The sequence below is a fragment of the Burkholderia sp. WSM2230 genome, assembly GCF_000472445.1.
GTDB lineage: Bacteria > Pseudomonadota > Gammaproteobacteria > Burkholderiales > Burkholderiaceae > Paraburkholderia.
In genome coordinates, this window is the sequence record NZ_AXAJ01000001.1 from 1,029,215 (window position 1) to 1,086,885 (window position 57,671).

51 protein-coding genes (2 of these 51 running past the window's edge) are annotated in these 57,671 nt (G+C 64.6%); 19 read left to right on the forward strand and 32 right to left on the reverse strand.

Features of this window, described 5'->3' with window-relative positions; translation table 11 throughout:
- Nucleotides 1–407, reverse strand: partial view of a GNAT family N-acetyltransferase gene (locus A3AC_RS0104675; protein ID WP_025597654.1) — the 5' portion only. 280 nt of this gene lie to the left of the window's left edge; the window shows 407 of its 687 coding nt (coding positions 1–407); it begins with the start codon at nt 405–407; its stop codon lies off the left edge, out of view.
- Nucleotides 408–782: 375 nt separating this feature from the next.
- Between A3AC_RS0104675 and A3AC_RS0104680 the strand changes: the two genes are divergently transcribed.
- Nucleotides 783–1,238 carry a hypothetical protein gene (locus A3AC_RS0104680; protein WP_232231885.1) on the forward strand — a complete coding sequence of 152 codons (456 nt, stop codon included), beginning with the start codon at nt 783–785 and terminating at the stop codon, nt 1,236–1,238.
- 102 nt (nt 1,239–1,340) lie between these two features.
- On the opposite strand, the gene A3AC_RS0104685 is transcribed toward A3AC_RS0104680, so the two are convergent.
- The 12 genes from A3AC_RS0104685 to A3AC_RS30325 form a co-directional block, all read right to left on the reverse strand.
- On the reverse strand, nt 1,341–1,808 hold the full coding sequence (locus A3AC_RS0104685; RefSeq protein WP_025597656.1) for a CesT family type III secretion system chaperone: 468 nt from the start codon (nt 1,806–1,808) through the stop codon (nt 1,341–1,343).
- A 216-nt stretch (nt 1,809–2,024) separates the two neighbouring features.
- The gene (locus tag A3AC_RS30615) at nt 2,025–2,189 is read right to left on the reverse strand and encodes a hypothetical protein (RefSeq protein WP_006047110.1); all 165 of its coding nucleotides are present in this window, start codon (nt 2,187–2,189) and stop codon (nt 2,025–2,027) included.
- Nucleotides 2,190–2,309: 120 nt separating this feature from the next.
- Nucleotides 2,310–2,570 (reverse strand): hypothetical protein, encoded by a 261-nt coding sequence (locus A3AC_RS0104695; RefSeq protein ID WP_051361562.1) that lies wholly within the window; start codon nt 2,568–2,570, stop codon nt 2,310–2,312.
- 8 nt (nt 2,571–2,578) lie between these two features.
- A complete protein-coding gene (locus A3AC_RS0104700; RefSeq protein ID WP_025597658.1) occupies nt 2,579–3,928 on the reverse strand; it encodes a secretion protein in 1,350 nt (449 codons plus the stop codon).
- Between the two features lie 146 nt (nt 3,929–4,074).
- Nucleotides 4,075–4,983, reverse strand: a complete 909-nt coding sequence (locus A3AC_RS0104705; RefSeq protein ID WP_025597659.1) for a hypothetical protein — start codon at nt 4,981–4,983, stop codon at nt 4,075–4,077.
- Nucleotides 4,980–5,243, reverse strand: coding sequence for a type III secretion system export apparatus subunit SctS (gene sctS / locus A3AC_RS0104710; protein WP_013341121.1), 264 nt, complete (start codon nt 5,241–5,243; stop codon nt 4,980–4,982). Before sctS ends, A3AC_RS0104705 begins: the two co-directional genes overlap by 4 nt.
- A gap of 39 nt (nt 5,244–5,282) precedes the next feature.
- A complete protein-coding gene (gene sctR / locus A3AC_RS0104715; RefSeq protein ID WP_025597660.1) occupies nt 5,283–5,933 on the reverse strand; it encodes a type III secretion system export apparatus subunit SctR in 651 nt (216 codons plus the stop codon).
- Nucleotides 5,917–7,482, reverse strand: a complete 1,566-nt coding sequence (gene sctQ, locus A3AC_RS0104720; RefSeq protein ID WP_025597661.1) for a type III secretion system cytoplasmic ring protein SctQ — start codon at nt 7,480–7,482, stop codon at nt 5,917–5,919. The genes sctR and sctQ overlap by 17 nt, the downstream gene beginning before the upstream one ends.
- 58 nt (nt 7,483–7,540) lie before the next feature.
- On the reverse strand, nt 7,541–8,224 hold the full coding sequence (gene sctP / locus A3AC_RS0104725) for a type III secretion system protein SctP (RefSeq protein WP_025597662.1): 684 nt from the start codon (nt 8,222–8,224) through the stop codon (nt 7,541–7,543).
- Nucleotides 8,225–8,252: 28 nt separating this feature from the next.
- A complete protein-coding gene (gene sctV, locus A3AC_RS0104730; RefSeq protein WP_025597663.1) occupies nt 8,253–10,349 on the reverse strand; it encodes a type III secretion system export apparatus subunit SctV in 2,097 nt (698 codons plus the stop codon).
- Nucleotides 10,333–11,454: a type III secretion system export apparatus subunit SctU gene (sctU, locus tag A3AC_RS0104735; protein WP_025597664.1), complete on the reverse strand. Its 1,122-nt coding sequence runs from the start codon at nt 11,452–11,454 to the stop codon at nt 10,333–10,335. Before sctU ends, sctV begins: the two co-directional genes overlap by 17 nt.
- A gap of 240 nt (nt 11,455–11,694) precedes the next feature.
- A complete protein-coding gene (locus A3AC_RS30325) occupies nt 11,695–11,895 on the reverse strand; it encodes a hypothetical protein (protein ID WP_156924568.1) in 201 nt (66 codons plus the stop codon).
- Between A3AC_RS30325 and A3AC_RS0104745 the strand changes: the two genes are divergently transcribed.
- The 9 genes from A3AC_RS0104745 to sctC all read left to right on the forward strand — a co-directional run bounded on the left by A3AC_RS0104745 (nt 11,894) and on the right by sctC (nt 20,519).
- Nucleotides 11,894–12,466, forward strand: a complete 573-nt coding sequence (locus A3AC_RS0104745; RefSeq protein WP_025597665.1) for an HrpB1 family type III secretion system apparatus protein — start codon at nt 11,894–11,896, stop codon at nt 12,464–12,466. The genes A3AC_RS30325 and A3AC_RS0104745 overlap by 2 nt on opposite strands.
- An 86-nt stretch (nt 12,467–12,552) precedes the next feature.
- Entirely contained in the window at nt 12,553–12,951 is a 399-nt protein-coding gene (locus tag A3AC_RS0104750; RefSeq protein WP_025597666.1) for a type III secretion protein HrpB2, read from the forward strand.
- A 3-nt stretch (nt 12,952–12,954) separates the two neighbouring features.
- The gene (gene sctJ / locus A3AC_RS0104755; RefSeq protein ID WP_025597667.1) at nt 12,955–13,803 is read left to right on the forward strand and encodes a type III secretion system inner membrane ring lipoprotein SctJ; all 849 of its coding nucleotides are present in this window, start codon (nt 12,955–12,957) and stop codon (nt 13,801–13,803) included.
- Between the two features lie 11 nt (nt 13,804–13,814).
- Nucleotides 13,815–14,771, forward strand: a complete 957-nt coding sequence (locus tag A3AC_RS0104760) for a type III secretion protein HrpB4 (protein WP_232231886.1) — start codon at nt 13,815–13,817, stop codon at nt 14,769–14,771.
- Entirely contained in the window at nt 14,756–15,649 is an 894-nt protein-coding gene (gene sctL / locus A3AC_RS0104765; protein ID WP_025597669.1) for a type III secretion system stator protein SctL, read from the forward strand. The genes A3AC_RS0104760 and sctL overlap by 16 nt, the downstream gene beginning before the upstream one ends.
- Nucleotides 15,646–17,049 (forward strand): type III secretion system ATPase SctN, encoded by a 1,404-nt coding sequence (gene sctN, locus A3AC_RS0104770; protein ID WP_025597670.1) that lies wholly within the window; start codon nt 15,646–15,648, stop codon nt 17,047–17,049. The genes sctL and sctN overlap by 4 nt, the downstream gene beginning before the upstream one ends.
- Nucleotides 17,050–17,053: 4 nt before the next feature.
- Nucleotides 17,054–17,593 carry a type III secretion protein gene (locus A3AC_RS0104775; RefSeq protein ID WP_051361563.1) on the forward strand — a complete coding sequence of 180 codons (540 nt, stop codon included), beginning with the start codon at nt 17,054–17,056 and terminating at the stop codon, nt 17,591–17,593.
- Between the two features lie 39 nt (nt 17,594–17,632).
- Entirely contained in the window at nt 17,633–18,448 is an 816-nt protein-coding gene (sctT, locus tag A3AC_RS0104780) for a type III secretion system export apparatus subunit SctT (protein ID WP_025597672.1), read from the forward strand.
- 238 nt (nt 18,449–18,686) lie between these two features.
- Nucleotides 18,687–20,519: a type III secretion system outer membrane ring subunit SctC gene (gene sctC / locus A3AC_RS0104785; protein WP_025597673.1), complete on the forward strand. Its 1,833-nt coding sequence runs from the start codon at nt 18,687–18,689 to the stop codon at nt 20,517–20,519.
- A gap of 89 nt (nt 20,520–20,608) precedes the next feature.
- Here sctC and A3AC_RS0104790 read toward each other — a convergent pair whose 3' ends face one another.
- Complete coding sequence (locus A3AC_RS0104790; RefSeq protein WP_025597674.1) at nt 20,609–21,640, reverse strand: response regulator transcription factor; 1,032 nt, start codon at nt 21,638–21,640, stop codon at nt 20,609–20,611.
- Nucleotides 21,641–22,266: 626 nt separating this feature from the next.
- Between A3AC_RS0104790 and A3AC_RS0104795 the strand changes: the two genes are divergently transcribed.
- Entirely contained in the window at nt 22,267–23,337 is a 1,071-nt protein-coding gene (locus tag A3AC_RS0104795) for an aromatic ring-hydroxylating dioxygenase subunit alpha (protein WP_025597675.1), read from the forward strand.
- 62 nt (nt 23,338–23,399) lie between these two features.
- On the opposite strand, the gene A3AC_RS0104800 is transcribed toward A3AC_RS0104795, so the two are convergent.
- Together A3AC_RS0104800 and A3AC_RS0104805 are read right to left on the reverse strand one after the other, a co-directional pair.
- The gene (locus A3AC_RS0104800; protein ID WP_025597676.1) at nt 23,400–27,101 is read right to left on the reverse strand and encodes a hypothetical protein; all 3,702 of its coding nucleotides are present in this window, start codon (nt 27,099–27,101) and stop codon (nt 23,400–23,402) included.
- 113 nt (nt 27,102–27,214) lie between these two features.
- Nucleotides 27,215–27,898: a DUF3455 domain-containing protein gene (locus tag A3AC_RS0104805; protein WP_232231887.1), complete on the reverse strand. Its 684-nt coding sequence runs from the start codon at nt 27,896–27,898 to the stop codon at nt 27,215–27,217.
- A gap of 444 nt (nt 27,899–28,342) precedes the next feature.
- On the opposite strand from A3AC_RS0104805, the gene A3AC_RS0104815 reads away from it, so the two are divergent.
- Nucleotides 28,343–29,152 (forward strand): hypothetical protein, encoded by an 810-nt coding sequence (locus tag A3AC_RS0104815; RefSeq protein ID WP_025597678.1) that lies wholly within the window; start codon nt 28,343–28,345, stop codon nt 29,150–29,152.
- Nucleotides 29,153–29,216: 64 nt separating this feature from the next.
- Here the strand turns inward: A3AC_RS0104815 and A3AC_RS0104820 are convergent, their stop codons facing one another.
- Nucleotides 29,217–30,443, reverse strand: coding sequence for a cytochrome P450 (locus A3AC_RS0104820; protein ID WP_232231888.1), 1,227 nt, complete (start codon nt 30,441–30,443; stop codon nt 29,217–29,219).
- Between the two features lie 22 nt (nt 30,444–30,465).
- Complete coding sequence (locus A3AC_RS0104825) at nt 30,466–31,077, reverse strand: hypothetical protein (protein WP_025597680.1); 612 nt, start codon at nt 31,075–31,077, stop codon at nt 30,466–30,468.
- Nucleotides 31,078–31,400: 323 nt separating this feature from the next.
- On the opposite strand from A3AC_RS0104825, the gene A3AC_RS0104830 reads away from it, so the two are divergent.
- Nucleotides 31,401–31,859, forward strand: a complete 459-nt coding sequence (locus tag A3AC_RS0104830) for an HrpB1 family type III secretion system apparatus protein (RefSeq protein WP_025597681.1) — start codon at nt 31,401–31,403, stop codon at nt 31,857–31,859.
- A 62-nt stretch (nt 31,860–31,921) separates the two neighbouring features.
- Here the strand turns inward: A3AC_RS0104830 and A3AC_RS0104835 are convergent, their stop codons facing one another.
- A complete protein-coding gene (locus A3AC_RS0104835; protein WP_232231889.1) occupies nt 31,922–34,129 on the reverse strand; it encodes a winged helix-turn-helix domain-containing protein in 2,208 nt (735 codons plus the stop codon).
- 497 nt (nt 34,130–34,626) lie between these two features.
- Here A3AC_RS0104835 and A3AC_RS0104845 point away from each other — a divergent pair, with 497 nt between their 5' ends.
- Nucleotides 34,627–36,099 carry a helix-turn-helix transcriptional regulator gene (locus A3AC_RS0104845; protein WP_025597683.1) on the forward strand — a complete coding sequence of 491 codons (1,473 nt, stop codon included), beginning with the start codon at nt 34,627–34,629 and terminating at the stop codon, nt 36,097–36,099.
- Nucleotides 36,100–36,159: 60 nt separating this feature from the next.
- Here A3AC_RS0104845 and A3AC_RS0104850 read toward each other — a convergent pair whose 3' ends face one another.
- The 12 genes from A3AC_RS0104850 to A3AC_RS0104905 all read right to left on the reverse strand — a co-directional run bounded on the left by A3AC_RS0104850 (nt 36,160) and on the right by A3AC_RS0104905 (nt 50,558).
- Nucleotides 36,160–36,897 (reverse strand): phage tail tip lysozyme, encoded by a 738-nt coding sequence (locus A3AC_RS0104850; RefSeq protein ID WP_025597684.1) that lies wholly within the window; start codon nt 36,895–36,897, stop codon nt 36,160–36,162.
- A gap of 301 nt (nt 36,898–37,198) precedes the next feature.
- Complete coding sequence (locus A3AC_RS0104855; protein ID WP_025597685.1) at nt 37,199–37,819, reverse strand: ANTAR domain-containing response regulator; 621 nt, start codon at nt 37,817–37,819, stop codon at nt 37,199–37,201.
- Nucleotides 37,816–38,991, reverse strand: a complete 1,176-nt coding sequence (locus tag A3AC_RS0104860) for a transporter substrate-binding domain-containing protein (protein WP_025597686.1) — start codon at nt 38,989–38,991, stop codon at nt 37,816–37,818. The genes A3AC_RS0104855 and A3AC_RS0104860 overlap by 4 nt, the downstream gene beginning before the upstream one ends.
- 32 nt (nt 38,992–39,023) lie before the next feature.
- Nucleotides 39,024–40,331, reverse strand: coding sequence for an amidase (locus A3AC_RS0104865; RefSeq protein ID WP_025597687.1), 1,308 nt, complete (start codon nt 40,329–40,331; stop codon nt 39,024–39,026).
- A gap of 31 nt (nt 40,332–40,362) precedes the next feature.
- On the reverse strand, nt 40,363–41,076 hold the full coding sequence (locus tag A3AC_RS0104870) for a branched-chain amino acid ABC transporter ATP-binding protein (RefSeq protein WP_025597688.1): 714 nt from the start codon (nt 41,074–41,076) through the stop codon (nt 40,363–40,365).
- Nucleotides 41,073–42,932, reverse strand: a complete 1,860-nt coding sequence (locus A3AC_RS0104875) for an ABC transporter permease subunit (RefSeq protein ID WP_025597689.1) — start codon at nt 42,930–42,932, stop codon at nt 41,073–41,075. The genes A3AC_RS0104870 and A3AC_RS0104875 overlap by 4 nt, the downstream gene beginning before the upstream one ends.
- Complete coding sequence (locus A3AC_RS0104880) at nt 42,925–43,758, reverse strand: branched-chain amino acid ABC transporter permease (RefSeq protein ID WP_025597690.1); 834 nt, start codon at nt 43,756–43,758, stop codon at nt 42,925–42,927. Before A3AC_RS0104880 ends, A3AC_RS0104875 begins: the two co-directional genes overlap by 8 nt.
- Nucleotides 43,759–43,852: 94 nt before the next feature.
- On the reverse strand, nt 43,853–45,022 hold the full coding sequence (locus tag A3AC_RS0104885; RefSeq protein ID WP_025597691.1) for a substrate-binding protein: 1,170 nt from the start codon (nt 45,020–45,022) through the stop codon (nt 43,853–43,855).
- A 54-nt stretch (nt 45,023–45,076) separates the two neighbouring features.
- The gene (locus A3AC_RS0104890; protein ID WP_025597692.1) at nt 45,077–45,967 is read right to left on the reverse strand and encodes a nitrilase family protein; all 891 of its coding nucleotides are present in this window, start codon (nt 45,965–45,967) and stop codon (nt 45,077–45,079) included.
- A 220-nt stretch (nt 45,968–46,187) separates the two neighbouring features.
- Complete coding sequence (locus A3AC_RS0104895) at nt 46,188–48,617, reverse strand: flavin monoamine oxidase family protein (protein WP_025597693.1); 2,430 nt, start codon at nt 48,615–48,617, stop codon at nt 46,188–46,190.
- A gap of 365 nt (nt 48,618–48,982) precedes the next feature.
- Nucleotides 48,983–49,459: a hypothetical protein gene (locus A3AC_RS0104900; RefSeq protein WP_025597694.1), complete on the reverse strand. Its 477-nt coding sequence runs from the start codon at nt 49,457–49,459 to the stop codon at nt 48,983–48,985.
- A 106-nt stretch (nt 49,460–49,565) separates the two neighbouring features.
- Complete coding sequence (locus tag A3AC_RS0104905; protein ID WP_025597695.1) at nt 49,566–50,558, reverse strand: GlxA family transcriptional regulator; 993 nt, start codon at nt 50,556–50,558, stop codon at nt 49,566–49,568.
- Between the two features lie 555 nt (nt 50,559–51,113).
- Between A3AC_RS0104905 and A3AC_RS0104910 the strand changes: the two genes are divergently transcribed.
- Nucleotides 51,114–51,332, forward strand: a complete 219-nt coding sequence (locus tag A3AC_RS0104910; protein ID WP_025597696.1) for a hypothetical protein — start codon at nt 51,114–51,116, stop codon at nt 51,330–51,332.
- Between the two features lie 237 nt (nt 51,333–51,569).
- Here A3AC_RS0104910 and A3AC_RS0104915 read toward each other — a convergent pair whose 3' ends face one another.
- A complete protein-coding gene (locus A3AC_RS0104915; protein ID WP_025597697.1) occupies nt 51,570–52,553 on the reverse strand; it encodes a GlxA family transcriptional regulator in 984 nt (327 codons plus the stop codon).
- A gap of 312 nt (nt 52,554–52,865) precedes the next feature.
- On the opposite strand from A3AC_RS0104915, the gene A3AC_RS0104920 reads away from it, so the two are divergent.
- The 4 genes from A3AC_RS0104920 to A3AC_RS0104945 form a co-directional block, all read left to right on the forward strand.
- Nucleotides 52,866–53,933, forward strand: a complete 1,068-nt coding sequence (locus tag A3AC_RS0104920; protein WP_025597698.1) for an acyltransferase family protein — start codon at nt 52,866–52,868, stop codon at nt 53,931–53,933.
- Nucleotides 53,930–55,414 carry a hypothetical protein gene (locus A3AC_RS0104925; RefSeq protein WP_025597699.1) on the forward strand — a complete coding sequence of 495 codons (1,485 nt, stop codon included), beginning with the start codon at nt 53,930–53,932 and terminating at the stop codon, nt 55,412–55,414. The genes A3AC_RS0104920 and A3AC_RS0104925 overlap by 4 nt, the downstream gene beginning before the upstream one ends.
- A gap of 557 nt (nt 55,415–55,971) precedes the next feature.
- Nucleotides 55,972–57,354 (forward strand): undecaprenyl-phosphate glucose phosphotransferase, encoded by a 1,383-nt coding sequence (locus tag A3AC_RS0104940; RefSeq protein WP_025597700.1) that lies wholly within the window; start codon nt 55,972–55,974, stop codon nt 57,352–57,354.
- 64 nt (nt 57,355–57,418) lie between these two features.
- Nucleotides 57,419–57,671 carry the beginning of a polysaccharide biosynthesis/export family protein gene (locus A3AC_RS0104945; protein WP_025597701.1) on the forward strand. 920 nt of this gene lie beyond the right edge of the window, so 253 of the gene's 1,173 nt are visible here — the first part of the coding sequence; it begins with the start codon at nt 57,419–57,421; its stop codon lies beyond the right edge, outside the window.

A 57,671-nucleotide genomic window follows, 5' to 3' on the forward strand; every position in this document is an offset into this window, starting at 1 on the left:
TACGCGTAGATGCGCAGAATCGGCGGTTGCGCGAGCATCCATGCGAGCAGCTTGCGCAGCGCATGGAGCCCGGCGCGCCGGCGACGTGCACCGCCGCGCCGGCTGATCATCACGCCGACTTCCACGCGCGGCGGATGCGGCCGCAGTTCGATCATGCCGGTGAGCCGGCCGCTCGCGCGGTCCTCGAGAACCCAGCGGATCAGTTCGCCGCTGCGCCAGCCTTGCGCGGAATCGTCGATGAACGCGAGCGTTTCGTCCAGCGTCGTATGGCGCCGGAAACTGAGGTGGCGCGTCGTCGCGACGTCGCCGAGCATTTCGTCGAATAGCGCTTGGGCGTCGCGCGGCTCTGGCGGCCGCATTAGCAAGTCGGCGGATTCGATCAGGGCTGGAAAGCGGAATGGTGACATCGGCAACCTCCACGCAAGGCGTTTGATGCGATTGTCGATGCCCGGGTGCCGAGCCCGACGCGGCCGTCGCGAAGGCGCACACGCGAATGCGAACGTGTTAGCAAAGGCATGTTCAGGCATGGCATTCATTGCGATTGTCGATACCCGGATGCCGGGCATGTCGCGGTCGTCGCAGATCCGGACACGCGAGCGAAGGCGCTTGAGGAGACCGTGGCAACACGAAGCCGCATAAATTCGCGGACAGCATGCGCCGTCGCGCTTCGCATCGCCTGCTGCATTTTCGCGCTGCGAGAAACGTGTCGCGCCAGCGGACGCTAAGGTGTCCCAATGGCGGCATACGTCGATTTGCCGCGCCGAACCAGGGAGAATGCAACCGTGAACAGCAAGGCCATTGCCGCATTGCCGGCGGCGAGCGTCGGCGGCATTGAAGGCACGCACAACCGGGCGACGCACGAGAAAGCTGCCGGACGCGCCGCGCTCGTGCCGACACGCGTGATGCTTGCGGGGGAACTCGCGCCGCTGCGCGACATCGCGCCGCCACAAGGCCCGGTCAAAATCAGCCTGTCGCGCAAGGACGGCGACAGATTGCCGGTCCTGCGCAAGCCGGGCGTCGTGGTGATCATGCCAGGCGCAGCACACGCGGGTGACGACGTTGCGTCGTCATGGACGCGCACGTTGCCGGTTCGGCCCGTGCAAACGCAGTTCTCCGAGGCGCCGCCGATCGCTGACAGCACATTCGACCGAGCGGCGGCGAGCCAGATGCTTGCCAACCTGGAGGCGCTGGTCGAATTCACCAAGCATGTCGGGCACGTCATTCATGGCGCGACCTGAGTTGGCCGCGGCGCTGCGGCGCTGTAGTCGAGCAAGCCGCATGGCGGGGACTCCATAGTCCACGCCTGCCGCTGAGCGCGCCTTTTCCGCGGGCGCCTCACTTCACGCGCGCAGCCAGGTAAACTCTCCGGCGACAATCCCTTCGAACATCTCATCCGTCGACTCGATGATGCTCTTGCGCCAATAGCGGCCATGCTCGGCGTAATGCGCGAGCAGATCTGCGAGCACGGCACCGTCGACGTCGTGCGTCATCGGCACGCGCAACACCAGCACGATGCCTCCGGTATCCGTATCCAGTCCGAGTTGCGCCTGGTCCTGCGCGTAGATCAGCAGGTTGGCCTCGAGCATCAGCCGGAATACGACGAGCGTGCGGCCCGCCGTCACCGTGCCGTAATGGAAATTGGCGTACAGCGCGTCCAGATCGTTCTCGAAGTGTTCGAGCCGCACATCGAAGCCTTCCACCTCGACGGAGCGCGTGCGCAACACATGCTCGGCATCCGCGAGGCCGACCGTTGCGCACAGGTCCCGCACCAATAATGCATAGCGATCCGAACTATCGTTGATGTCCAAGTAGCACGCCCGCGCAGCTTACAAAAAATCATATCGACGACGCAAGAAGCCGGCACGCGGCGAACCGCGAGCCGGCCGGCAAAACATGACGCAGCCCTGCAACCGGCGGCCTGCAACAGACAGCACGGCGAGTGAGGCGAGACCCTGCAAGCACAGGGACCGCCGGTCCTCGCGAACCGGCACCGCGGGACTGCGAAGTTTGCGCTTTAGTGCGCTTTAGTGCCCAGTGCCGCCCTGGATCGTCTGACCGGCGGTTTTCATGGTGTTGGCCACCGCGCCCGCCAGCGACATCTGCAGCGTGGCCTGCGCCGCGCCGATGGCAGCGGTGCTGCCTTGCGCGGCCATGCCGGTGATCGCACCCATTGCTGGACCGATAGACATAAGACCTCCTCGTTTTCCGGTTAAGAAGAAATGCTGCCCTGTGAATGCTGCCCTGTGCGACAGCCAGCCGCCGCCGCACAGGGCGAGCCTCGTACCCGGCGCTCGCGCCGGTGGCGCGCATCAGGCCGCGCCGCGTTTGTCCGCAAGTTGACCGACGATGCGGCCCGCGGCAAGCAGACCGCGATACAGCTTCGCGAGATCGTTGCGGTCGAGCTCGGTTGCGCCGTGTGCTTCGCCCACGTTTTTCGCAGTCGCTTCGAGCGCCTCGCGTATCGCGGCAAGACGCGGTCCGCCGGCCGGATCGGCGAGCGTCTTCTGCAGATCGTTGAAGTCGGCGGCGCACGCTTCGAGCGGTGCGTAGATGTTCGATGTCTGCGTCATGGGAAACCTCACTTCGGTAGCGGCAGGTAGGCGGTGGTGTTCGCGGCACGCGCGGGCGAGGGCGGGGTCGCGGGAATGTTCTCGACGGGCTGCATCACGCCGCGCGCGGCGCCGCTGCCGACTATCGTCGGGCCGTCGGCAGGCGCCGGCATCGCGGAACCCGCGCCGATGCTGCCCGGTGCGCTTGTGTCGATAGTGGCTGCGCTGTTTGCCGCGAGGTTTGCCGTGCTGTCTGCTGTGCTGTTTGCGCCGGCAGCGGCAAGACCATTCGCTGCGGCGGAGGTCGATGAAGCCGGGTCTTCCGGCACTGTGTAGATATGCTTGACGCCGTCGGGTGTCTGACCGTAGCGCACATCGTCGGAGGACATGAGGAAGGAGAACGAGGGCGCCGAGGGCAATGTGTCTTCCGCCTGCGCGACGCTCACACGCACGTTCTTCACGTTGTCGCTGAGATCGTGGCGCATGCGGGCAACGGCCGCTTCGACCTCGCGCGGATTGGCGGCCTTGCCGCTGATCTCGAAGATCCCGCGCCCCGTGTAGAGCACTTTGAGCCCCTGCATGGCGAGCGAATCCGCGATATTGCGCACGTCGTTCTGCGCGATGTCGTAGTGGCGCACGATACGGTTCGGCGATATCCGCATCAGCATCTTGCGCACTTGCGCGTCTTCGTCGGCTGTCGCGACCATGCCGCTGACGATCACCGTCGAACCGCGCACCTGCGCGTGCAGTTCCTTCATGTGAGCGGCGGCCAGTTCGAGATTCACGCGCTGCGCGAGGTCCCCCGCGTCGCGCGGCAACGCGGCGCGGCTCACGGCCGTCGTCAGCATCACGGAGCCGATGACCAGCACGGCGCCGAGCATCGCGCACCCGGAAACGATGCCGGTCATTTTGCGGCGGCGCGAGCGCTCGGCGGCGCGCCGGGTTTCGTCCGGCTTCACGAGCAGCGTGGAGAGCAGGTCTAGGTCGCTCGGCCACGCGGCGTCGTCCGAGCCTATGCAGATGACGGTATCGCCGAACTGCATCGGTACGAACTCGAGCAGAATGACCGTGCCCGGCTCGTCGTCGTCTTGCGCTGCGTGGCCGGCTCCCTGATTGCCGTCGTTGCGGCTTCTTGTGTGAGTGTCTGTCTTGCTGTTTTCGTCGGCGTCGGGCTCGTCCTGGGCGAGGGCCACGACCGGCAGCATGCGACGCGCGCTCACCACGCCGCTTGCATCGACGACGAGCGACACGTCGTCGCCGCGCCAGTCGGAGATGCGGATGTCGGCGTCGTCGTCCGCGCCGATGCGGTGAGTGCCGGCGCTGAGACGCAGTTCCGCGCCGGCATGCACGCCAGTCAGGATACGCAGCAGCTTCGTCATGAAAAGCCCGTTGAAGGAATGATGGGGCGCGCAGCGGCACGCCTTCGACACTCACTCTAGCCGCCGCCGATGACGTTCCGGCACACAATGCGAAGCAGATACATGGAAAGCGAAACCGCGCACGGGCGCTATCGCGACGCGCTGCATCAGCCGTGTTCGGCAGCCGTGAGCGCCATGCCGCGCTGCACGATGCGCACGTTCAAGGCGCGCTCGCGCATGAGCGGTGTCGAGGGTCTGGCGTAGCTGAGCAGCAATAGTGGCATCAGCAGATTGAGGCGGCCGGCGCGGCTGATTTCTTCGGCAGATGCGTCGGCTTGCCCGGCCGCACTTCGCGTTTCAGATGCCTCGCCTGGCGCGGCCGCGCCTCGCATCCCCGACGCATCGATCAGCCGCTGTCTCCATGTGCCCATGCTCGTATCGCCGCACACACCGTTTTGCAGCTGCACGGCAAGCAGATCGATGAAGCACTCGTGCAGCATCGCATCGAGCGGCGCGCGCGGACGCGCGGCGGCTTCATCGCGCAACGCGAGCAGCGCGTCGCACCACAGACGTGGCAGCGTCTCCGGAATGTCCGTAGAACTCCCTTGTGCAGCGACGAATTTCTGCAGCACGCCAGGCGCGGGTGGCGCAACTGCTGTGTGTCCACTGCGCGCGCGAATCTGCGCGCGCGACATGCCCTCATCGCCGTCTGCGCCGTCGTGGCCGTCATGCGGTGGTGCGCCGCTGCCGCGGCCACCGCCGCCGTCGCGCGTGATGCGACCGCAGTCGCCGCCGTCCGGCGCGTGCCCGCTCGCCTCGTTGCCGCTCGCGACAAGCGGCCGGCGCATGCCGGCGCGGCGTGCCGCATTGCGCTTGCGCGCGTTGAGCGCCGCGAGCCTGCGCGCGAGCAGCGAACCGCGCAGCGCCATCTGTTGCGTGCGGGCATAACTGAAGCTGATCGTGCCGCGATACAGCACCGCGAAGCGCGCGACGGTGCTCTGCTGCGACCGCTCGCGAGTCGTCTGCGCCTGCGCTGCGAGCGAGGCAGTGGGCGCGTGGTAACCGACGCGCGTCATTGCGGCACCGCGGTGTGCATGATCTCGTTGGCGAAGTGCAGCAGCGCCGCCGCCGAAAACGGCGCGGCGATCACGATAGCTATCGTCACCGCAATCAGCTTCACACCGTGCGAGAGCGTTTGATCCTGCATCGACGTGATCGCCTGCAGGAACGACACGCCGAGCCCCACGAGCGCGGCCACGATCACGATGGGCAGCGAAATGTACATGCACAGCAGCATGCCCTGAGTCGTGAAGCGAACGAGCGTGTCGATATCCATGTGCCGGTTGTCCCGAGTTCTTCGCGCGAGGAGGCCGCGCTAGCGATAGGTCATCACGAGGCCGTGAACCAGCGTCGACCAGCCGTCCATCACGACGAACAGCAGCAGCTTGAACGGAATGGCCACGTTGGTGGGCGTCACCTGGTTCAGGCCCATGGCGAGCAGCACATTGGCGATGATCAGGTCGATGACGATAAAGGCAATGTAGAGCAGAAAGCCGATCTTGAACGCGTCGGTGAGTTCTGTGAGCGTGAAGGCCGGCGCGAGCACGATCAGATCGTTTTCGTGCAGGCTCGACGCGGCGTCTTTCGGCCACACCACATTCGCCGAGCGGATGAAGAAGCGCTTCTCGCGTTCGTTGGTGTGCTTCTGCAGGAACGTGCGGAACGGTTCCCGCGCGGCGCTGAAGACCTGGATCAGCGCCTGGGTCGGCTGGCCGGCTATCGCCTGGCCCTGCATCGACTGCATGGCCTGCATGCCGACGGGCGCCATCACGTAGAGCGATACGAGTATCGCCACGCCGTTGAGCACCATGTTGGGCGGCACCTGCTGCACACCGAGTGCATTGCGCAGTAGGCCGAGCACGACAACGATCTTGGCGTACGAGGTGACGACCATGGCGACGAAAGGGACCAGGCTGATCGCGACGATGACGATCAGCAGCCCGGTAATGTCACTGAACTGGACCATCGCCGTGCGCCATGCGCAGGATGCGGATGCCGAGATGGTCGCCCACGGTGACCAGTTCGCCATAGCCAATGGTCTGGCCGTGCGTGACCAGCTTGAGCTGCGCTTCGGCAACCGGGGTCGGCAGTTCGAGCACATAGCCGGGGCGCAGCGCATACAGTTGCGAGAGCGGCAGCGCAACCGTGTCGACTTCGAACTGCACGGGCAGATCGAGTTCGCCGATGTGGATCGGATTCGAATGTTGATCCGGCGCGAGCAGATCGTCCGGGCGAACGGGATCCAGCTCATCGGTCATGACGGGCTCCTTCGTGAGTGAAAGCCTGCGGCCTTCCATGTTGACTTGCGCGTGCACGCGCATCAGGCCGGGCGAGCCCCAGGCCACGGTGGCGCTCGCGGGCTGCGCGAGCGGCGCGGCGTGGCCCGCGGTGGCGTGAATGGAGCGGCCTTCGGTAACGTGAGTGAAGGCGCCCTCCGCGGCGTGAGCGGCGTGGCCTTCGGCGGCGTGGGTGGCGCACGCTTCGTCGGTGTGACTGGCTTCGCAGCCCGGCAGCAGCGCGCGCAAATTGGCCGGCAGCGAACGCAGCAGTACGTCGCCAGGTTCGAGCGCGCGCAGCGTGTCGACGGGCAGGCGCCGGGAGCCGAGTATCAGACGCCCCGGCACGATGCAGTCGGCAAACGGCGGTGCGCTGCGCTGTATCTGCGATGCAGCGTGCGCCGTGAACGCACCGGCGGCATGACGGGCAGTACGCGCGGCGTGCAATGCTTCGAGCGCATCTACAACAGGCGCCGTGAGCAGCACGCGCGCGCGATGCCGTGTTCCGTCGAGCGAGAAAGTGACGCTGAATGCCGCGCAATCTCGTGTGTCGGGCTGATTGAACGCATGGGCCGTGCCGCGCGCGAGCTGCGTGACATGCATGCCTGCGAGGCCGAGCGACTCGAGACGCTTGAGCAGCGGTTCGAGGAGCACACCCGCGACCGCGATGCGCAATGCACGCGCCGCGTCGCCGGGCGTGGGTGCGAGCGAACCGTCAGGCAGCGCGGCGATGTCGAGCGCGGGGTACTCGGCCAGATCGAACAGGACGCGAATCGCGCCGGCAGAATGGGCGAGATCGAGCACGCCCGGTTGTTCAAAGGGCGCGCTGATGCTGTCGGCTGAGGCTTCGAGCGTGGCTTGCCAGGCGACGATGGCGACGTCGCGCTGGAGACGTCGCGCGGTGCCCGCATCGCAGACGAGCCGCGCCACGCGCGCGGCCAGCGGCGGCACGGCGCGAAGCCGCAGCGCGGCAATGGATGCGGCTGTTGCGGTAGCGTGTGGCGCGCTAGCGTGTGAGGCGGTTTGTGAAGTGTCGGCCGAGGCGGCGTTCGAAGTGGCGTGCGCGGCAACGCTTGCCGTGGTCTCGTGCTTTGCGCGCGCGATGCCGCGCCGTTCGGTGACATCGCCAACATCGCCAACCCGCGCGGCTGCCTCCGGGATGCCATGCGTTGCACCACGCGTCGCCGCGTCTTCGGCAGCAGCCTCCATCCCTCGCAGTTCGGCGGTCGAATAACCCATGCGGCGTCGGTTCAAGGATGCGGCCAGCGTCGGCCAGGATAAGCGATAGACGGCGCGTTCACCACACCGTCAGCTCGATGTCGCGCGGCGTGCCCCACGCGTTCAGCAACGCAGCGAGCTCGCGTTCGAGCATCGCACTGTGGTCGAAGAGTAACTGCCGCGTTTCGATGCCCCGCGTGTCGAACCGAAGCGACAACCAGAAACGCGAAAGAGAGAGATAAAGCGTGGTGTCCGGAAAGATGCGCTCGTCGAGCGGAATGCGCACTTCCCAGTTGCCGGCCTCGCTGATCGCCGGATCGGCGCAGAAGGCCGCGACCTCGCGCGCGAGCGAGCGCGCCAGTTCGAGGAAATGACCTTGCGTGCGGAAGAGGGCGTCGACGGCGGGCAGCGTCGCGGCGGGCAGACGCTGCAACAGCGCGTCGTGTGCGGCGAGGGCCGACTCCGATGCACGCGCGCCTTCGCCTGCCGCGGCGGTTCCGGTGTCGGCGCTCGAATCGCGGGCTTGTCCGTCGTCGAAGTGGCGCGCATGTGTGGGGCTTTCGCCCGCGCCGGCTGATTCACTCGCACAGTCCGCTTGCGCTGCGTCTGCCGCTTCGTCGCAGCACACAGGAGGGCGCTGCAAACGCGTGCGGCGCACCAGTGCGGCGTAATCGAAACGCCGCGCGCGCGCGGTCCCGGCGGCCGGACGCTGCTCGGGATCGGAAGGAATGATGCGCAACGGCCGCGATTCGATGAGGGTCATGAGCGTGAACGCGGCTGTGATGCTGCGGCTAGATCGTCACGCGGCCAAGCGGCTGCAACTCGACGTGCTCGCCGAGCTCCTGATACGAGTACACCGCGAGCCAGCCGAGCCGTGCCTCGATCATGCGGCGCACGTAACGGCGAATATCCATCGAGGTGACGAGCGCAACGCCGTCACGCGGCGTATCGCCGACAAAAGACTGGATGCGGTCGATCAGAAAACCCACTTCGTCGGGCGGCAGCGCAAGGAAGTTGCCGGTCGGCGTCTGCTTGATCGCCTGGCGGATATGCTGTTCAACCGGAAGATCGAACAGCACCGCGGGCAACTGCCGCCCCGCGCCCGCCGCGCGATGCGCGAGAAAACGCGCGAGATCGCCGCGCACGTATTCGGTCAGCATCAGCATGTCCTTTTCCTTCGCACCCCAAACCACAAGGCTCTCCAGAATATTGCGCACGTTGCGGATTGGAATCTGTTCTTCGAGCAATCGCCGCAGCACGTCAGCGATGCGCTGCGGCGGCAGCACTTTCTGCACCTCGGCGACAAGGCCCGGATATTCGGCGTTCTGCTGATCGAGTATCCATTGCACCTCCTGGATGCCGAGAAAGAGCGAAGCGTGCTTGCGCAGCATCGCCACGGACGCATGCGCGATCACCTGCTCGGCGCGCCACGCCGGCTGTTTCGGCGGCAAGCTTTTTTCGTCGAGCCACCACGTGGGCCCGGGGCCGCCGTCGAGTCCACGGCGTTTTTCCGCGCGGGCGTCGCCGCGCGCGGGGAGCGCTTGCGCGTCGGCGGCGGGTGGCTCGCGCGTGCCGGTGAGCGCCGGGTCGGGCAGCATCACCTTGCCGGGCGGCAACTCGATCGCGCAGTACGGCACGTCGTGCATCAGCAGTTCGCAGCTCGAAGCGGGCAACTCGTCGCTTGTCCACATCGTGATGCCGGGAAACGGCAAGCCGAGATATTCCTGCAGACGTGCACGTTCCGTTTCGAATGAGCGGTCGAGCGCGGTGGTCGACAGGCGCGCCACGAGGTCGGGCGAAATGCGCACGCCGAGCGGACAGGTGAATTGCGGCGCGCGCGTGAGGATGGCCGGCGTCTCGGCTTTCGAGCCGGCACGCTGCATCGCGTTGACGGCTTCGCCGGCATGCGTGGTCGCCGCAGGCTTGCTCTTGCCGAGGCGGTAGCCGCAGAACGCGAGGATTGCCGCGAGCAGCAGGAACAGCGAACTCGGAAAGCCCGGCACGGCGGCGAAGCCAAGCAGCAGCAGGCTCGCGAAGTAGAGTGCGCGGGCGCTTGCCGAGAGCTGCCGGCCGATCTCGTCGCCAAGCGAGAGGGGGCGTGCGTCGCGCTCGTCGGACACGCGTGTGATCATCACGCCCGCGGCCACCGAAAGCAGCAGTGACGGAATCTGCGAAACCATCGCGTCGCCGACCGAGAGAATCGAAAAGCGGTTCGCCGCTTCGCCCGCCGACATCTCGTGATACGCGACGCCCACCGCGATGCCCGCGATGATGTTGATCAGCGTGATGATGAGCCCGGCCACCGCATCGCCCTTGACGAATTTCATCGCACCGTCCATGCCGCCGTGCAACTGGCTCTCGACGGCAAGCGTCGCGCGCTTGCGGCGTGCCTCTTCGGGCGTGAGCAGATTCGCGCGCAGATCGGCGTCGATACTCATCTGCTTGCCGGGCAATGCGTCAAGCGTGAAGCGCGCGCCGACCTCGGCCACGCGTTCAGAGCCCTTCGCGATCACGATGAACTGCACGGTCGTGATGATCACGAACACGACCATGCCGACCACGAGGTTGCCGCCCACCACCAGTTCGCCGAAACTTTCAATGATATTGCCCGCATCCGCGTGCAGCAGAATCGACTTGGTCGACGCGATGTTCAGCGAAAGCCGGTACAGCGTGGTGAAAAGCAGCAGCGACGGAAACACCGAAAGCGACACCACGTTCGGCACATACATGGTCACCATCAGCAGCGTCACGCTGATCGTGATGTTGATGGCGAGAAGAATGTCGATCAGAAACGGCGGCAGCGGCAGAATCATCAGCGAGATGATCGCGACCACCAGCAACGCGATGCCGATTTCACCGCCGGCGGGTAGCTTAAGTGTCTTGAACATCGCGGGTCTCGAAGTTGTCGCGGTTGTCGTGGTTGTACTGGCCGTCCTGGTTCTCAATTCGCCGCGCGCCGATTGAGTCGACCCAGCGCAGGATCGCGGCGACGGTTTCGAACAGTTCCTCCGGAATCGGCTCGTCGATTCCAACCTTGTAGAGCGCGCGCGCAACCGGCGGGTTGCCGATGATCGGCACATTCGCGTCGCGCGCGAAGCGCCGCAATTGCGCCGCGCTTTCGTCCATGCCGCGCGCGATCACGAGCGGCAGCGGATGCTCGGCGGGCGCATAGCGGATGGCGACCGCATAATGCGTCGGATTGACGATCAGCGCATTCGCAAAGCCGACGCGCTGCGCGGGCGCGGCCGAGGTAGCGAACTCGCGTGCGAGCTTTTTGCGTTCCGCCTTGATTTTCGGGTCGCCGTCCATCTGCTTGCGCTCGCGTTTGACTTCGTCTTTCGACATCTTCAGCTTGCGCAGGAACAGTACGCGTTGCAGCTTGACGTCGACCACGCCGATCACGATGAACACGCACACCGCGACCGCACACAGTTTGATGAGCAGCGACCAGAACAGCTTGGACAGTTCCGGCAGCGGCTGATACAGCGAACCGACGATCAACGGCAAGATCCACTTGATCGTGAACCACATCACCACGCCGATGATGGCTGCCTTGACGATCATCTTCACGAGGTCGATTACCGTGCGCCACGAAAATATCCGCTTTACGCCGTCCACGGGGCTGACGTGCTTGAGATCGGGCACGACCGGCTTCGTCGCGATCTGAAAGCCCACTTGCGGCATCAGCGCGGCCACCGCCGCGAGCGCCGCGGCGCCCACGCACGGCACGATTACGATCAGCGCCTCTTTGCCGAGGTCGAACAGCTTGCCGATCATGAGCGGCTGATCGTGGCTGCCCGACGCGAATTCCAGCGCAATATTCACGATCTCGCGCAGCGCACCGCCGAAGCGCGCTGCCGCGAACGCGAGCACGCCGAGCACAGCGGCCATTGTCGTGGCGTCGACCAGGTCGGCGCTCCTGGACGTCTCGCCGTCCTTGCGCGTGTCGCGCAGCCGCTTGTCGGTAGGCTGCTCGGTTTTCTCTTCGCTCATGACATTCCGCTCGTCACCGCATGCGCCGCGCCTCGCCGCGTGTGATGCCGATGCGCGACGCCCATGCCCTTCGTAGCCCGACGGTAGCGGGCTCTTCGCCACGGGGCGCAGCAGATGCGAAGCCCGCGTAAGGCAAACGAAGCGAGGTGGCTCGCGGGGGAAGCGGGGTAGCGCGGCTTCGCGGTACAGCGACAGCACTGATCGCGCCACGCCCACCGCATACACCCGCTTGAAGCAAACTCACGCGACCGTGAGTGCCGCAAACAGTCCACCCCGGCCGCGCTTGCGCTTCGCATGGATCACGCTCGCTTCGTATCGCGCATGTGCCGCTGCCCGCTGAACGGTATCCTGGTGCATCGCTGCGCGCCGCATGCCGATGCGTCGATCGGCCTCGCGCGACAGTGCTTCGTCGACTAGTCCATCAGCAGGAGTTCTCGCCATGAGTACCGCCACGCCGGATCACCTCAACTGCAGTCAGGCCATAGTGGGCGGTCTGATCGATACGCTGTCCTGCGCGCTGCTCAACAATTTTCCGACGCTCGAAGCGGATCCTTACGACATCGAGCTGACACTCGACGCTCTGCGTCTGTTGCGCCCGCGCATGGCGGAACTGGACACGATGGAAGCTGTGCTTTACATGCAGCGCGGCCATTGGGACGACGCGATCCGCGTGTTCTCGCGCGTGATCGAGGGCGCGCCGCATTTCTCGTATGCGAAGGCGCTGCTCGCGTTCTGCCTGTCCGTGAAGGGCGATGCCGGCTGGCGTCAATGGGCGAGCGCGGCGCTTGCTCAGAATCCGGATCGCGACACGCGCCAGCTCGTGCGCGCGTTGGAAGCTCGCGACGATCTGCGCGAGGCGATTCGCGTGTACCGCAACGGCGGCACCTTCGAAGTGCCGCTGTCGATCACCGCGCTCAACGACGAGTTGCCGCAGGAGCCGCCCGCCGTGGCCCCGCCGCCGCCGGCCGCTCACAACGAGGCGCTCGCGCAGCAGGGCTATCTGCGCATCTGAATCTGCATATCTGAATCTGCACATCTGAGTCAGGCGACGCGGCGTTGTGGCGTCGTCGGAAATCATTCACTGGCAAGAGGCTGACCATGGCACTTTCTGTCACCAACCAGCAGATCGCGGCCGCGCTGCAGGCGGCCGCGCCGGCAGCGCATGCGGCGGGCGGCGACCCGTCCCTGCAACAGGCTGGAGACCGCTTCAAGGCGATGATGCAGAACCCACGGATGGCGCCGCCCAATCACGGCGACGACATGAGCACCAACGTGATCGCGAAGATGGCGGCGTCGCAGGACGCCGAGATACAGAAGTCCGTGAACGATGTGGTTGCGCTGTCGAGTCAGGCGAACACCATGTCGGTGCAGGAGATGACCGCCGCCGCGATGAAAGCGACGCTCGAACTCGCGAGCACGCAGCTCGACATGGAGGCCAAGATGGGCGTGGTCAACTCGTCGAAGTCGTCGGTTGAAACGCTGATGAAGAACCAATAGGCCATGCGAAAAGCCACGCAGGCGACGAGTGCCGCAACAGGCCCGCGTGCCCACGCGATGCGCGTGGCCGCGCTCGGGCTTGCGCTGGCCGGCTGCATTCTGCTCGCCGGCTGCCAGAAGGAGCTGTACCGCAATCTCACCGAGCAGGACGCGAACGAGATGGTGGTGGCGCTGCTGGAGCAGGGCGTCGATGCGTCGAAGAGCACCGTCGACAACGGCAAGACCTGGACGCTCGAAGTCGACGACAAGCAGCTGGTTCGCGCCATGCAGGTGCTGCGCGAGCGCGGCCTGCCGCACAGCCGTTACGACGATCTCGGCAGCCTCTTCAAGAAAGACGGCCTCGTGTCGACGCCGACCGAGGAACGCGTGCGTTTCATTTACGGCTTGTCGCAGGAGTTGTCGGCGACGCTCTCGAAGATCGACGGCGTGATCGTCGCCCGCGTGCAGATCGTGCTGCCGAACAACGATCCGCTTGCGCAGCAGATGAAGCCGTCGTCGGCGTCGGTGTTCATCAAGTACCGGCCCGATTCTGACGCGAACGCGCTCGTGCCGCAGATCAAGACGCTCGTGATGCACAGCGTCGAGGGCCTGACCTACGACGCGGTGAGCGTGACGGCCGTCGCCGCCGATCCCGTCGATCTGCCTAGACCCGCGCCGGCGCAGGCGTCGCCGCTGACCACGCTGATCGCGGCGGCGCTGGTATTTCTCGTCGGCGCCGCGAGTCTGTTCCTGTGGCTGCGGCGCGGCATGCCTGCGCAACGCCCGGCCGCTTCGCTGTATTCGCGGATTCACGCGCGAGTCCTTGCGCTCGTCGGCAAGTGGCGGCGGGCGAAACCTTCGTCGGCTGCGTAATGGCGGCGTCCATGATGTCGTTGTCCGCGCTTCCGGCGTCGGGATCCACTGCGCTTCCTGCAGCGCTTTCCGGCGCGTTTCCCTTTTCGCGCACCGCGGGGGCGCTTGCCGCGTGGCAGCACAATGCAAGCGAAGCCGCGCGCTGGGCGCATCCGTCGTGGTGGGCGCCCGCGCTCGATATGCCGCCCGCTACGGTGTCGGCCTGCTTCGACGCTCTGCGCGAAGCGCTGGCGAGCACACACGCCGGAGCGCTGGCCGCCTGTTCGCGGGCACTGTTGCGCGCGGCGGACGTGGCACTGCCGGGCTTCGACAGCTTGCGCGCGCCGAACCCCGCCGTGCTGGATGCGTTGCCGGTCGAGGTCGGTCTGCGCGCACTGCGCATGCGCGCGCTGCTGTTGCGCCGCGCCGAGGTGCGGCGGTTGATCGACAAACAGAACCGCCGCCGCCTCGCGCAATGGGTCGGGGTGCCGCTCGAGCGGCTGGGCGCCGTGCCGCGGCAGGGCGCGGCTCACGCCGCGCTGGGCAATGTGTCGGCTAGTGTGCCCGTTAATGTTTCGGCGAATGCCCCCGCTAATGCCCCGGACTTGGCGCGCCTCGTCGCGCGCGGCGATTTGCCTCCGCTCGAGGAAATCGACGACGAGCGGCTCGCCTATGAAGGCTATGCGCTGATTGTGCGGGACATGCAGGAGACGGCATGGTCCGCGAGGCCCGCCGCAGCAGCGCGGGAACAGGCGCGCGAAGGACCGCATGAAGCGCACCGCCGCGAGCATCCGCACGAAGCGAGCCACCCGCGCCGTCACCCGCCACCCGAGCCTCGCCCCTGTCCGCTGCTGCGCCTCGCATTGCCGCGCGATCTGCCTCCACCATGGCCTCGCGCGAGCGCGCGCGAACTCGACGTGGGCGGCACCGCGCTTCTCTTTGCGCAACTTCCCGAACTGCTTCCGGAGTGGGCATGGCTATTTGGCTGAGATCGGACCGCCTGCTGCCCGCCGTCGCCGGCGGCATCCACGGCGAGGTGAATGGCGAACTGCGCGGCGAGCTACGTGGCGAAACGCGCGGCGCTGGCCAGGTCGGCGCGCATGCCGACGTGGTGCCGCGTGCCGCCTTCGGGGCGCTGCTGGAAATCGACGCCGCCTACGCGCAGCTAGCCGCCGATCGCGACGCCACGCTCGCCGCCGCGCGCGACGAAGCCGCGGCGATCATCGCGGCCGCCCATGCTGAGAGCGATGCGATCCGCCGGGCCGCGCACGACGACTATGAGCAGGCCGCCGCGCGCGGCTATCGCGACGGCGAACAGCGGGCGCTGGCCGACTGGGTGGAGCGCCTCGCGGATGCGGGCGCGGAGCAACGCCGGGCGCAACTGAAAATGCGCGAGCGCATTGCGAGCATCGTGACGGTGGCCGTAGAGCAGATCGTCCAGGTGCAGCAGGCCGACCAGTTGTTCGAGCGTGCGCTTTCGGCGGTGGACCGCATTGTCGAGGGCGCGACGTGGCTGCGCGTCGCCGTGAGCCCGGTCGACTACGACAAGGCCTGCGTCGCGTTCGAGCGCCTCTCTGCGCGCTGGCGCGATCTCGGCCGGCCGTTTCCGCTCTCGGTGATCGCGGACAAGCGGCTCGCGCCGGGCAGTTGCCTGTGCGAGTCCGATTTCGGCGCAATCGACGCAAGCCTCGCCACCCAGATGCGAGCGATGCGGCTCGCGGTCTCGCGCGCGCTCAAGCAGTCGGCAAGCGAAGTGGGCGAGGTGGGCGAGGCCGTGCAATCGCTTGCGCGTTATCCGGCAACCGCGGAGCGCCATGCCGCCGAACTCGCCGATGCAGGCGGCTGGAACGACGAGGGCTGGCAATGACTGCGCTGCGCGCCGCGGCCATGCCCCGCATCAGCGAAACCGGCGATCCGGACGACGCGCTGCTTCCGCTCTTCGATGCCGAACGCCTTGCCGATGCAATCGAGCACGAGATCCTGTCGACGGCGAGCATCGCGCGAACCGGCAAGGTGCTCGAGGTCATCGGCACGCTCGTCAAGGTAGCTGGGCTCGACGTGACGCTCGGCGAGCTGTGCGAACTGCGCGCGGCGAACGGAGAGTTGCTTCAGCACGCCGAAGTGATCGGCTTTACGCGCGACGTCGCGCTGCTGTCGCCGTTCTCGCGGCTAGCCGACATCTCGCGCTCCACGCGCGTGGTGGGGCTCGGCCGCTCGCTGACGGTGCCGGTCGGCGACGCGTTGCTCGGCCGCGTGATCGACAGCCTCGGTGAGCCGATCGACGGACTCGGGCCGCTCGACACCACCGAAGAACGCCCTGTGTTCGCCAACCCGCCTTCGCCGATGAGCCGGCGCATGATCGACACGCCGCTTGCCACGGGCGTGCGCGTCGTCGATGGCATGATGACGCTCGCCGAGGGGCAGCGCATGGGTATCTTCGCGCCGGCGGGCGTCGGCAAGAGTACCTTGCTCGGCATGTTCGCGCGCGGCGCGCAATGCGACGTGGCCGTGATCGCGCTGATCGGCGAGCGCGGCCGCGAAGTGCGCGAATTCGTCGAGCTGATTCTCGGGCCCGAGGGCATGGCGCGCTCAGTCGTGGTATGCGCGACCTCGGACCGCTCGTCGATCGAGCGCGCGAAGGCGGCCTATGTGGCGACCGCGATTGCCGAGCATTTTCGCGACCGCGGGCAGCGCGTGCTGCTGATGATGGACTCGCTCACGCGTTTTGCGCGCGCGCAGCGCGAGATCGGCCTTGCCGCCGGCGAGCCGCCCGCGCGGCGCGGCTTTCCGCCGTCGATTTTCGCCGAATTGCCGCGCCTGCTGGAGCGCGCGGGGATGGGCGAGCACGGCTCGATCACCGCGCTTTACACGGTGCTTGCCGAAGACGAATCGGGCAACGATCCGATCGCCGAGGAAGTACGCGGGATCGTCGACGGGCACATGATCCTGTCGCGCGAAATCGCCGCCAGGAACCAGTATCCGGCAATCGACGTGCTCGCGAGCCTCTCGCGCGTGATGCCGCAGGTAATGACCCCCGACTATGTGCGCGCGGCGGCCCGCTTGCGCGAACTGCTCGCGAAGCATCGCGAGGTCGAGCTGCTGCTGCAGATCGGCGAATACCAGCCGGGCGGCAATCCGCTTGCGGATGAGGCGATACGCAAGATCGACGCGATCCGCGCGTTCTTCAATCAGACGACTCATGAAACGGCCGCGCCACAGGACACCGAGGCGCAGCTGTTTCAACTGGCTCAACCGGCAAACGGCTGAGCCGATGAGCACGACGCAAAGTCACGAGACGACACGTCGGCGCATGGCCGCGCTGCAGTTGACTATCGGCCGCCGCGAGCGGCTCGAGCGTCGTCTTCAGACAAGCGTGATCGCCGCGCGCGAAGCGCATGCCGCGGCGCTATCTCAACGCGACGCGCAACTCACGCGCACGCAGGCGGAGCGCGAGCAGTTGCGCGGTTTTCACACCAGAATCTCGCAGATGATGACGGCAGGCGCCGCGTTCCAGTTGGCCGAACTGAATGCGACGATGCGCTATGCGGAGGTCGTCGCCGTTCGTGTCGGGCAGATGGAAAACGAACTCGCGGCGCTGGAGAGAGCATTGCGCGGCAAGGCCGACGAGCTCGCCGCGGCCACGCGCGCGCTCGCGCAAAACCGCGGCCGCATCGATCTATGCAGTGAACGCATGGCCGGCCTGCGCGTCGCGCTGGAGCGCGAGGCGGCCGACGCCGCCGACGAGGAAGCGGAAGAAGCGGCGCTCGCGCGTCTGCGTTCCTCTGCGCGTGGGCAGGGCGCCGCGGCATGACTGCGCCGCCAACTTTCGCAATTTGATTAGCCATCCATAATGTACGACACCATCACCACGCTGCCGCAGTTCGGCGCCACACTGATACGCTCGTTGACCGTGCTCGGCGTCTGTTCAGTGCGGCTTTTCGTGGTGCTTTACCTGTTTCCGCCCACCGCGGACGGCATTCTGCAAGGCGTGGTGCGCAACGGCGTCGTTCTGCTGTTCAGCTCGTTTATCGCTTATGGCCAGCCGGTTTCGCTGTATACATCGCTGACCGGCACGGCGCTCGTCGTGATCGGTCTGCGCGAGGCGGCCATTGGGCTGCTGCTTGGATTCGCTGCATCCACGGTATTCTGGGTCGCGGAAGGGGCGGGCATCTACGTCGACGATCTGGCCGGCTACAACAACGTGCAGATCACCAACCCGCTGCGCGAGGAGCAGTCCACGCCGACTGGCACGCTGCTCGCGCAGGTGGCGAGCGTCGCGTTCTGGACCTTCGGCGGCATGACGTTCCTGCTCGGCGCTCTTTACGAGTCGTATCACTGGTGGCCGCTCACCGCAGCGACGCCGGTGCCCGCGAACGTGCTCGAAAGCTTCGTGCTGCAACAGACCGACTCGCTGATGCAGACCACCGCCAAGCTAGCTGCGCCGATGATGCTGATGCTGCTGCTCGTCGACTTCGCGTTCGGCTTTGCGGCGAAGTCGGCGCAAAAACTGGAACTGATGACGCTCAGTCAGCCGGTCAAGGGCGCGCTTACGGTGATGATGCTCGCACTCTTCGTCGGCATATTCGTGGACCAGGTGCGCGACCAGCTCGTGCTGACAGGTCTCGGCGAGCAGTTGCGGGCAATCGCCGGCGCGGTGCGCAAATAGACACGGCGCACCGGCCGCGCCCATGCAGGCCGCGCCAATGCGGGCCGCGGCAATGCAGGCCGCGCCAATGCAGGCCGCGCCAATGCAGGCCGCGCCAATTCTCAACACTCCTCAAATGCGCATGAACCGTCAGATTTGTTGAGGATGTGCTTCACACGCTTCGATACATTGGGCATCGCCGGCTCACGTTGCATGACGCGCGGCCAACCCCTTGACCATCGTGGACATCGTGGAACCCATGAACAACAAACGGCTCATGCTTGCTGCCCGGCTGGCAGCGTCTCTTGTCTTCGCATTGCCCGCCCTCGTCGCGGCGCCCGCCGAAGCCGCGGCCATCCACTGGCGCAGTTCCGTGGTCCACGTCAGCGCCGAAGGGCAGGACGTGAAGGACGTGTTGCGCGATTTCACTGCTGGACAAGGTGTGCCCACAACCATTTCCGGCGACGTGCACGGCGCCGTGAGCGGCCGCTTCGACATGCCGCCGCAGCGCTTTCTCGACACCCTGGCGTCGAGCTTCGGCTTCGTGTGGTTTTACGACGGCAGCGTACTGTCGATCAGCGACGTGAACACCGTCACGCGGCGCGTCATCAAGCTCGATCATGCGAGTGCCGCCGATCTGCGCTCGGCGCTCACGCAACTGCGGATCGAGAATGCACGCTTTCCGATCACTTACGACGAGAGCCAGGGGACCGCGCTCGTCAGCGGGCCGCAAGCGTATGTGCAGCTCGTGTCCGAAGTCGCGCGCCGTCTCGACGACAATGCGGCGCAGCGTTCGGGGTCGATGATCCGCGTGTTTCAGCTGCATCATGCCTGGGCCGCGGATCACAACGTCGAGATCGACGGCAAGACGGTGACGGTGTCCGGCGTCGCGAATGTGCTGTCGGCTATGTACCATCCGCGCGACCAGCGCGGCCGTAACGGCGCCGACAGCTACGAGCAGGCCGCCAACCGCGCCGCGCGCGAACCGACCATGCGCCGCTTGCAGCCGATGCGCGACGTCACCGGCAGCACCGACGGCGGCGGCTATCAAAACGGCGTGAATCCGCCGCTGCCGGCCGGCATTGCAGCGAACGGCGGCGTGGCGCCGGGCATCGGCGGATTGCTGAACGGCATGGCCGCGGGCGGTGGACCGGGCATGCAGTCGATCGGCTCGTCCAATGACAGCGACGGCGACAACGGCGCCGATACGTCGGTGAGTGGCAGCCAGACGCTGCCCGTGATCGAAGCTGACCCGCGCACCAACTCCGTGCTGATCCGTGACGTGCCGCAACGCCTCGCGCAGTATCAGAGCCTGATCGACAAGCTGGACGTGCGGCCGCGTCTGATCGAGATCGAGGCGCATATCATCGAGATCGACGACAACGCGCTCAAGCAGATCGGCGTGGACTGGCGCGCGCATAACAGCCACATCGACATTCAGACCGGCAACGGCACCACGCAGCAGAACGGCTACAACGGCAACATCGATCCGATTTTCGGCACGCAGACGCTCGCGGACGGCACAACCGTGATCAACACGACGCCGGTCGGCGGCTCGCTCACGGCCGTGCTCGGCAACGCGGGCCGCTACCTGCTCGCACGCGTGAACGCGCTGCAGCAGAGCAATCTCGCGAAGATCGACGCGAGCCCCAAAGTCGCCACGCTCAACAACGTCGAGGCCGTGATGGACCAGAAGACGCGCTTCTTCGTGCGCGTGTCGGGATATACGTCGGCGGATCTGTACAGCGTGTCGACCGGCGTGTCGCTGCGCGTGCTGCCGCTTGTCGTCGAAGAAAACGGCAGGACGGATATCAAGCTCAACGTTCATATCGAGGACGGCGCGATTACATCGCAGCAGGTCGACAACATTCCGGTGATCACGACGAGCACGATCAACACCGAGTCGTTCGTCGGGCAGGGCGAGAGCCTGCTGATTGCCGGCTATCGCGTAGATACATCGACGAACGGCGAAACCGGCGTGCCTGGTCTTTCGAAGATTCCGCTGATTGGCGCGCTGTTCCGCTATCGCGATGACCAGCGCAGTCATATGGAGCGGCTCTTTCTGCTGTCGCCGCGCATCATCGAGTTCTGAGGGTGCTGCGATTGGCGGCGGGTGGTTCATCGGTCAGCAGTGCCTGGACGTGCGGCGCGCCATTGCGATGAAGGCGCGCCGCTTCGTCCTCAGCCATTGCCGCGCGTGCGCGCGGCGAGCGCGGCCGCGCTCAACAGCGCATACGGCGCTTTGGGCACGCCGCCCGTAGAAGCGGCGAAGGCCGCTTGCGAGTCGCCCCACGACGGCGCATTGCGTGCGACGGCGCTATCCGCGGGATGCACTTCCACGCGAGGCGGCGAGGCGGACGCGGAGGTGCGCGGCATCGGTCCGATGCAGACCATGGCCGCGGCGCGAGAATCGTCTTGCAGCGAGGCAAACCCGGCGCTTTCCACGCATTCCACGCTCTCCAGTCCGTCCACGCTCTCCATCGTCTGCATGCTCTGCGCGCTTTCGTCGAGCGCGGCATCCGCCGTGTCGGTCATCTCTATGCGGTAACCATGCGCATACAACGTACGCAGATGCACGCCCCAAGGGCCGTTCAGTTCCAGCTTCTTGCGCAGCTTGTAGATGTGCTGTTCGAGCGTGCGCCCGATGATGTCCTCCGAACGGCTCCACACCGCGCCGGCGATCTGGCGGCGGCTCACATATTCGCCGCGGCGCGAGAACAGCAGCCACGCAATCGCGAACTCGCGCGGCGTGAGCCGGACCACGTGGCTGTCGACATGGACCGTGCAGGTGCGTCGATCGAGCCGGTACACGCCGCATTCGAGCGTGTCGCTGGAATCCGCGCTTTGTAGTTGCGCGCGCAACAAGGCGAGGTGAACCCGCAGCATCACCTCGCGGGCGTCGACAGGCGACAGCACCACGTCGTCGGCGCCCGCGTCGAACAGACGACCTATGGCCTCCCGATCATGGCCCGCGCCGATCACGATCAACGGCGCGCGGCGGTCCGCGTAGCAGGCTCGCCGTGCGAGCACCGGGCGCAGGGGGTTGAGCCCGGTGTCCGCGTCGATCAGGATCGCGCTGTATTCGTCGCGATAGATTGCGCGCGCGAAGGCGACGTCATCGGCGAACCGGTGGCAGACGGCGCCGTCGGCTTCGAAACAACGGCAGATCAACCCGAACAGTGTTGCGCTTCTGGTCATCACTGCAAGTTTCATTTTTCCTCCGTGCGATACCGCGCGCCCGTGAAACTCGCGGGCGAAGGGCAAACGTTATTCGTGGAACGGGTAGATCGATGCGTTTTCGCGTCGATGCGATTACGCAATTCGAATGACTCGACAGTAGAGGCAGCAGTCCATCAAGGATGTAACGTTTTGTTTCGCCGCCGCGATTCAATCGGTTGATTGAAAAGGCAATCACGAATTTGACATTTTCAGTTCACCGGTTTTCCGTAGTTCGCCGCGTGCATTACACGTTTTTTGCACGCCGCAGAAAAGATGAGGAGGGTTTTGAATGGGCCTAACCTTACAGATGCGAAGCCGGGCGAACTCTGTGAAGTCCAGTGTTTGCGGACATTGTCCGGCAAACCTTACGGAAATGTAATATCAACGTAAGGTTGAAGCGTGCCTCGATGGAGAACAGCTGGCTTTCGGCCGCGTTCGTGACGAATATCCATACGCCTATTCCTGCATAATCCACATATGCACTTATTTCCGATCAATGCGAATGTAATTGCAAGAATGCCGTTATTTACCGCTATGAGAATTGTTGAGCGTGTTTAATTGTGTATTGCCTAATATGGGCACGCCGCCGGTGAATCACCGCATTCGATTGGAGTCTCGCCGTGCCGTATCTGCTCAATGCCTGGTATGTCGCCGCGCTGTCCGGCGAAGTCACGGCGCATGCGCCGCTCGGCCGCACACTGCTTGACGAGCCGGTTGTGCTTTACCGCACTTCCGGCGGAGAGGCCGTTGCGCTCGCGGACCGCTGTCCGCATCGCTTCGCGCCACTGTCGCGCGGCCGCGTCGTCGAGGGTGCGCTCGAATGTCCATATCACGGACTGCGTTTCGGCGCAGACGGCCAGTGCGTATTCAACCCGCACGGCGACGGGCGCGTCCCTGCGCGCGCCGAAGCGCGTCGCTATCCGGTGCGCGAGCGCTATGGGGCGATCTGGTTCTGGCCGGGCGATCCACAACGCGCGCCGACCACGCCGCTTCCCGCGTTCGACTATCTCGATCCACGCGATAACTTCACGAGCGAGCGTTATCTGCACACGCGTGCCAATTACCAGTTGAGCGCCGACAATCTTCTCGATCTCAGCCACTTTCAGTATCTGCATCCCGACACGCTCGGCAGCGAGCAGATGGCGAGCGGAGTAGTGCGCGCGACGGTTGCGGGCAACATGGTGTCGGTGCATCGCGAGATGAGCGGCGAATATTTGCGGCCGATGCTCACACAGAGCTTCGACCTGCTGTATGGCGAGCGCGCCGACCGCGAACTCGACGTTCAGTGGATGCCGCCGGGGCTGCTGACTATCGTCGTGCGCGTTTGCGAGAGCGGCTTGCCCGAGACGACGCGCGAAGCGATTTCAGCGCATTGGCTCACGCCGGAGACTGCCGCGAGCTCGCACTATTTCTTTGCGTTCGGTTTGCCGCGCGCAATCGGCGCGCATGGCGCCGAACTCGTGAACCGCACCGCGCAGAGTCTGCTCGCGCCGTTTCGCGACGAAGACATTCCGATGCTCGAAGCGCAGCAACGCATGATCGGCGAGCGCGATTTCTGGTCGCTGCGACCGGCGATGCTGCCTATCGATGCAGGCGCGCTGCACGCGCGCCGCATCATGGAACGGCTGATTGCCGACGAAGCGCGGCAGGGCGACAGCGAGAGCGTGTCTACGGTGCAGCAGGCGTCGTAGTTCTCGAGCCGTGCTGACGGAGGCGGCGTGGCACAGCCGCCTATGCAAACAACCGCCCGCACTCAAACACCGCCGCCAGGCCCCGCTGACGCAGCCGCACTTCCCGCAGCGCCAGCGCTTCCCGGCTTCCCCGCGGAATTTGCATCCGGCGCTGCCATGCCGCCATTACCTGCGCCACCGCCTTCTGCCGTAGTCGATTCGAGCTCCGGCTCCGACACCGGCGTCCAGAACGTCAGGCTCTTGCCAATCCGGCTTTGTTCGTGCGAAGCGCGTACGCCGTACTTCCAGCCTTGCGAACTGCTGCGCGAGACCTCGCGCAGGCCGAAGAGACCGAGCGGCCGCCACGCGGACGGATCCTCGAACGTGTTCTGCATTTTCTGTTCGAGTACGCGCAGCCTGGCTTCGGTCAGCGCACGCTCGGCGCGGCTCAGCGCGGGCGCGCAGGCGTCGTCGAGGCGCGCTCTCAACTGATTCGAGAGCGTCAGATACTGGTTCAGGCGCGGCACGCATTCGTCCGCGATGACCCAGCGTTCGCCGAACGAAAACTCGCCCGACGATTCGAGCTGCGTCTGCTCGATCACCTGTTGCAGCCGTTGCGCGCCGATGCCCTGCACCCACGCGGGATTCGTGCGAACCGAACGGGCCCAGTCGTCGGCGTTGCGGAACATGCGGTCCTGCATCGTGTATTCGGCGACGAACCCGCGGTTATCGCGCATCGCAAAGACGAACGACGAGCGCCCGAACGGCGTGACTTCGACCGCCGCGCCCGCGAGCGTCTTCGCGCCGGGGCTGACCGATCCTACCTCGCCCGCGCCGTCACCGACGCTTACCGCACGCGGTGCGAACTGCGCGCCAGCGCTGGCTGTCAGCGTGCCTTGCACGGCAGTCGCGCCGATGGTGCTGGCAAGCGCGCCGCTCTCCTTGAGATCGGCGGCGGAGTAGAGCGTCACGCCCGAGCTCACGCCCGCATAGGCGCCGACGCGCTCCGGTGAGCTTGCGCCGGGCACGTTCGCGCGCGCGACGCCGCCCACGGTCAACGGCGTCGCCGTCACGGAAGTCGCGTTATTGTTTTGCGACGACAGCGAAATCCGCTCGTTATCCGCAATGCCCGCGGCGAGAATCCGCATGAACTCATCGGGCGTTTGCGCCTGTTCGGCTGCGTCCCAATACGCGTTGACCATCTGCTGGCTGTCCTTGTGCCAGACCTCGGCCTCGAGCGCAGCGGTGGCCGGCGTGGGCGCGAGCCGGCGCGCGCGCAGCACGACCGACTCCTCGCGCGCGAGATAACCTCCCACACTGGACGATGCCCACGCGCCTGCCATGCCGGCCATGCCGGCCACGTCGAGCGCTGCGCCGACGAAGCCCTGCGCGCCGAGCGCGCCGTTCACGCGGCTGCGGGTGCCGAAGATCATCTGCGCGCCTTCGTACGCGGTGCCGATCGAATACAGCGAGTCGCGCCCGCCGAGCACCGTGACGATCGGTCCCGCCGACACCAGCAGCCGCGCAGGCAGATTGCCCCATGCGCTTGCGTCGATACCGAGCGAATTGCCGTCATACGACGTAAAGCCCGTGCCCGGAATGTTCTGCGCCATCAGCGCAAGATGCTGTTCACGCAGGTTGTGCGTCGTGATCCGTTCGAGCGGCGCAATGCCGGGGTTCGCCAGCAGATCGTGCGCCGCCTGCAGATTGCGCCGGGCGGGCTCGGCGCGGGCGGGGTCATCGGCGGCCATTCCGCTTGCATTGAAGCAGCGTTCCAGCGCCGCCAGGGTGAAGCCGTCCTTCGTCATGTCGTCGACGAAGCGGCGGCGGCGCTGCGGATCGTCGAACATTCGCAAAGCGCGCTCGACGTTGCGTTGGGTTCGTTGATCGCCTTGTCCGCGCAATCCGGCGACGCGGGCGCGCGCCGCGTCCCACATGCGCCGCGCCTCGCGCCTCCCGATGCCGAACGATTCAGGCCGGCGTTTTTGCAGCTCCCGCAGCTTCGCGTCCGTCGGCACATCGGGCCGCGCATCGGCCCAGGCCTGCAGGCGCTCGGCGTTTAGCGCATGCGTGAGCATGCGGCCCGGTGTGGCCGCGGCCGGCAACCGCTCGTTGCTGTAGTCGAGCAGCGCGTCGCGTGCGCCGATTAGCGCGGTGTCATATTGCCCGCGCGTGGTGTCGAAGAACGGCGTATCGGCACCAAGCAGACTCGAGGCGTCGATCGGAGAGCGGTTCCTGCCGAACACGCGCGGCACGTCGTGCATAGCTAGTCCGACGCGCGCCCGCGCATGCGCGAAGCGCTGGGCCGGCGGGGCGCCGTCGATCGGCCCCAGCGCGCGGTCCTTGCGCTCCTGCCGCTCGGCGCCTCGCGCAACCCACGTGGTGCCGCCGTCGAACAGCAATTGCGCCGCGCGCTCCAGATCCGAGCCTGGGCCGCTTTCGTCGAAGCCCATCTGCCACAGCCGGTAAGCAGTGACCGCTTCGATCTCGCAGTCGCCTGTCTCGTGCACGCCGGCGGCGTCGGACGGCAGGCGCCGGGCCGCGTCGAGCGCGAGCATCGCATGCCGGCCATACGGATCGGCGATGAACATGCGGTAGGTCGAGTCGTTGTTCAGTTCGGCGGGTGTGGCGCCGAGATCGGCGTCCATCGAACGCAGCTTGTGCGCGGCCTGCAGATAGACCACGAGCCGCGCGGCCGCGCCGTTGCCGCGCTCGGCATGCCGGGCGTTGTCGCCGTACTGGAGACACAGCAAGCCCTCGAGCGCGGCGCAACGCGCATGCGCGAGGTTTTGCGCGCAACGCCACGTGCGCTGTTCGAGCTCGTCGGGTGCGGCGCGCGACGCATGTCCGGCCGCCGCGCCGCTGATGTCGCTGACGTCGCTGGCGTCGCGCATGTCGCTGATGTCGAGCGGCTGCTGCAAGCGGTCAAGAATCCGCGCGGCCATTGCCGGATCGCCGCCACTTGCCTCGGCAAGCGCCTCGGCTACCGGCACCACGCACTCCTGCGGCAGCCGCTCGACGGCAAGCGGCAACGACGCATCGGCATGCGCGGGCCGCGGCCTGCGCAGCGTGAGACCGTCGAGAAGGCTGTCGATGGCGGCCTGCCGGGCATCCGCCACCTCGCGGCTCGCATCCGGCGGCACCGGGAACAGCCGGTTCACGGCGATCACGGGCTGCATGAAGGCCTCGTCGAGCGTGTGTGCCCATTCGCGGGCGGCGGCATTCGCTTCGCGGTTGCGCAGACGGCGCAGCGTGTCGCGAATCGCGCGCGGAGTCATGAACTTCGGCACGGGGAGCGCGCCGCGCGTTGCATCGCCCGCCGCGATGAAGGCCGTCGTGCGTCCGATCGAGGCATTGGCGAGACTCGCGCTCTTGGCGCCTATCGCTATCTCTGCTGCGTCTGCTACACCAGCCACATTAGCCACGTCAGCAACACCGGCGTTTTCGAGCGACGCCGGTTGCGCCCCAGGTTGCGACGGCGGCCTGCGTTGCGGCGGGCGCGGAAAGCGCGTATCGCCGGCCGGGTTGACGACACCGCCGGCCGCAGTCAGCGTCGATTCAAGCACGGTGACCGTGGTGTTCGACGCGCGGAACATCCGCGTGACGGGGTTGTGCCGCATGCGCTCCGAGAGACGGGCGAGACCGCTGAGCGGCGTCTGCGAGTCGGCGGCGGGGTCTGGCTGCGGCTGCGGTGCCTCGTCCGTTCGCTGTGAATTAGCGGCGGGTGCGGCGGCGCTGTCGCGTCCCGGCAAAAGCGACGTGAGGGCGGTCAGACGGAAGTTCATGGGGTCCTCCGAAGCGTGCAGCGGCAACGCGCACGGCAAGCAGTACCCTGTCGCGCGAACCGGACGTACCCCGAGCGGACGTACCCGGTCACAACGCGGGCAGGGCGGCGACTTTATTGCGTGGCCGATGCGGCGTTCAGCGGCGGCTCAGGCGCCGGCACGACCGCGGCCGGGTCGCTCGCGCGGTAGAAAAGATAAGTCGCGGAATACGGCACGAAGAGCGACACGCCCTCCTGATTGCAAACCGGATTCGGCGGAAGGCCGCCTGAGGTGAGCACGCGCTGCACCGACGTGGTTCGCGCGAAGCGGCCGTCGCCCATGCGCTCGCCCGCATTGAAGCGCGCGGCCATGCGTTGCCACGGCAGCGCGCCGGGTGTGACGGTCTCGTCGGCCGTGACGCGTCCGATCACATAGCTGCCGTCGTACGCACTGAACATGCGATTGGGCATGACGGTGCCGACGCTCTTGCGCGCCTGGTCGACGAGCGTCGCTTCGGCGCCCGCCGAGGTCCATTGAAGCGTGCCGCCGCTTCTGCGGCAGTTCCATACCTCGTCGCCGACCGCGCTCAGCACGTCTTGCAGGACCTCTTGCGATTCGGCGCGCAGCGACAGCGGCAAGGTCTCGTTGGCCGGCGGCACGAGCTTCTGCTGTTGTGCGATTTTCAGTTGCGGGCCACCTGGCGTGGGGTCGGCGCACGCGGCCATGAGGCTTGCCAGCGTCAGCGCCAGGGCCGCGCGCGCGGCGACACTGGCAACGCCAGCGGTCGGAACAGGGGACACCGAGGACACAGCGGACACAGGGGACACACTCGGGGCGGCCACGCAACACAGGGCGGCAAGGGTATGTTTCGGCACGGCGGTCTCGACGCAACGCAATGGCGCCAGTAGACACGAAGCACAACGAGCGCGCCCGTGCGCTGCGAAGTGCCGGACGGATTTGCGCAGAACCGGCTTGTTGCGTCGACGCGCGCGGGAATCGTCGCGAGCGTGCAGCGTGAGGGCACGCGCACGCGGCAGTGCTCGCGTAGACGAAAGAGCGGACGCACCGCTTACGGGTCCGCTTCGCTTCGCTGCATATTGCTGCGCACTGCAAGCAACCGTTGCGCGAAGCTGCGCTTACAGTCAAGCGTGTCTCGCGATGGATGCACGCCACGCCGCCGCGTTGATCGCGTCGATCGCGTCGATCGCGATCATCGCCATACCACGCGCGGGCGGCGTTGCCTCGCCAAATAAGGAGTCGTCATGACGTATAGCGCATTTTCCACGCTGTCGTACCCGGCTGGGGGATACATGGGCGCGGCCGATCCGTCGTCGCAGTTCACGCGCTCCATCATTGCGCAGCCGAACGCGTGGACAAACGCCGGCGCCAGCTTCGGCAGCGGCAGCGGCGCCGGCTGGAATGCACCGGGCGGCCTCGGCGACAATGCGCTCGAGCAACTCTTCCTGCAGTTCCTGTTGAGCATCACCAGTCCGTCGCAGGAATCGTCGGGCATGCCGATGCCGTCCATGCCCTCGCTTCCCAGCAGCGGCGGAGGAGTCACACAGGCCAGCTACCGCCGCTCGTCCGGTACCGGCTCGGTCAGCTCGGGTGGGACCGTGGAGCGAGGCGATCCGAACGTGGGGCCGGTCGGTTCGGGCAATGCGGCAGGCGTCGCACAGACCCAGTTGCACAAGTCCGCGGCCAGCATCATGGCGGAGCAGGGCGTGCCGATGGACAAGGGCGTGGATACCACCGTGTGCTGCGCGAATTTTGCGTCCGCGTGTCTCGTCAAGTCAGGGAAGATTTCGGAGTCGCAGCACACGAATCTCGTCTCCACACTGCACAGCGAATTGAAGGGCGACGGCTGGCGCACCGTAAGCCGCAACGAGGCAAAGCCGGGCGATATCTGCATTGTCGGCGCCGATGAACATGTCGAGATTGTCGCGAGCAACGAAAACGGCCGCATCACGCTGATCGGTTCTAACAACACGCAAGGCGGCAGCGGCCCGCAGGTGGTGTCCTACGACACGTACACCGGCAACCGCAGCGATGTGACGTTCCTCTCCGAATGAGGGCGATGCGTCATGCGCGAGCATGGCGTACGGCTGAGCGGCTGCTCGTCACGCAACAACGACCTTAGCGCTCGACCATCAACCGGTCATATCCATGAAACGAGCCGTGCTGCTGCCGCGGCTGCCAGCCAGGCGCGAGCCGCAGCTCGGGCATGCGCGGGACCAGCGCGCGCAACAGCGACTCCAGTTGCATGCGCGCGAGCGCGACGCCCATGCAGCTATGCGGCCCTGCGCCGAACGTCAGCGAACGTGCGGCCTCGCGCTCGAAGCGAATCTCATCGGGCGCGGCGAATACCGCCGGGTCGCGATTCGCGGCACCGATGAGCGGCATCACGCGCTCGCCGCGACGAATCCGGCAGCCTTCGATATCGACGTCGTCCCATGCGTAACGGAACACGGACTGCACCGCGGGATCGTACCGATACAGCTCGCGCACGGCTTGCGGTACGAGCGAGACATCGTCCCTGAGCGCGTGCCAGGAATGCGGCGCGCGCAGCAGCGCGGCGATGCCATTGCCGATCGACAGCAAGGTCGTGCCATATCCGGCAATGAACAGAAACAGAATGTTGACGAGCATTTCACGCCGGCCGATTCCGCCTTCCTGTTCGAGCCGCAGGAAGCGCGAGGCCGCGTGATCGGGGGCGGCGTCCGGGTCGATTGCGCACACGAACGCTTCGACCTGGGCGATAAACGTTTCGGTCTGCACGGCCGCGAGCGCGTGTTCTTCGCTGGACATCGGTGCGCCGCTTATCAGTTGCCACGCGCCCGCCGACGCCTGCAGATAGTTCGCGCCATGTGCATCGGGAAAGCCCAGCAAACGGCAGATCGTGCGCACCGGCAAGACACTCGCGACATGCGCGACGAGATCGAAGCGCGGCAGACCTTCGCATTCATCGAGCAGACGCGCGACTTCACTGTCGATAAACGCTTGCAGCGATAGCAGCGCCTTGCGCGAAAACAGCGGCGCGAGAAAACGCCGCAGCCGTTCGTGCGCTTCGCCGGTCTGGAACACGACCATGTTCGTATAACCGAGCGGGTCGTCGAGCGGTCCGGTACCGGGCGGCGGCCGTGCCGAAAAACGCGCGTCGTCGAGAATGCGCGTGACGAGCGCGTGCGACGACGCGAGCCAGACGCCGCTCGCGTCGCGGCACAACGGCCGGTGCGCGCGCAACCATCCATAGAGCGGGTACGGGTCGGCCGAACCGGTACCAATGATGGATGGCAGCACGCTATACGAGCCCGGATCCGCGATCTCGCAGCCCGTGGCCGGTTCGTCGGCGGAGAACAGCACGCGCACACCGGCAAATGGCGCGTCAGACAGTAAGACCGTAATTGCCCGGCAACTGTGTGGGCTGCTCGACCGTCAGCGGCTGGACGCGGCTGTTCTGCGTGCCGTTCAGATTCAGATCGCCCGCGCCGATGTTCACCTGGTCGGCTGCGAACTTATACGTGCCGTCGCTCTGTTTCTCGCCTTCCACGAGGCCGCCGCTCATGATCAGATCGAAAGGCGAGCGGCCGTTCGTCATCAGCTCGTTGACTTCTTTCTTGCCGTCGGCCGTGAAGCTGACGCTGCCGTCGGCGCCGATGGTGCCGACCGATTTGCCGGTCTTGTCGTACAGATTGCCCGACGGATCTTCGAGCAGGCTCACCTCGCCGCCGGAGCGCGTCGACAGCTTGATGGAGCGCAGCGGCGGATTGCCGTTCGCGGGCACGCCGGGATACTGGCCCGTCGAGCCGGGGAACTGGCCGCCGCCGGCATTCTGAGTGCCGCCCGGATACTGGCCGCCCGAGATGCCGAGGTCGTTGAGCAACTGCTGGATGTCGGCGTCGATCTGCGCCTGATTCGCGCCGCCATACGACTGCCCGCCCGGGTACTGGAAAGTCGGGCTCTGGAAGTACGCGGAATTCACGTTATTGGTGGTCATGGTTCCTCTCACAAGGTTGATTCATGCGGATAACGAAGACTGATGAGGTCGCCAGATCGCGCCGACTTCAACACAGACAGACTATGGAAAGCGCACCGGCCTGCGCGAGCGGATGCGAAGCGCAGTGTGAGTGCGCGAAACCCGCGTGTGAGGGGCATGGCCGAACGCGGGTCCCGCGGGAACGAGCCGCACGGATGCGAGCGCGCGCCCGGCGCATGCTTCGCGACCGCGCTCCATGCTTCGTGTGCGTGCGATGCCGGAGCGCCGCGAGTCCGAGAATGCAGGGTGTCGCCTTTCGCCATTCGTTCGCCCTGGTACGTGCAATGAAAAACGATCAATGCAGTTTCGCGGTGCTGGGTGTGCTGCTGACGATTTTTTCCGTGGGACTACGTCTCGGCGCGCATGCCGATCTCGAGGAGTTGCTGCTCGTATTGCGTCAGCTTCACCCGAACCCCGCGGTCGTCGACATCTGCGAGGTCCGGCTGCTGGTGAATTCGCGGCGCTGGATCGACGCGTTGCGTCTGTTGCGGCAGATCGACGAACAGGGCTATGGTTCGCCCGTCGTCACCGCGTTGCAGAGCTGGTGTCTGTACATGCTCGCGGATCGCGACTGGCGGCGCTGCGCGGCGGCCGTATTGCATAGCGGCGATCCGACCGCGCTCGCGATCGTCGCGAAGTTTCTTGGCATCGGCGGCGCCGCGATTGCGGCGCGCATTGCCGCAGCGGTGGCCAGTGAATCAGGCAACGTGTTCGGTAACGAGCTAGGCAGCGAATACACGTGAGGTTGCCAGTGATGAATTCGCCGCAAGCCCGCCGCCAGGCTCATCGATCAATTCGTGCGCGGTCAGCGGTAGGCGGCGCCGCTGCGCGGCTGACCGGCTCTTACGATGCGGTCATAGCGGGCTTGCAATTCGGCAGCGCGGCGCGTATCGCCCGCCTCGCTGCAGCACACGATCAGACCGCTCAGCGCACGCTCGCGGAACGCGCTGTCCGCGCATGCGTTGGCGAGTTCATAGACGGTTTCCCATGCGGCGATGGCCTGCGCGACAGGCGCGTGTGCGAGCGGCAGCGCGCTCGCGAGGATCGCATGCAGGCGCATCTCGTCGCGGCGTCGCGGTGTCGCGCCGGCCTGCACGCCGGAAAGCACGGCACGGCTGCGCTGCAGATATTCGCGCGCGAGCGAAAGCCGCGCCCACAGCCACGCCGAGCATTCGAGCAGCGAGATTGCCGTGTCGAACCGCTCGCATGCAATGCTCCATTCGAGCGCCGCCCGCAAGTCCTCGAGATCGCTCATGTCGAGCGCGTCGACATGCGCACGCTCGCCGCGCTTGCGGTGCGCGTTCAGACGCACGGGCAGGCCGGCCGCCAGTGCAAGCGCAGTGCGGTCGTATTCGCCGGCGTCGCGCAGCATGTCGCGCGCGAGATGGCGGATGGGCCGCCGGATATGCAGCATCCACTGCCCGCTGCTGTCCAGTTCCTCGACGAGGCCGGCTTCGGTCAATGCGTCGAGCGAGGCGTCGGCAAGCGCGTCGCCGTGAATCGCCTCGCTCATGGCCTCGCGTGTCCCGCTCAGCGTTTCCCCGGACAACTCCGCGCTTGCGCGTACGCTCGCGGGCGGCTCGCACGCGGTGAGCAGGCCGACGGCCGCGCAGCGCGGAAATTCCCCTGCGAACATGGCGAGCCGCAGCAGGTGCAGGCGCACCCGGCGGTCGAGCCGCGCGACATGCAGATCGAAGGCGAGCGTGATCGGCGCCGAGCGCGAATGCGGGACGCCCGATGTTTCGATGCGCGGCCCGATGAGTCCCTCGAGACAATGCGCGTAGCGGGTCATTGCGGCTTCGAGCGGTTCGCCGGCGCGCAGGTTGTGGTCGATCGTCGCGGCAGCGAGTTCGAGAGCTAGCGGCACGCCGGCAAGCAGTTGCGTGATGAGCACGGCAGCGTCGATCGCGGCTTGCGGCATCGCGCCGCCGTCGAGCGCCGCGAGCAGCGCATTGCCGCTCAGCGTGCGCGAAGACGTAGACGGCGCAGGGGGCGCGATGCGTTGCCGGTCGCGGCGCGCGGACAGAATTGCGAGCCGCGCGAACAGCAGGCGCAGCGCGTCGTATTCCGGTGCGAGCGTGGCGTTGACCTGCGGCTGTTCGGGCGTGCGCAGCGGACCGAGCGTGACCACTTCCTCGTTGCGCAGACCGAGCGGCGCGCTCGCGGTCACAATGGCACGCACGTTCGGTCCGGCTGCCAGCAATGCGTCGACGGTGTGCGCTGCGAGCGCGCCATTGCCATGGTTGCCACCGCTGCACTCGTTGCAATCGACCACGAGCAGCACCTCGCGCGTGCGTACGCCGTCGAGCAAACGGGCGAGCGGATTCTGCGCGGAGCCCGCCGGCAGATTCAACGCGAGCGCGAACGCATCGGCGAAACCATCGTCGGGCGTGAGCGCAGACAGCGCGACCGGCACCACGCCGTCGTGAAAGCGCCCGGCGAGGCGCCGCGCCGCTTCGTGCGCGAGACGCGCCTTGCCTGTACCGGTTGCGCCGACGAGCGTGATGAGCCGCGTGATCGATATCAGGCCCAGCACCTCGGAGAGTTCCGCATGCCGGCCGATGAACGGCGTGAATTGCTGCGGCGTGCGTGAAGCGCTGACTGAAAAGCCCGGCTGCGCCGCGCGCGGCGTGACGGCGATGGGCGGCTCGCTCGGCAACTGCCAGCCTGGCGCGGGCGGCGCGGCCGGCGCGGCCCGGTCTGGCGAGTGTGCGAGGCTGTTCGTATGGATGTCGGCCGCGAAGCGATAGCCAAATCCGGGCACGGTGACGATCAGATCGCGATCGTCACCGAGCGCGCGCCTGAGCGCCGAGATCTGCGCCTGAACCGTATTGACGTCGACATTCAGCGCGGGCCAGCCGCGGCGGCCGAGTTCCGCCTGCGCGACCGGCCGGCCGCGTGCCTCGACGAGCGCGATCAGCAGTTCGAGCGCGCGCGCGCCTAGCTCGACCTCGAGGCCGTCGGCGACGAGCCGCGGCGGCTCCTGGGACAGCGTGAAGCGACTGAACGCCAAGACCGTTTCGTTCGGTCGTAATGACGGCATTGTGGATCTCCAGCGGAATCGGCAAGCCCAGCGCGTGTGGGCGATACCGCATGCGGCGGATCAAATGCTCACCGGCTATCTTCGCCCTGGCGGCGTGCGCATGGGCGCGCTCGCGGCGCCCGCGTGTTGCGGGGTGGACGCGTTCAATAGTTTCGCCGGGCGATGGATTCATCAGCTTATTGCGAGTTGCATGCTTCGGCAATAGGGTGCAGCGCACGGGCCTGCTCATAACAGGGTCTTTTGCGTGGAGGTCATCGAGCGTTTGCCGCGTGCGTCGATATGTGTTGGGCCACGCGAATCTCAACAGTTCTCAAATCGGCCTCAACGCTCAGATTTGTTGAAGATGTGCGCCGCATATCTGCATAGATTAGGGGATGCGCACGATGGTGGCATACGCAACCATCGGTATGCAGCAGGCGCGCGTGCCGTTGCCGTGGGCCGCGCGCGCATCAACGAGGAGTAGCGCAATGTTCCTGACGCTTTACTTTCCCCTGGCGGCGTCGTTGTCCGTGCACGATCTGCCGGACGGTTTTCTCAACAAGGTACGCGACGGCGATCTGCAGCCCGCGGGCGCCCAGGCGAGCCGCTGGTCCGATCTCGCGCGCGGGGCCGCGGGTTCGTCTGAACTGTTGCGCCTGCATGCCGACATGCAGATGACGCTCGGCATCTGCGACGAGGCCGAGGAACAGTACCGCCGCGCGCAGAAGGCGATTCGCTCGCCGCGCCAGGCGATCCGCGCGGCGTCGTGCCGCAATGCCGGCTGGCAGGCGCTGTTCCGGCACCGGCTCGCCACGGCGCTGTCGTGCTTCGCACGGCTCGTCGACGAGCCGGACGTGGAGGCGGCGCAGCAGGTCGAGGCGCGGCTCGGCATTGTTGGCGCATTGCACGAGCTTGGCCGTTCGCGCGATTCGAGCGACGCGCTCGACGAACTCGCGGCCGCGACCACGGACCCGTCGCTCGGCCACTGGCGCGAGCTCGTCGCCACGTTGCGGTTCGACATCGCCGTGCAGCGCGAATTGCGCGGCGCGACGCTGCTGAGCGATCACGCGTACTGGCAGTCGGGTCTCGGCGACCACACGCTGCGCGGCGGGGGCACAGCCGGCGGCTTCCACTCTATGGCCTCGGCGAGCGATGCGGCCGACCTGCACGAAGTCGAAGCGTTGAACGTCTGCACGCCGCTGCTGCGTCAGCGCGTCGACTATTTGCGGCAGTTGCGCGCGCTGGCGCGTGGCGAACGCGCGGCACTCGACGGCATTACCGCGCATCTGAACTGGGCACAGCAGCGCGGCTTCGGCGATTACCTGCGCAGCACGCGGCTCGAAGTCGTGCTGGCCGCACTCGCGTCCGACGCACCGCAGTTGGCCGAGATGCTGCTCGAACCGCTGCATCGTATCGACCATGCGGGGTCGACCGGGCATCGGCAGCTCGAATATCTGTATGCGGTCGCGAAGACGCATCAGGCGCTCGGCCGCAACCGCGAAGGCATGCTGTTTTTCGGCCGTTATGCACTCATTGCCACGCAGTGCCTGCGCGACGATTCGCAAGTGCTGGTGTCGTACGCCGGCAAGGCCGCACGCCAGGCGCCGCAACTCGACGACGTCGCCGCGCGCCTGCCCGCGCGTTACCGCCGCGCGTATCGCTACTTGCAGGAAAACCTCGACAGGCGCGACCTGTCGGTGCGCGAAGTGGCGGCGGAAGTCGGCGTGACCGAGCGCGCGTTGCAAAGCGCGTTCAAGCATTCGCTTGGTCTTTCGCCCACCGAACTGATTCGCCGGCTGCGCATGGAGCGGATTCGCGCGGATCTGCTCGACGATTCGTTTAGCGGCGATCGTACGGTGCTGTTGACGGCCAACAGGTGGGGCGTGCAGAACCGTTCGACGCTCGTGAGCGGCTATCGCAAGCAGTTTCATGAAGCGCCTTCGGAGACGCTAGAGCGCTGATGGGTCGGCGCCGCATACGCGGCATAGGTTCGCCGCGGGCCGCTCGCGCGCCGCGGCGAATCACGCGCTCAGCACGTATTGCAGATCCGCGAGGCGGCTAGACATTTGCGGGTCGCCCGGGCGCTCGAACGTGTTGCAGAACACGACCGTTGCGTCCTGCGCGGACTGCGTGTTTCTGATCGCATCGATGGCGCCTGCCTGAGTGGTCTGCAATTCGTGCTTGAGGAAGCCGTAATTGGCCTGCTCGCTCGACGGATCGAGCTGATTCGCGGAGCAATAGTCGAGGTAGTCCTGCTTGCGCGAGCCCGTCCATTGCGCGATGCCGTAGCCGGATTGCAGGTTCGAGTTGGGCGCGCCGATTGCGCCGCCCTGGTTGATACCCGGGTTCATTCCGCCGCTTTCGTGCCAGAGGTTCGCGACAACACCCGCGGCCTGGTTTCTGGTCAGGCCGAAATCGCGTTGCAGGTTGGTCATGAAGTACTGCGCGGTTTTTTTGGCTTCGGGCGTGCTCGCGGAGGACGATTGGCCCGAGCCGTCGCCGGCCGGCACGCCCGCTGTTGACGACGTGCTCCTGTAGCTCGCAGGGGCGGCGCGGCCCGCTGTCGAAGGTAGCGAGGACAGGGAAGGCATCGAGGGCATGCCGGAGTTCGCCGGGCTGCCGTCGCTGAAAAGATCGGCGAGAATCTGCTCGATCTCGCGAGCGATGTCCTCGTCGCTTGCGCTGCCCGAGCCGGAACCGCTCGCACCGAGCTGATGAATGAGCTGGTCCAGTCGTTTGATTTCGGCGGCATCGAACATGGTGTCTCGCTCGGGAGGTAAAGGACGAGATCGGTTGAGCATGCGGGATCGAGCTCACTGTAGCAGCGGGAATCGGGCGGTTTATGCGTGGTTCGGAAGTTGACGCTGCTATAGCGAAGTGGGGACGCGGCTAAGTGGGGACGCGGCGAAGTGGGGACGCGGCGAAGTGGGGACGCGGCGGAGTGGGGACGCGGCTAAGTGGCGAAGTGGCCAAGTGGCTAAGTGGCGAAGTGGTCAAGTGGGTAAGCGCGCCGGGCCACGCGCAAACAGCCTCGCGGCACTGGTCCGCACCAACTGCCCGCTACGGCCTCGCACGCTTGCCGAGCCCGAGCTTTTCCATGCCCTCATGAGCGTCGATCACAATCGTCGCGATTTCGCCGACCGTCACGCGCAATTCGGTCGCGCGAGAACGCATATGTTCGTACGCTTCGTTCTCGCTCAGCCGGTGCGCGTCGATCAGAATGCGCATGGCCCGCTCGATGTGGCGGCGCGCCTTGATGGCCTCCTCCAGCTTGCCGATCTTCGCGTGCAGCCGCTGCTGATAGCCCGACGACGCCCGCGCGAGCACGAGCGTGCTGAGCACGCCGGTGGAGCGATACGGCTTCGTGATCACACCATGCGCCTGGGTATCGAGCAGCATTTTCAACGCAGTGGGGTTCTCGTAGTCGGACAGCGCGATTAGCGTGGCTTGCGTGTCGGCGGCGCTCCAGTTGCCCGCGTTCCTGATTTCGGGGCCCACCAGAAAAAAGATCACGTCGGCATCCGTGGGCAGATGCGCAGGCAGCGGCCAGACGGCGCGAACCGGGCAGCCTATGCGCCGCAACTGCTCCTCGAGCACGCTGCGGTCGTCGCCCGGCGGATGAATCACCACCACGCGCAGCGTGCGCAGCTCGTCGAAGATGCGGCGGGCGCCCGCGTTCATACCGGCTCTCCATCAAGCCAGAATTCCGCGAATCCGTATGAAGTCAGGTAAGGGTCGGGCTTCACCGGATGGCGGCCTTCCCACACGATGTCGAACGCGCCGTCCGGCCGGCACACTGCAATCCGCGGCGTGAGAATGGCGTGATTGTTCGCACGGTCGATTCTCAGCATGCCTTCGGGCGAATCGAATTCGACCTCGTAGACCGCGTCGACGAGTTTTGCCGTATCCAGGCTGCGGGTACGCGCCAGTGCCAGCGCAAACAGATGCACCTGGTTGTAGGCCATCTCCGACCACATGCTCGCGGGCTGTTCTCCAAAGCGCGCGCGCCATGACTTGAGAAAGCGCTGGTTGCCCGGCAGCGGGAGCGTGTTCACGTAGCTCGCCGAAATGATGTGGTTGCCGCACAGTTCAGGACCGATCATCCGCGTTTCGCCCTCGGTCATCGTCAAGCTTGCAATCGGGATGCGCGCGGGATCGATTCCGTGCTCGCGATAGAGCTGGTAGAACGCACGCGCGCCCCGGCCAATCAACGTGGAAAATACCACGTCGGGCTCCACGGCCCGAATCTGCTCCACGACCTCGCGCAATGCAGCGGGCTCGGCGTCGCTAGGCAGATAGACTTCTTCGACAATTTCGCCGCCGTGCTGCTCGACCATGTCGCGCATGATCCGGTTCGATTCTCGCGGATAAATGTAGTCCGCGCCAACCAGAAAAAAACGCCGGCCGTGATTGCGCAGCAGATAAGCCGCGAGCTGCATGCTGTTCTGATTCGGCACCGCGCCCGTGTAGATCACGTTGGGCGAGTACTCGAATCCTTCGTAGATCGAGCAATACCACAGCAGCGCGTTATAGCGTTCGATAACCGGCAGCACTGCCTTGCGGCTGGACGAAGTGGAGCAGCCGAAAATGACCGTGACCTCGTCTTCCTGCAACATGCGCGAGGCAAGCCGGCGATATTCGTCCGGATCGCTTTTTGGGTCGTACACGACGGGATCGAGCACACGGCCGTCGATGCCGCCCGCCGCGTTGATTTCTTCGATGGCGAGCACAGTGCCGAAGAAATGCTCCGACTCCGTAGCGGCAGTCACGCCGGTGCGCGAGAACAGCACGCCGACGCGCCAGCCGGAGTCGGCCGGCTGCGGTTTCGCGGACTGTTGCGGCTTCATCTCCATTCAGTGTTCTCCTCGCTGCGTTGCGCGACCGGCTAGAGCGCGGCGCGCTCGCCAGGCGTAGCCTTTGCCATGATGGCCTGCTCGACAAACGCGGCGGCCTCGAGGCAACGCGCGTCGTCCCACGGCCGGCCGATGACCTGCACGCCGATGGGCGCGCCGCGCGCGCCTGTGAGGCCCGGCACATTCGCGCACGGACAGCCGAGCAGGGTCCAGTTGCGATTGAATGCGGGGTCGCCGGTGGAGGCGAGCCCCTCGGGGGCTTCGTCCGGCGCGCTCGGTGTGAGCAGCATCGTGACGCCTTCGAACAGTTCCGCGAGCCTGCTTCTGGCAGCGCTCATCGCGGCGCACGCGCTCGCATAGGTCGCGGCATCCACATTCGAGGCGCGCGCGAGAAACGCAAACAGCATCGGCGATAGTTGCGCACGATAACGATCGAACTCGAAGCCGAGCGCCTGCCATGCTTCATAGCTTTGAATAGTATCGTGTGCGGCGATCAGCTCGGCCATCCACGAGCCGAAGCGAACCGGGCGCACGCGGCCGCCTGCGCGTTCTGTCGCGCGTATCGCCGTATCGAGCACACCGCTCGCATTTGCCGACGGCTCGGTCCACGGGTAAGTCTCCGGCACACCGAACACGGGCGGCTGCCCGTTGCCTTGGACTGCAAGCGAACGGCCGCTCAACACCTGCGCGAGAAAGGCCGCATCGCGCACGCCGGCGGCAAAGAGGCCGACCGTATCGAACGACCAGGAGAAGCATTTCATGCCCACCGTCGGCAGCATGCCGAAGCTCGGCTTGAAGCCCGCGACGCCGCAATATGACGCGGGACGTATCGTCGAGCCGCCGGTCTGCGAGCCGATTGCGAACGGCGCAATGCCGGCCGCAACCGCCGCCGCCGAGCCCGACGACGAACCGCCCGCTGTGCGGCCCGGAGCACAGGGATTGCGTGTGACGGTGGGCGCCATATAGGCAAATTCGCTCGTCACCGTCTTGCCTACCACGACCGCGCCGTTGCGCTTCAGCAAGGTGACGATGGCCGCGTCGGACTTCGGTTGATGACCTTCGTAAATCGGCGAGCCGTACGATGTCACAAAGTCGCTCGTGTCGAAGATGTCCTTCACGGCGACGGGCAGGCCGGCAAGCGGACCCGCCGCCGCAGAGGCGCTGGCAAGCGCAGTGTCGCGCTGCGCGACGGCGGTCATCGCGCGAACTTCGGCGTCGACTTCCTGAATGCGCGCGAGCGATTCGAGCACGAGACGGCCGCGCTCCTGCGGATCGCGGACCGTGCGCTGCAAGAGCGCGTGAGCGGAGAGCGGTCGATAGAATGAGTGTGCAATGGTCATGGCGTGAGTATCGCGGAACTCCGGACGCGCGTCAGACGCGCAAATGTTCGTAGATCGATTCGGCTGCTGCTGCGTCCTTCGCGTTGCCTTCATCGACGATTTCGCCTTGCTTGAGTACCGCGTAACGGTCGGCGACCTTCAGCGCGAACGGCACGTTCTGTTCGATCAGGAGGAGCGTGGTGCCATGCCGGCTGCGCTCCCACAGCAGCGCCTCGGCCAGCCGGTCGATCACCGACGGTTGCAAGCCCTCGGTGATCTCGTCGAGAAGAATGATCGAAGGGCGCATCATCAGCGCGCGCGCCACCAGCAGCATCTTCTGCTCGCCGCCCGACAGCGTGCCAGCATACTGACGCAGACGGCTTCCAAACACGGGAAAGATCGGCTCGATCCCGGCAAAGCGCTCGTCGAACACGGAGACGTTCGCAAGCCCGAGCCGCAGGTTGTCGCGAATGCTGAGGTCCTGAAACAGCGCATGTTCCTGCGGCGCATAAGCAATGCCGGCCCGCGCGATGCGATGCGGCGGCAGGCGCGTCATGTCCTGCCCATGCACGTGAATCGCGCCGCTTTGCTTGGGCAGATAGCCCATGATGGTTTTCAGCAGCGTGGTCTTGCCCATGCCGTTCTTGCCGAGCAACGCGACGGCCTCGCCATTCGCGACGCTGAACGACAGCTTGCGAAGCACGACCGACGCCTTGTATCCGCTTGTCACATCCTTCAGGTTCAACGCGATCTGGCTCTGGCTCACGAGGCCTCCCGTTGTGTTGCCGCGCCGGCGGCCGCGTCGCCTTGCGCGGTGCCGGCGTAAATCGTCCTGACGAGTTCGGAGTTGACCACCTCGTCGAAATCGCCTTGCATCACGATGCGCCCCTGATGCAGCACCACGATGCGCGTCGCGATGCCGGCGACGAAGTCGAGGTCGTGCTCGACAAGCAGACAACACAGCTTATACCGGTGAGCGAGCGCGGCAAGCACATTGCCGATCTGCGTGCGCTCGGTCCTGGTGAGACCTGCGGTCGGCTCGTCGAGCAGCACGATGCGCGGTTCGAGCGCGAGCACCATCGCGAGTTCGAGCGCCTGCTGTTCGCCGTGCGAAAGGTCTTTGGCCACGGCGCCGAGCTTGCGCTCGAGGTTCGTCGCACGAACTACTTCGAGCGCATATGGCGGCAAGGCGAGGGTGCCCGAGCGCCGGACCAACGACGGCCGTTCGATCAGGGTACCCGCAATGCGCAGACATTGCGCCACCGTGAGCGTTTCGAAGATGTTGGCGTTCTGGAACTTGCGCCCGAGTCCAAAGCGCACGCAACGGTCGGGCGGCAATTGCCGGATGTCGTTGCCGCACAGCATGACCGTGCCGGCCGAGCGCTCGGCGCCATCGCTCATGCAGCGCATCAGCGTCGTCTTGCCCGCGCCGTTGGGACCGATGAGGCCGACCAGTTCGCCCGCCTGCGCATCCAGGTCGATACCTTGCAGGACCTTGAGGCTGCCGAAATGACGCGCGACGCCGCTCATGCGCAACGCAGGGGCTGACGCATCCGGCTCGTGCCCGTCGTGCACCGGCCGCTCGACGAGCTCCGGTTCGCGGGCCTCGCCCGCGAGATGGCGCAGCGGCGTGAGCAGCAGCGGCACGAGACCTTGCGGCAACAGCACGATGACGGCGACGAACGCGCCACCGAGTATCAGTTGCCACGCGAACGGCATGATGCCGCTCAGATACGACGTACCGACGTTGATCAGCAGCGCGCCGATCACCGGGCCCCACAATGTGCCGCGTCCGCCGAGCGCGACCCAGATGATGAGTTGCGTGCCCAGCACGAAGCCTGTCAGCTCCGGCGCGACCACGCCGCTGAACGAGCCATACCCGAAGCCGGCGAGGCCGGCCACTGCAGCGGTTGCGACGAGCAGCACGATCTTCACGAGCGACGTGTTGATGCCGAGGTACAGGCAGCGCGATTCGTTGTCGCGAATCGCCGCGAGCACGCGGCCGCCGTCGCTGCGCACGAAAATCCACGCGAGCCCCACGACGACCGCGAGCGCCGCGCCTGCGATCCAGTACCACGCTTCGAGCGAAAGATCGAAAGTCTGATAGCCGGTCAGCCCGGAGCTCGAGCCTGTCCATTCTCCGCCGGAGAGCAGCAGTTGGCTCAGCACGATCGGCAGCACGAGCGACATGACGGTGGCAAAGAACGGCGAAGCGCCGCGATAGAACGACAGCCAGCCGAGCAGGGCGGCGACGCCCGCTGTCACGGCGAGCGTGGCCGCGAGCGCGAGCAGCACGTACGCCGTCGAAAAGCCGCCGTGCGTGAACACGAGTCCGGCTGCATAGGCGCCGAGTCCGAAGAACGCCGATTGGCCGAACGTCAGATAGCCGGTGTAGCCCCAGAGAATATCGACCGTCACCGCGACAATCGAGAAGAAGAACGCCTGGATCAGCACGTTCAGCAGGTACGAGCCGAACAGGAATGGACCGGCCGCGATCAGCAGAATGCCGAGCACGCCGATTGCCGCAACACCGCGCAACGGCTTTTGCCGACTGCCTTGCCGCTTGCCGGCGGGCGACGGCTCGCGCCCGGCATGACCCAGCGACGCGTTGACTTTAGCCATGAGAGAACCCCTGCGGACGAACACGCAATGTGAGCGCGGCAAGCACCGCGATGGTCAGCCCGCCGAGCACCGGGCTCACGAACGTGCTGACCAGCACCTGGCACGCACCGAACACGAAGCAGGTGACGAGCAGGCTCAGCATCGAATGGCCGGACACCATCACCAGCATGAATGCGCTCACGAGCCATGGCAGACCCATGTCAGGGTCGACGCTCGATAACGGTGTGATCAACACGCCGGCAAGCGAACCGAAGGCCGCGCCGAGACTGAAGGTGATGAAGCGGATACGTCCCGAATGAATGCCGAGACCGCGGGCGAGGTCTTCATTCATGATGACCGCACGCGTTTTCACGCCGAAGCGGGTGCCCGTCAACAGCGCAGTCATGGCCGCGCAGATGCCGAGCGCAACCGGAATCAGCAGCAGGCGATAAGCGGAATAGTCTGTGCCCGCAATCGAAACCACGCCCTTGAGCGGCGTTTCGACGAACTGCACCTCGCGGCCGAACGTCATCACGATGAATTGCCCGATCACGATGCCGAGGCCCCACGTGGCGAGAATCGCGTCGAGCGGCCGCTTGTACAGAGGCCGCACGATGATCCACTCGACGAGCATGCCGACCACTGTGCCGACCACGACGGCAAGCGGCAGGCCGAGCCACGGGTTGAGCTTCAACTGCGTGACGACGAAGCTCGCGTATGCGCCCATTGTCAGCAACGCGCCGTGCGCGAAGTTGACGATCTTCATGACGCCGAAAATCACCATCAGGCCGGCGGTGACGATGAACAGCACGGCCGTGGTGGTCAGAATGTCTAATGCGAGAACCATGGTTGTCTCCATTCGTATCCGCCAGAACGCGGGGCGTCGCGCGGCATTGCGCGGCGGCGCTGCGCTTAGGCGGATGCCGTATTGCCGGTAGCGCCTACTTGATGTTCGGGCACTGCGCGCCCGGATCGACGTCCGGGAAAGTCTGCAGGATCTTCACCGAGCCGTCCGGCTGGATCTGCCCGAGACGCATCGCAAGCGGCGTATGCCGGCTCTTGACCATTTCGATCTGACCGCGCGGTCCATTGAACGATACCTGATCGAGCGCCTTGATGACCTTGGCGGAATCCGTGGAGCCCGCTTTCTCCACTGCGGCCTTGTAGAGGAAAAACGCCTCGTACTGCGGCTCGGAAAGCTCGTTCGGCGTCTTCACGTCCTTGCCGAAGCGCTTGTCCATCGCGGCGAGAAACTTCTTGTTGGCCGAGGTATCAATACTCGTTAGATAGGAGCCCGACATATAGATGCCGGTCGCGACGTCGCCCATGCTCTTCGCCGTGCCTTCGTCGATAGCGAGATTGCCGTACGGCAGTGTCAGGCCCGAACCCTTCAACTGCTTCGCGAGTGCGACGTTGGGCGCGCCGCCCGCCGTCGCGCTGATCAGCGCATCGGGATGCGCGGCGCGGATCTTCGAGAGAATCGGCGTCCAGTCCGTGCCGTCGGTCGGCAGATATTCTTCGCCCACCACCTTGCCGCCGTGCGCCTCGATGTATTTGCGCGTGAACTGCAGCATCCCGCGGCCGAAAGCGTAGTCGTTGCCGACCAGATAGAAGGTCTTCGCGCCCTTCGCCTTCGCGAAGTAGTCGACCACCGGCGCAACCTGCTGTTCCGGCACCCAGCCGTTCACGTACATCCACGGATTGCACGAGCGTCCTTCATAGAACGACGTGTAGATAAACGGCTTCTTGCCGCGCGCGACGATCGGCAGCGCCGCATTGCGCGCGGCGCTCGTCTCCATCGAGATGATCGCGTCGACGTTCTTCTGGAACACGAGCGTGTCGTAGGCCTTCTGCGCGCCGACTGCGCCGGATGCGTCGTCGGTGATTTCCAGCTGGACAGGCCGGCCGAGAATGCCGCCCGACGCGTTGATTTCATCGACGGCGAGTTGCGACGCCTGCACCACCGCGGGCGCGACCACGCTGTTCGCGCCGGACAGCCCGACCGCTACGCCGATCCGGATGGGGTCAGCGGCAAACACGCTCGCGCAGGTCCCGGCGCCGGCGATTGCCGCGACGGCGGCAACCAGAAAGAGTTTGGTGATTGGTCTCATGATGTCCTTCGCAGTGGTTGTGAGTAGGGTGAGGTTCCACGAACACGGCAGCGCTCAGGTCTGGAAAGAAGGCCAGCGCGCGCCCAGCATCGGGTCGTACACATCCGCGCGGCGATCGCGCAGCACGTGATTGAATGCGTTGAGCGTGCGCCCGGCGCGAGTCCGCTTTACATCAATGGTCGCGTACAGCACTTCTTCGCGGTCGATGCTCGCGGGACCCGCCAACGGCCAGCCGTCCCCGCCCACGATCAGGCTCTGCCCGATGAACAGTTGCCCGCGCTCGGTGCCGATGCGGTTCGCGCACGCGATCGCCATGCCGTTGCTGTGCGCGGCCGCCATCGTCAGGGTGGCGGCCATCGCGGAGCGGTCGTCGGGCTGCGAGGGCATCGGCACCCAGTTGGTCGGCACGCAGACAATGTCCGCGCCCTGCATGGCCGCGAGCCGGTAGGTCTCGGGAAACCAGCCGTCGTAGCAGATTGCAATTGCAATGCGCCCAAGCGGGGTGCCGAACACGGGCACGCCGCGGTCGCCCGGTTCGAAGAAACGGTTTTCGTTATTCCACAGATGCAGCTTGCGATAGATGCCGATGTGGCCGGAAGGGCCGGTGAAAAGCGCCGAGTTATACAGGCGCTTACCGGCACGTTCGGCAATGCCCGTGACGATATGAATGCCGAGACGCTGCGCCGCGTCGGCGAAGAGCGCGGCGCTCTCGCCATCGGGCAGTCCTTCGGCCAGCGAGAAAGCCTCGTCGCGGTCCGCGAACACGTAACCGGTCGTCGCCAGCTCGGGCAGCACGACAAGCGACGCGCCTTGGCTCGCGGCGGTTTCCACATGCCGGATCAGGCGCGCCACGTTGGCGCGTTTGGCGCCGATGTGCGGCTCCATCTGCACGCACGCGATGACGGGTTCCTCCAAGCCGGGCTTTGCCAGGTCGTAGTGCGACATTGCTGTTTTCGTCTCCCAAAACAAAAAGCCCCCTGACCAGCGTTGAAAACGCAAGTTAGGGGGCTGCATAGCCTTCCATGTAGCACGGCAACGTTGCCGTGTGCCGCCACAAACATGCATGGCGACAGACTGGAATCGAATTTATGAAATCAAATTTCCCATGTCAAGCAATAAGGCCGCTTATAGGGAAAGCACTTGTTTTGCGGCGAGCCGTGCGCCTTCACAGCAACTCCTGGTAGTACGGCGAATTCGGCGGCAGTTTGCCGCCCTGACGGCGCACGAACTGCTGCACGCCGTGCGTTGCCGATGCCAGCGCGCCACTCGCGAAGCCGCCCTCGAACGTCAGCTCCTCGCCGATCGCGATTGCGCCGTCGCTCATCCGCAATAGCGCCGCGTACAGCGTGCGCGTGTTGTCGAGCTGGTCGGGCCCGTCCATCTTGAACGCGCCCCACTGGTGACGCTCGAGACCCCAGTGCGTGTACGCAATGCCGTCGCGGCTCTGCTCGACGACGTCGGCGAGATTCGCGAGTTTCTGATGAGCCGGATTGTCCGGATCGCGCGAGGCAACGTCGCGAAGCGTCCGGATATACATGTCCATCTGCTCGCGGCCCGTCATGCCGGCGACCTTCGTCGAATTGTCGCCGAGCGTATAGCTCGGGTAGACCACGGCGCCGCCGTCGCCGGCCGGCACCACATACGACTGCTGGAACAGTTCGTCAGCCTGAACATTGCCCGGCAGTTCGCGATCTTCCATCAGGTCCGCGGCGATCTTGACAGCCATCTTGGTGGCGCCCACCACACGTGCGTCCTTGATGGCGGCGGCGAAGTCTTCCGGCAGGAGCGGCTCCGAACCCGCTTGCGGACCGGTCAGTCCAAGACGTACGGCCTCGCGCGGACCGCCGGCAAAAAATAGTTCGTCGTACTGTTCTGTTTTTGTTTCGTTGTTCGTCTTGTCGAGCCACGTGACGTGATACTTGCCGTCCACTTTCTTGATGCTCGTGACTTCGGCGTTCAGTTGAATCGCGTTCTGCTCGGCAAGCGATACGGCGCCTTCGGGCAGATCGTCGCTGTCCTCGATCATCTTGTGCAGCGGCGCATCCGCGCCGTCGACGAGCGCGACGTGATCCTCGAGACGCTCGTCCACGAGGAAGCGGAATTCCTCCAGAAAGCCCGTGCTGAAGTAGCCAGAATAGCCGCCCACGCCGATGCCGGTCGCGCCGAACGTGCGCCATTCGTCCTTGTTCCAGGTAATGCCCTTTTCGTTCAACAGTGCCTTCAGGCCGGACTGGAATGTGTGGCTGTCGAACTTCTGCTTTGCATCGTCGCAAAGCTCGCGAAAACGCGCGGTATCGCCCGCGTCGCGCGCCTCGCGGATCGGCGCGAGCAGCGGCTCGGTCATCGAGCGCATCACGTCTTCGGCGACCTTGCGCATCGTTGCGTTCTCGGGCGGCTCGCCCGGCTGCGCTTCATAAACCTTGCCGCCGATAATGTACGAAGTCGGCACCGAGCTCGAGTTCGGAAACGGCACATGCTCGAGCCCATAGTGGTCGGCAATGCTCCAGTAGAAGTTGCCGCGCGTCGTGTGAAAACGCATGCCGCCTGGATGATAGGGCGTCGGGTCGCCTTCCCAGCGCCCAGAGGCAATCCGTCCGCCGATGTGGTCCGCCTGCTCGAGTACGTTCGGCTTCACGCCGATGCGGTTCAGCGCGTCCGCCGCCATGATGCCGGCCGGGCCCGCGCCGACCACGCACACCTTGATGTTCTCCGCCACGCCTTCCGGTAAGGTGCCGACCTGGCGGTTGTTGTCCCACCAGAAGCCGGTGTAGTCGTACATGTGATCGAGCGGCATGGTCATGCGCAGATCGGTAAAGCGGTCCTTCAGCAGTGCTTTGAGCTCTGCGTCGTCGCCGGCGGCCTTCATTGGCATGGCCAGATTCTGACGGGCCTCCGGCGTGCACGAATTGAGCAGTTGTGCGGCGCGCTCGGGTTTCATGAAGACCGCTGTATGTTCGAGCCAGTCGCGCACCGGCGTGCGCGGCAGATCGTGTGCAGCCTGACGTGTCGTGTCGCCGAGAAGTTCGGACTGCTCGGCACCGAGAGTGTTGAGCACGTCGCCTTGCTCGGCCTCGCAGAGCGCGTGCCATTGCAGCGTCGTTTCGAGGTGCAGCTGCTCGCGCTGCGGTCCCGCTTCCATGCTGGCGAGCCGGGTCAGATTCCTGTTCACTGCGGGGCCGAGCTTGTTGCGATCGCGCGGCCAGTCGCCCACCGGCTCCTTGAAATAGCGGCCGACCGATTGCGGAGTCAGCGGCGGCAGTGCGCGTCCGACTGTCGACAACGTGTTGTCGCGAGCGAGCGCGCCCGAACCGCTCGCCTTCAGATGCTCGCCCATGAACGCCTTGCCTGATGGCCACTGGGTGCGCGAGGCTGGCGCGCCTGCCTCGGGCGTCGCTGCGGGCAGCGCCTGGCGCTGGCGCGCCGCGGGTGCCGTCTCTCCCGATCGTTCCGCGCCCCGCGCTCGGGCAGGCGGCAGCCCGGGTGCAAGCGGCTGCGGCGTGGCCGCCGGTCTGGCCGGCTCGGAGGGCATTCCGCCGGGCGGCGGCAGATGCGGGTCGCTACCAGATGAAGAGGAGCCAGGTTCGATATGAGGCATGTTGTATTCCCTGTTGAGTTGTCTCGACGTCATGACGGCGTGAATCGACTGGCTTCACAGCATGTGTGAGCGCAGGCCGCTGGCGGCGCATGACGGATGAAGGGCGCGCGGCAAGCAATGCATGACGTGCCCGGGGCGGACATCGCCGGCCAGCGGATGCGGCGGCCGATGAGCGGCCGACCCACGCCAGCGGTGAGTCCGGCCGCATGCAGCGGCGACGGCAGCGTTGCTGCGTGAACGTTGATACCGCTAGGAAAGTTACTATCGTGGGCGCCGTGCGCCGGCAAGGAAGCGAATCGCGTGACGGAGAAACGAACAGGGAAGGGTGAGTTGTCAGCGTTTCGTGACGTGGAGATGCGAACGCATCACCGTGCATTCATCGCACGTGGAACTACGAGCGTGCGGGCGACTTCGTGAACCGCATCTTCTTCAGAGCGTTTGCCTGCGATCACCCATAGCCCGTTGAGCTGCGCCGGCAAGCGGCGCGCGTCGCCCGAAAAGACCGCCACGTTGAGAGCGGAGCCATGTTGAGCGCCGTGCATCGCGCGGTTTGCACCCACGCAGTTCCAGCAGAACGAACCGAGTGCCGACGCGGACGAGCGTACGAGGTGGATCACGACGTCGACTCCATCGCTATCGGGATCGTGCATGATCTCCCACGCGAGCCGGCCCCCGAGCGTCGGCAGGTTTTCGCCCCAGCGTAGCACTTCAGGTTTGTCGAAACCCCATAAACGCAGACCGATTCGAAGCGGCAACGCGTTGGTGAATGCCGGCTTGCTACGATAAAGAGCCTCAGCGCCCGTGGCATGAAAAAATGAGCGGCGCGTTGTTGCGTGGATCATGGTCGGAATCGCGAAGTCGATGACGGCGGACGCTGCCGCGCAAGATGCAACAAGCGGCGTAGCCGGCGATGCGTAAAGGAAATGGAAACGAAGGCGCTGTGCCCGCTCAGGAAAGATTGCTCAGCGGAGCGCCCTTGCTCATCCGATAGTCGGACGGCGTGGTCGCCAGGTACTTTCTGAATAGTTTGGCCAACTGACCGCCGCTGCCAATCCCACAGCGCCGCGCAATCTTGTCGACCGGCAAGCGCGATTCGACCAGCATCCTGCAGCTCATGTTCAAGCGTGCGCGAAGCAGGTAGTCGGAAGGTGTCATGCCGATCTCGCTTTTGAAGCGCCGCAGAAAGTTGCGCTCGCTCATTGCGGCGACCTGTGCGGCGGCGTCGATCGAAACAGGACGATCGACGTTCGCTTCGAGCCAGCGCACCGAGGCCATGATCTTTTCACTGACCTGGTGCGACGCGCCACGCGTCATCGCACTGCTGAACGGTGTCCTGTGCTCTGGCGCGATAGACTCCGCAATCTGCCTCGCCAGGTCGGAGCCCAGATGTTCCTCGACCAGACGTAATGCCGTGCTGACGGCTGTCGGCGCTTCCGTTAGCGGCCGCCTGGAATAGGGCTCCTGTGCGTCCTGCTGGCCGTACATGAGAGGGCAATAGCGGCTCGGCAAGCCGGTCGCCTCGAGAAGCTGCCGGCCCTCCGCAATGGGATGAACAATTTCGCTGAAAGGATGCCGGCGCCGCAGCCAGTTGCTGAGGCGCTCGTCGCGACAGGCCTGTTGAATGCCGGCGCCGCCCGCAATAAACAGCAAATGGCGGTCATTGGTGCCCCTGTGCGTTTCGACGCTCTCCGTCCAGACGAATACCGACGAAGAACTCGCAATCCGGCCGCCTGACGCCGATAGCAATGAGATGTCGTACACGCGGCCGTTGCGGTGCGAAGCGGTTAGCGCATTGGCTTTGTGAAAGACTTCGATGATTGCTGCTACTTTCGGCAATGCGAAACCATTGAACAATGCGATATCGACATGTGCTACCTCGGTCTTTTGCGTCGAATCGATACTTTGCGGTGTGCAGCGCGGTAGAGTTTCTATCAGCTCCATCTTTTTCCCCGGAATATATTGGCCTGCAAAGCCTTCTGGCTCTGTCTTTTGTTGTTGTGAACCAATCCTATACGATCGACTTGCAGTTCATTATTACATGGCTGAATCGGCCAACAAATTGGCTGTTCGCGACATCAGACCCATATGAAACATGCATGCTAACGGCGCATTTATCCCATCGACCTCCTTACATCGGCAATAAAAGACCGATCGATTATTTCGCGCGTCTTTTTGCGAAAGCAAGGCTTGTCTATATAGCACTGTTTGTGGTCATCCGCATCACATCTGGATATAAGGCCGGTAAGTTACTGAAAATTACAACATATTCAGGTGTGGGTTTGTGCGTCTTCAGCCGCGAGAAAAAATCACGGGCCGCTTTTTGCGGACGCGCACGTAGCGTTGCACATCAATAATGCGCACGGTCGGGCGCAATCGCTGGAAGGCCTTCCCGACTGGGCCGCCGGCGGCCCTTACCACGTCTGAAGGGAACAGGGTTTTTCGCAAACGATTGCGCGCGAGGCTAAATAAGTGGAGAGGCCGGTCGTTAACGCGGGTATGCACAAACAATACATTCAGGCAATCGTGGATGCGGCCTGCGAGACGGCCGATACCATCGTCGGCGCACGCGAGTGGGATACTCCCGAGGATGCCACCGCTATGCACGAACTTATTTTCTGGGATATGATCGCCCGGAAGTTGCCGCATTTGAGCGTTGCAGAGCTATTGGCGACGCTCGATTCAAGCACTCGCAGCCGCGTCTCGCGTGCGGATTAGTCCGTTCTTCTCATCGGATCGGTTGTGGTGCCGTGGGAATGTGGCTAAATTGAAACGGTGAGGTCTGGCAGAAGTTCGTTATTCGTCAAGTGGATTCGATTGCGCCGTCTGCTTTTCATTTCTATATATATTCTTATATTCTTCGCGGGCATAACCGGCATCCATTGAGAATGCGGCGAATAACATAGCCAATTGACATGGCAGGAAGAAAACTAACTCGCTGTCGTGAGGACTTTGTTAGCCTTTTTGCTGCATCATCCGGTATTCAGTCGGGGTGGTCGAAAGATGCTTGCGGAACAGTTTGGCGAGGCGTCCACCACTGCCGATACCGCAGCGGCGCGCTATCTTGTCGACGGGCAGGCTCGTGTTCGCAAGCAGCTTGCAGCTCATTTCGAGTCGCACCTGAAGAAGATAGTCCGAAGGCGTAACGCCCATCTCGCTCTTGAACCGCCGCAGGAAATTCCTTTCGCTCATCGCGGCGATCTGCGCTACGGCTTCAATGGAAACGGGACGCGTGCCGTTGGCTTCGAGCCATCGCGCGGAGGCCTGAATCTGTTCGCTGACATGGGGCGTCGGTGTCGCGCGAATGTTCGCATCTGTCGCGAGCTTCTGCCGCGGTGCGACCCACTCTGCCACCTGGCGTGCGATCTCGGCGCCGATGTCCGCTTCTACGATGCGCAAGGCGACTTGCAGCGGGCTCAGCGAATGATCTATCGCGCGTGAAGCGGCTCTAGCATGCGTGTCGTGTTGCCTGCCGGTTCGCTCGCTTCTGGTGGCTGTGACGCCCGCGGCGTCGAGCAGCAACTTTCCTTCGGCGATGGCGTGAACGAGCGTGCTGGCGGGAAACACGCGTCGAAGCCACACGATCAGACGGTCGTCGCGAAAGGCTGTCGTCGCGCCAATACCGCCGGCAATGAAGAGCGCGTGAAAGTTGTCGGTCCGCCGCAGAGAAGCTACGCCATCGGTCCAGATAAACACCGACGACGAACTCGCTATACGCCCACCCGATGCCGACAGAAGCGAGACTTCGTAATGCGGGCGCCCGGATTGCTCGGGGTCGCCTAACGCATTGGCCGACTGGAATACTTCGATGATGGACGCAACGTCCGGAAGCGCGAACCCATTGAAGAGTGCAACGCCAATGTGCCTTGCGCTGCCCTCATGTGTCGAAGAGTGTGTCTCAAGTGCGTTCTCGTTAGCTTGATCGCTGCGAGGCCCCATTGTCGTACGTTCCCGGAGATGTTTGACTTTTGTTGTTCTTTCGAAGCTGTCTTCAATCGCTCGAACGTATGCTACCGAGACTTTTTATGGCGAATCGACGCGTGGCGGATTCTGCCAACATGTTGGCATGCGGTGATAAGTGGCGGCCTGACAGTTTGATTCGGGACTCAACAGCATCAATGTGGCGGAATTCACCAAACGTTATGACGGAATTGATTTGAGGCCGATGCTAACATCGACCGCTTGAATCGCTAGCCGTACCGCGAGAGTGTGCGGTAATCGATCAACGTCATCTGGCAGTCGGGAGCTCACATGTTGTATTCCGTACAGGTTTTGCGAGCCTTGGCGGCAGTCCTCGTAGTTGTCTGCCATGCCGTTCATAGGCAAGGGCAGATATCGGGCACGGGCGCAACGTGGGAGTTCGGCGGATCGGGAGTGGATCTGTTCTTCATCATTTCCGGCTTCATCATGTGCCACGTAACGATGAACCGGCAAATCACCGCTCGCGACTTTCTCAAGGCCCGCGTACTTAGAATCGTCCCGCTTTACTGGACTCTGTCGCTTGTTGCGCTGGCGGTCTTTCTGGTGAACCCCGCGGTCGTGAACAGCAGTGGCGGTACGACGACCATCGTCAATTCCTTCACGTTAATTCCGACCGGCGACAAGTTCCTGATACAGACTGGCTGGACGTTGAGTTACGAGTTCCTGTTCTACCTTGTCTTCGCCGTGTCGTTGAGCCTTCCAATGAATGGGCGTCTCGCTTCCACTTGTGCGGCGTTGATTGCTCTCGTTGCAGGCGGTGTAATGCTGAGTCCGTCGAATCCCACACTGAAATTCGTCACTTCGCCTTTGCTGCTCGAGTTCGTCATGGGAATCGCCGCCTATCTATACGTACGTGAAGAATCCAGACCGCTGCCATTAAGCGTCGCGCTGGTCGTGGTTGGGATAGTGGCCCTCGTTGTCATGCCGGGTACCAGCACGGCAGACGGGCGAGTAATCAGTTACGGCTTGCCCTTCATGATGGTCTTTGCCGGCCTGGTCAGGATGGAACTGCTCGTTCGCGCAGCATGCGAGACGATTGCCGGCAGACTTGCAACGGCCATTGGCGCTGCCTCATATTCGCTGTATCTCGCACATCCCTTCGCATTGGCCGCCGCGGCCTTGATTGTGAAAAGAACCGGCATTCAGCACTATCCGGTGCTCTGCGTCACCGTCCTCGTTGCGAGTGCATTGGTAGCCGGCTACGCATGTTTCTCGCTGGTCGAAGTCAATCTGTACCGATGGATAAAAAGCGCTTCACGCAAACGTACTGCACGGCTTTCCGACGCAGTACATGGAGCGGTGGAGCAGACGAAAACAACACAGACATGGCCGCAATGAACGCGATCAAATCCAGCGAGCGGGTACCTGCGCCGCCGAGCAACCTGAAAGGCCTGCGGCTCGCTCTGGTTTCCGGGGCGGTCTGTTCAATAGCACTTGTGGTTCTTTACACGGCACGCGCTCACACACTGACCATCATTCTGAACGGCATCCTGATCGCAATGATTCTGTCGATCAAGCCGCGCAATCCGACGGTCCGCTGGTTCCGCATTTTTCTTCTGTTCTTTTTTGGAGTCTTTCCGCTCTGGCAATTGCTGGTCGGGGACGAAATCTATTTGAAGCTGTTTCCGCAGGACAGCGCGCCGGTGGTCGTCTGGTACTTGTTGAGCATCGCCGGTATTGCGCTGACCAGGATTGCTCTCGATATCAACGGCAAAGCATTGACTCAATGGAGTGCACCGACGGATACAACCGCTAGGGCAGGGGGGCTTGCGTATCTGTTCGCGGCACTGTCGCTATGTGCGCTGGCTTTCATGTACGTGAAGCTCGGTGGCTATTCGCACGTCGTCCAGCTCTACAACACACGCGTGGAGAGTAACGGAACCGACTACGATCCGTTTCGTGGACTCGGCGTGATTCAGGCTTTCGCCAACACGTCGCCGCTTTGGGTGTTCGTTTGTCTCACCATGCGAAGGCGCCGGAACCTGCTCTTTACGACGATTGCATTCGTGCAACTGGGAGCTTTGGGATGGCTGTCCGCCGGCGTGGCGGGTAGCCGGCAGGGGATTGTGTTCGTACTCGTGTTCGCACTATTCATCTATCACGGTTTTGTCAAGCCTATCAGCGCGAGAAAGGCACGCACATTTGGCATAGGCGTCGCACTCACAGGCATTCTCCTGATACCGTTGAAGCTCGGTCTCGGCTATTCGGATCTCGCAAAACTGCCACAACGCTTTGCAGAACAACGCGACCTGGAAGTGAGCATGGGACCCTTGAGCGCGTTTCTGTTTCGCGACCTGTCGCGCTTCGACGTGCAGGCCGTCGCCATTAATGAAGTAGAAAAGCCATCTTACGAACTTGCGATGGGCCGCAGTTTTGTCGGGGCACTCGCGTCAATTATTCCAGGCGCGCTGTGGCACGACAAGCCCGATACTTTCGCACAGGAGAAAAGCGAGATCGTGCGCGCGCTGGAGCGCGGCACGATGGACAAGACCACTTTGCTGTTCGGCATGCCGGGCGAGCTTCTGGTCAACTTTGGGCTGCCGGGATTCGCGCTCTCGTTTGCGATACCCATCTGGCTTCTTGTCGCGCTCAACCGGGTGGGACGGCACTCGTCAAGATGGACGGCACTTCGAACCGTACTATGGCCGTTGCCGTTCCTGTTCTTTCTGTTCGATTCGAATGTGCTTGTGTATTACGTCATTCGCTGGGTGGTACTGTTCGGTGTGCCCATGGGCTTTGCATTGAAATGGCCGCGCGGCAAGCGGCCGCCGCGCAGTCCGCGCGACGTGCCTCAGATCGCGGTCAGCGCCAGGCTGTGACTCGGCGATCCGCCACATCAAAATTGGCTGCACGCAGCAAAACAAATCATAAAGACGATTCGATGTGGCGGATCGTGAAGCATCTGGGGCAATCGTCCCGATTTCCCATCTGCAATAAGCGACGAATTGTCATCATCGCGCTGGTGTCTGAACATTCTCGGGTTCTTTTCCCTATCTCTCTTCTCTTGCGCTGTGCGGCTTTCGCGTCGCTCACAGCCTGGCGCCTGATTTCGCGCGTTCACGCACGTTTCGGCGATTTGCTCGTTTCCGCCAACACTGTGGTCGTATCGGACGCAGATTAAATGGCGGTCATTGCCGCGAATATGATCCGTTTCGTCAAACGCAATTGCATTTCATTTGGTGACCAAGCGTTAAACGAAGTGCAAATGCATTCCGTCGGCAACGAATGTGCGCGCCGACGATAAACCGGATTGCGCGTCATTGCCGCGCTCGGGAAATCACTTCACGCCACGCCCTCCCGTTGCACTCACGGGGCGACTAGCGGCTTTTTTTTGCTCTGGTCGTTGACATGCTTACCGCCCATCTGGAGAGACCCGATGAAGATCGTTCTTGCTCGACTCTGCGATATCGCGATGACGCTGCTGGGCGCTGCAATCGCAGCACGAATCTGCTTCGGCCAAGCGGTGCCGCATCCGCTCCTACATTGTTTCAGTGCTGCGATGGTGGCGGCAATGGGTGCAGTGGCGTTTCCCGGGTTTTCCATTTATCTGTCGTGGCGCGGGCGGCCGCTTCGTCCGCTGTTTCTGCGCCTTTTGGCAGCGTGGATTTCGGTTCAGGCGCTGGCTTGCGCACTCGTGTTTCTGCTCGGCGGCATTCATACGTTGTCCGGCCGCTGGCTGCTCGCATGGACGCTGCTTACCGCAGTGCTGCTGGTCGTCACTCGAATTGCCGTGTATTCGATGCTGCGGCGATACCGTCACGCGGGTCACGACTTGCGGCATGTTTCGATTATTGGGTATGGGCGCTATTTCAACCGCGTATCGCGCGACACGGACGGAAACGCTGCATCTGGCTTCAAGGTTGTCGACGTCGTGGAACTGGCCGCTGTCAGTGCCGATGCGGACCAATCGTCGGTCGACCGTGATATCGCTGCATTGAAGCGCGTTCACGACTCGATTGAAGCGAACGCAATTCGGGAAGTGTGGCTCGCGTTACCCATGACAGCTGAGCCATCGCTGCAACGCTGCGTGGATGCGTTGCGCGGCACGCTGATCGATCTGCGCTTCCTGCCGGACGTGGATGCGCTTGGCGTCCCCGAACACGGAGGGGTACTCGCCTTTATCGGCCGGCCCGCGATCAGCCTGTCGCCGGTGGCGCTGCCGCGCGAGGCGATAACCGGCAAGGAGGTATTCGATCGCGTATTCGCGGCGCTCGCTCTGCTCGCGCTGGCGCCATTGATGCTGGGCATCGCTGTATGCGTCAAATGTTCGTCGCCGGGTCCGGTCTTTTTCCGGCAACGTCGTAAAGGGCTGAATGGCCGGACGTTCTCTATCTACAAGTTCAGGTCCATGCGAATTCATACACCCGAGCATGGCGTGGTCAAGCAGGCGACCCGGGAAGATCCGCGCATCACACGTGTCGGACGCTTCCTGCGCCGTACAAGTCTCGACGAATTGCCTCAGTTCATCAATGTGCTGTGTGGCGAAATGTCCGTGGTTGGGCCGCGTCCGCATGCCATCGAACATGATGAACTCTACCGGACGCTGATTGACGGCTACATGGACCGTTACCGCATCAAGCCCGGAATCACCGGATGGGCGCAAGTAAACGGGCATCGCGGCGAGACGGAACGTGTCGAGAAAATGGCCGCCCGCGTCGAACATGACCTGTACTACCTGCGTCATTGGTCGTTCGCATTGGACGTGCGAATTGTCTTTGCCACGATTCTGCGCGGCTTTGCCGGCAATCAGGCGTACTGAACTCGCAGAGCCTCTGATGTGAACGGCTGCGGGATCGATATCAAACGTGTTGTAAAGGGGATGTATGCGAAAGCGGGAAAAACAGATTGCACGTGCATCGGGTAATCACAAGCCGAGAGGTGCGCTGTTCAACGCGGTAGCGTTCGCGCTTCCAATTGCGTTGGCTGGATGCGCGGCCGCGCCTGGAATGAAGATGGCCAAGCCCGCAAGCATTGCGGTCTCTCACGACGCACAGGCGCGCGCGGAAGCGGCCCCCGTGCCGATCGTGAACATCGACGCAACTTTGATTCATCAACTGCGCGCGACTCGCACAAAGG

Bases quoted from the DNA above. Each gene is read 5' to 3' on its own strand.
- A3AC_RS30615 (WP_006047110.1), bottom strand. From the start codon at position 2,189: ATGTCTATCGGTCCAGCAATGGGTGCGATCACCGGCATGGCCGCGCAA.
- A3AC_RS0104695 (WP_051361562.1), bottom strand. From the start codon at position 2,570: ATGACGCAGACATCGAACATCTACGCACCGCTCGAAGCGTGCGCCGCC.
- A3AC_RS0104700 (WP_025597658.1), bottom strand. From the start codon at position 3,928: ATGACGAAGCTGCTGCGTATCCTGACTGGCGTGCATGCCGGCGCGGAA.
- A3AC_RS0104705 (WP_025597659.1), bottom strand. From the start codon at position 4,983: ATGACGCGCGTCGGTTACCACGCGCCCACTGCCTCGCTCGCAGCGCAG.
- sctS (WP_013341121.1), bottom strand. From the start codon at position 5,243: ATGGATATCGACACGCTCGTTCGCTTCACGACTCAGGGCATGCTGCTG.
- sctR (WP_025597660.1), bottom strand. From the start codon at position 5,933: ATGGTCCAGTTCAGTGACATTACCGGGCTGCTGATCGTCATCGTCGCG.
- sctQ (WP_025597661.1), bottom strand. From the start codon at position 7,482: ATGGGTTATTCGACCGCCGAACTGCGAGGGATGGAGGCTGCTGCCGAA.
- sctP (WP_025597662.1), bottom strand. From the start codon at position 8,224: ATGACCCTCATCGAATCGCGGCCGTTGCGCATCATTCCTTCCGATCCC.
- sctV (WP_025597663.1), bottom strand. From the start codon at position 10,349: ATGTTCAAGACACTTAAGCTACCCGCCGGCGGTGAAATCGGCATCGCG.
- sctU (WP_025597664.1), bottom strand. From the start codon at position 11,454: ATGAGCGAAGAGAAAACCGAGCAGCCTACCGACAAGCGGCTGCGCGAC.
- A3AC_RS0104745 (WP_025597665.1), top strand. From the start codon at position 11,894: ATGAGTACCGCCACGCCGGATCACCTCAACTGCAGTCAGGCCATAGTG.
- A3AC_RS30325 (WP_156924568.1), bottom strand. From the start codon at position 11,895: ATGGCGAGAACTCCTGCTGATGGACTAGTCGACGAAGCACTGTCGCGC.
- A3AC_RS0104750 (WP_025597666.1), top strand. From the start codon at position 12,553: ATGGCACTTTCTGTCACCAACCAGCAGATCGCGGCCGCGCTGCAGGCG.
- sctJ (WP_025597667.1), top strand. From the start codon at position 12,955: ATGCGAAAAGCCACGCAGGCGACGAGTGCCGCAACAGGCCCGCGTGCC.
- A3AC_RS0104760 (WP_232231886.1), top strand. From the start codon at position 13,815: ATGATGTCGTTGTCCGCGCTTCCGGCGTCGGGATCCACTGCGCTTCCT.
- sctL (WP_025597669.1), top strand. From the start codon at position 14,756: ATGGCTATTTGGCTGAGATCGGACCGCCTGCTGCCCGCCGTCGCCGGC.
- sctN (WP_025597670.1), top strand. From the start codon at position 15,646: ATGACTGCGCTGCGCGCCGCGGCCATGCCCCGCATCAGCGAAACCGGC.
- A3AC_RS0104775 (WP_051361563.1), top strand. From the start codon at position 17,054: ATGAGCACGACGCAAAGTCACGAGACGACACGTCGGCGCATGGCCGCG.
- sctT (WP_025597672.1), top strand. From the start codon at position 17,633: ATGTACGACACCATCACCACGCTGCCGCAGTTCGGCGCCACACTGATA.
- sctC (WP_025597673.1), top strand. From the start codon at position 18,687: ATGAACAACAAACGGCTCATGCTTGCTGCCCGGCTGGCAGCGTCTCTT.
- A3AC_RS0104790 (WP_025597674.1), bottom strand. From the start codon at position 21,640: ATGAAACTTGCAGTGATGACCAGAAGCGCAACACTGTTCGGGTTGATC.
- A3AC_RS0104800 (WP_025597676.1), bottom strand. From the start codon at position 27,101: ATGAACTTCCGTCTGACCGCCCTCACGTCGCTTTTGCCGGGACGCGAC.
- A3AC_RS0104815 (WP_025597678.1), top strand. From the start codon at position 28,343: ATGACGTATAGCGCATTTTCCACGCTGTCGTACCCGGCTGGGGGATAC.
- A3AC_RS0104825 (WP_025597680.1), bottom strand. From the start codon at position 31,077: ATGACCACCAATAACGTGAATTCCGCGTACTTCCAGAGCCCGACTTTC.
- A3AC_RS0104830 (WP_025597681.1), top strand. From the start codon at position 31,401: ATGAAAAACGATCAATGCAGTTTCGCGGTGCTGGGTGTGCTGCTGACG.
- A3AC_RS0104845 (WP_025597683.1), top strand. From the start codon at position 34,627: ATGTTCCTGACGCTTTACTTTCCCCTGGCGGCGTCGTTGTCCGTGCAC.
- A3AC_RS0104850 (WP_025597684.1), bottom strand. From the start codon at position 36,897: ATGTTCGATGCCGCCGAAATCAAACGACTGGACCAGCTCATTCATCAG.
- A3AC_RS0104855 (WP_025597685.1), bottom strand. From the start codon at position 37,819: ATGAACGCGGGCGCCCGCCGCATCTTCGACGAGCTGCGCACGCTGCGC.
- A3AC_RS0104860 (WP_025597686.1), bottom strand. From the start codon at position 38,991: ATGGAGATGAAGCCGCAACAGTCCGCGAAACCGCAGCCGGCCGACTCC.
- A3AC_RS0104865 (WP_025597687.1), bottom strand. From the start codon at position 40,331: ATGACCATTGCACACTCATTCTATCGACCGCTCTCCGCTCACGCGCTC.
- A3AC_RS0104875 (WP_025597689.1), bottom strand. From the start codon at position 42,932: ATGGCTAAAGTCAACGCGTCGCTGGGTCATGCCGGGCGCGAGCCGTCG.
- A3AC_RS0104880 (WP_025597690.1), bottom strand. From the start codon at position 43,758: ATGGTTCTCGCATTAGACATTCTGACCACCACGGCCGTGCTGTTCATC.
- A3AC_RS0104885 (WP_025597691.1), bottom strand. From the start codon at position 45,022: ATGAGACCAATCACCAAACTCTTTCTGGTTGCCGCCGTCGCGGCAATC.
- A3AC_RS0104890 (WP_025597692.1), bottom strand. From the start codon at position 45,967: ATGTCGCACTACGACCTGGCAAAGCCCGGCTTGGAGGAACCCGTCATC.
- A3AC_RS0104895 (WP_025597693.1), bottom strand. From the start codon at position 48,617: ATGCCTCATATCGAACCTGGCTCCTCTTCATCTGGTAGCGACCCGCAT.
- A3AC_RS0104900 (WP_025597694.1), bottom strand. From the start codon at position 49,459: ATGATCCACGCAACAACGCGCCGCTCATTTTTTCATGCCACGGGCGCT.
- A3AC_RS0104905 (WP_025597695.1), bottom strand. From the start codon at position 50,558: ATGGAGCTGATAGAAACTCTACCGCGCTGCACACCGCAAAGTATCGAT.
- A3AC_RS0104910 (WP_025597696.1), top strand. From the start codon at position 51,114: ATGCACAAACAATACATTCAGGCAATCGTGGATGCGGCCTGCGAGACG.
- A3AC_RS0104915 (WP_025597697.1), bottom strand. From the start codon at position 52,553: ATGGGGCCTCGCAGCGATCAAGCTAACGAGAACGCACTTGAGACACAC.
- A3AC_RS0104920 (WP_025597698.1), top strand. From the start codon at position 52,866: ATGTTGTATTCCGTACAGGTTTTGCGAGCCTTGGCGGCAGTCCTCGTA.
- A3AC_RS0104925 (WP_025597699.1), top strand. From the start codon at position 53,930: ATGAACGCGATCAAATCCAGCGAGCGGGTACCTGCGCCGCCGAGCAAC.
- A3AC_RS0104940 (WP_025597700.1), top strand. From the start codon at position 55,972: ATGAAGATCGTTCTTGCTCGACTCTGCGATATCGCGATGACGCTGCTG.